Source organism: Chryseobacterium sp. SSA4.19, assembly GCF_022601875.1.
GTDB lineage: Bacteria > Bacteroidota > Bacteroidia > Flavobacteriales > Weeksellaceae > Chryseobacterium.
In genome coordinates, this window is the sequence record NZ_JAKVIP010000009.1 from 115,343 (window position 1) to 159,581 (window position 44,239).

42 protein-coding genes and 1 tRNA gene (1 of these 43 only partly in view) are annotated in these 44,239 nt (G+C 37.6%); 15 read left to right on the plus strand and 28 right to left on the minus strand.

Features of this window, described 5'->3' with window-relative positions:
* On the plus strand, nucleotides 1-590 hold the 3' portion of the coding sequence (locus tag MKJ01_RS08345) for a hypothetical protein (RefSeq protein ID WP_241613342.1). 106 nt of this gene lie to the left of the window's left edge; 590 of the gene's 696 nt are visible here — the last part of the coding sequence; its start codon lies off the left edge, out of view; its stop codon occupies nucleotides 588-590.
* Between the two features lie 288 nt (nucleotides 591-878).
* On the opposite strand, the gene MKJ01_RS08350 is transcribed toward MKJ01_RS08345, so the two are convergent.
* Nucleotides 879-965, minus strand: a tRNA-Ser gene (locus MKJ01_RS08350).
* A 56-nt stretch (nucleotides 966-1,021) separates the two neighbouring features.
* Entirely contained in the window at nucleotides 1,022-2,038 is a 1,017-nt protein-coding gene (locus tag MKJ01_RS08355; protein WP_241613343.1) for an asparaginase, read from the minus strand.
* Between the two features lie 163 nt (nucleotides 2,039-2,201).
* Here MKJ01_RS08355 and MKJ01_RS08360 point away from each other — a divergent pair, with 163 nt between their 5' ends.
* Genes MKJ01_RS08360 through MKJ01_RS08370 form a run of 3 tightly spaced genes read left to right on the plus strand, consistent with a single transcriptional unit; the run spans nucleotide 2,202 to nucleotide 4,173 of the window.
* Nucleotides 2,202-2,876 (plus strand): RNA methyltransferase, encoded by a 675-nt coding sequence (locus tag MKJ01_RS08360; protein ID WP_241613345.1) that lies wholly within the window; start codon nucleotides 2,202-2,204, stop codon nucleotides 2,874-2,876.
* Between the two features lie 11 nt (nucleotides 2,877-2,887).
* Entirely contained in the window at nucleotides 2,888-3,319 is a 432-nt protein-coding gene (locus MKJ01_RS08365; RefSeq protein WP_241613347.1) for a hypothetical protein, read from the plus strand.
* The gene (locus tag MKJ01_RS08370; protein ID WP_241613349.1) at nucleotides 3,319-4,173 is read left to right on the plus strand and encodes a hypothetical protein; all 855 of its coding nucleotides are present in this window, start codon (nucleotides 3,319-3,321) and stop codon (nucleotides 4,171-4,173) included. The genes MKJ01_RS08365 and MKJ01_RS08370 overlap by 1 nt, the downstream gene beginning before the upstream one ends.
* A gap of 6 nt (nucleotides 4,174-4,179) precedes the next feature.
* On the opposite strand, the gene MKJ01_RS08375 is transcribed toward MKJ01_RS08370, so the two are convergent.
* From MKJ01_RS08375 to tsaD, 3 genes are read right to left on the minus strand one after another with little or no spacing between them, the layout of a single operon-like run.
* The gene (locus MKJ01_RS08375) at nucleotides 4,180-4,872 is read right to left on the minus strand and encodes a 16S rRNA (uracil(1498)-N(3))-methyltransferase (RefSeq protein ID WP_241613351.1); all 693 of its coding nucleotides are present in this window, start codon (nucleotides 4,870-4,872) and stop codon (nucleotides 4,180-4,182) included.
* Nucleotides 4,873-4,890: 18 nt separating this feature from the next.
* Nucleotides 4,891-5,301, minus strand: a complete 411-nt coding sequence (locus MKJ01_RS08380) for a hypothetical protein (protein ID WP_241613353.1) — start codon at nucleotides 5,299-5,301, stop codon at nucleotides 4,891-4,893.
* Nucleotides 5,298-6,314 (minus strand): tRNA (adenosine(37)-N6)-threonylcarbamoyltransferase complex transferase subunit TsaD, encoded by a 1,017-nt coding sequence (gene tsaD, locus MKJ01_RS08385; RefSeq protein WP_241613355.1) that lies wholly within the window; start codon nucleotides 6,312-6,314, stop codon nucleotides 5,298-5,300. The genes MKJ01_RS08380 and tsaD overlap by 4 nt, the downstream gene beginning before the upstream one ends.
* A gap of 4 nt (nucleotides 6,315-6,318) precedes the next feature.
* Between tsaD and MKJ01_RS08390 the strand changes: the two genes are divergently transcribed.
* The 3 genes from MKJ01_RS08390 to MKJ01_RS08400 all read left to right on the plus strand — a co-directional run bounded on the left by MKJ01_RS08390 (nucleotide 6,319) and on the right by MKJ01_RS08400 (nucleotide 12,171).
* Nucleotides 6,319-11,121 (plus strand): translocation/assembly module TamB, encoded by a 4,803-nt coding sequence (locus MKJ01_RS08390; RefSeq protein ID WP_241613357.1) that lies wholly within the window; start codon nucleotides 6,319-6,321, stop codon nucleotides 11,119-11,121.
* A 134-nt stretch (nucleotides 11,122-11,255) separates the two neighbouring features.
* Entirely contained in the window at nucleotides 11,256-11,726 is a 471-nt protein-coding gene (locus MKJ01_RS08395; protein WP_027386613.1) for an Lrp/AsnC family transcriptional regulator, read from the plus strand.
* Nucleotides 11,727-11,793: 67 nt separating this feature from the next.
* The gene (locus MKJ01_RS08400) at nucleotides 11,794-12,171 is read left to right on the plus strand and encodes a hypothetical protein (protein ID WP_241613359.1); all 378 of its coding nucleotides are present in this window, start codon (nucleotides 11,794-11,796) and stop codon (nucleotides 12,169-12,171) included.
* A 619-nt stretch (nucleotides 12,172-12,790) separates the two neighbouring features.
* Here the strand turns inward: MKJ01_RS08400 and MKJ01_RS08405 are convergent.
* From MKJ01_RS08405 to MKJ01_RS08465, 13 genes are all read right to left on the minus strand, one after another.
* Nucleotides 12,791-13,534 (minus strand): hypothetical protein, encoded by a 744-nt coding sequence (locus tag MKJ01_RS08405; RefSeq protein WP_241613361.1) that lies wholly within the window; start codon nucleotides 13,532-13,534, stop codon nucleotides 12,791-12,793.
* Nucleotides 13,535-13,638: 104 nt separating this feature from the next.
* Complete coding sequence (locus MKJ01_RS08410; protein WP_241613363.1) at nucleotides 13,639-14,583, minus strand: transketolase family protein; 945 nt, start codon at nucleotides 14,581-14,583, stop codon at nucleotides 13,639-13,641.
* A gap of 98 nt (nucleotides 14,584-14,681) precedes the next feature.
* Nucleotides 14,682-15,533 carry a transketolase gene (locus MKJ01_RS08415; RefSeq protein ID WP_241613364.1) on the minus strand — a complete coding sequence of 284 codons (852 nt, stop codon included), beginning with the start codon at nucleotides 15,531-15,533 and terminating at the stop codon, nucleotides 14,682-14,684.
* A gap of 106 nt (nucleotides 15,534-15,639) precedes the next feature.
* Nucleotides 15,640-17,199: a sodium:solute symporter gene (locus tag MKJ01_RS08420; RefSeq protein ID WP_241613366.1), complete on the minus strand. Its 1,560-nt coding sequence runs from the start codon at nucleotides 17,197-17,199 to the stop codon at nucleotides 15,640-15,642.
* A gap of 113 nt (nucleotides 17,200-17,312) precedes the next feature.
* Complete coding sequence (locus tag MKJ01_RS08425; protein ID WP_241613368.1) at nucleotides 17,313-17,612, minus strand: GNAT family N-acetyltransferase; 300 nt, start codon at nucleotides 17,610-17,612, stop codon at nucleotides 17,313-17,315.
* Between the two features lie 2 nt (nucleotides 17,613-17,614).
* Nucleotides 17,615-18,013 (minus strand): OsmC family protein, encoded by a 399-nt coding sequence (locus MKJ01_RS08430; protein WP_241632568.1) that lies wholly within the window; start codon nucleotides 18,011-18,013, stop codon nucleotides 17,615-17,617.
* A gap of 9 nt (nucleotides 18,014-18,022) precedes the next feature.
* Complete coding sequence (locus tag MKJ01_RS08435; RefSeq protein ID WP_241613372.1) at nucleotides 18,023-18,556, minus strand: NADPH-dependent FMN reductase; 534 nt, start codon at nucleotides 18,554-18,556, stop codon at nucleotides 18,023-18,025.
* Between the two features lie 5 nt (nucleotides 18,557-18,561).
* On the minus strand, nucleotides 18,562-19,464 hold the full coding sequence (locus tag MKJ01_RS08440; protein ID WP_241613374.1) for a pirin family protein: 903 nt from the start codon (nucleotides 19,462-19,464) through the stop codon (nucleotides 18,562-18,564).
* A 394-nt stretch (nucleotides 19,465-19,858) separates the two neighbouring features.
* Nucleotides 19,859-21,262, minus strand: coding sequence for an MFS transporter (locus MKJ01_RS08445; protein ID WP_241613376.1), 1,404 nt, complete (start codon nucleotides 21,260-21,262; stop codon nucleotides 19,859-19,861).
* Nucleotides 21,263-21,405: 143 nt separating this feature from the next.
* Nucleotides 21,406-22,218, minus strand: coding sequence for a hypothetical protein (locus MKJ01_RS08450; RefSeq protein ID WP_241613378.1), 813 nt, complete (start codon nucleotides 22,216-22,218; stop codon nucleotides 21,406-21,408).
* A 207-nt stretch (nucleotides 22,219-22,425) separates the two neighbouring features.
* On the minus strand, nucleotides 22,426-24,096 hold the full coding sequence (asnB, locus tag MKJ01_RS08455) for an asparagine synthase B (RefSeq protein WP_241613380.1): 1,671 nt from the start codon (nucleotides 24,094-24,096) through the stop codon (nucleotides 22,426-22,428).
* A 315-nt stretch (nucleotides 24,097-24,411) separates the two neighbouring features.
* Nucleotides 24,412-26,076, minus strand: a complete 1,665-nt coding sequence (locus tag MKJ01_RS08460; RefSeq protein ID WP_241613382.1) for a GLPGLI family protein — start codon at nucleotides 26,074-26,076, stop codon at nucleotides 24,412-24,414.
* A 168-nt stretch (nucleotides 26,077-26,244) separates the two neighbouring features.
* Nucleotides 26,245-27,450, minus strand: a complete 1,206-nt coding sequence (locus tag MKJ01_RS08465) for an RsmB/NOP family class I SAM-dependent RNA methyltransferase (protein ID WP_241613384.1) — start codon at nucleotides 27,448-27,450, stop codon at nucleotides 26,245-26,247.
* A gap of 228 nt (nucleotides 27,451-27,678) precedes the next feature.
* Between MKJ01_RS08465 and MKJ01_RS08470 the strand changes: the two genes are divergently transcribed.
* Nucleotides 27,679-28,023: a zinc ribbon domain-containing protein YjdM gene (locus tag MKJ01_RS08470; RefSeq protein ID WP_241613386.1), complete on the plus strand. Its 345-nt coding sequence runs from the start codon at nucleotides 27,679-27,681 to the stop codon at nucleotides 28,021-28,023.
* 274 nt (nucleotides 28,024-28,297) lie between these two features.
* Here the strand turns inward: MKJ01_RS08470 and MKJ01_RS08475 are convergent, their stop codons facing one another.
* Nucleotides 28,298-29,236, minus strand: a complete 939-nt coding sequence (locus MKJ01_RS08475; RefSeq protein WP_241613388.1) for a sulfate/molybdate ABC transporter ATP-binding protein — start codon at nucleotides 29,234-29,236, stop codon at nucleotides 28,298-28,300.
* Between the two features lie 85 nt (nucleotides 29,237-29,321).
* Here MKJ01_RS08475 and MKJ01_RS08480 point away from each other — a divergent pair, with 85 nt between their 5' ends.
* Nucleotides 29,322-29,981, plus strand: coding sequence for a YceI family protein (locus tag MKJ01_RS08480; protein ID WP_241613390.1), 660 nt, complete (start codon nucleotides 29,322-29,324; stop codon nucleotides 29,979-29,981).
* 127 nt (nucleotides 29,982-30,108) lie between these two features.
* On the plus strand, nucleotides 30,109-31,119 hold the full coding sequence (gene pheS / locus MKJ01_RS08485; protein WP_241613392.1) for a phenylalanine--tRNA ligase subunit alpha: 1,011 nt from the start codon (nucleotides 30,109-30,111) through the stop codon (nucleotides 31,117-31,119).
* 64 nt (nucleotides 31,120-31,183) lie between these two features.
* Here the strand turns inward: pheS and MKJ01_RS08490 are convergent, their stop codons facing one another.
* Nucleotides 31,184-31,954 (minus strand): DUF3108 domain-containing protein, encoded by a 771-nt coding sequence (locus MKJ01_RS08490; protein WP_241613393.1) that lies wholly within the window; start codon nucleotides 31,952-31,954, stop codon nucleotides 31,184-31,186.
* Nucleotides 31,955-32,108: 154 nt separating this feature from the next.
* Here MKJ01_RS08490 and MKJ01_RS08495 point away from each other — a divergent pair, with 154 nt between their 5' ends.
* Complete coding sequence (locus MKJ01_RS08495; protein WP_241613394.1) at nucleotides 32,109-33,164, plus strand: NAD(P)/FAD-dependent oxidoreductase; 1,056 nt, start codon at nucleotides 32,109-32,111, stop codon at nucleotides 33,162-33,164.
* Nucleotides 33,165-33,176: 12 nt separating this feature from the next.
* Nucleotides 33,177-33,506 carry a ferredoxin gene (locus MKJ01_RS08500; RefSeq protein WP_241632569.1) on the plus strand — a complete coding sequence of 110 codons (330 nt, stop codon included), beginning with the start codon at nucleotides 33,177-33,179 and terminating at the stop codon, nucleotides 33,504-33,506.
* Nucleotides 33,507-33,631: 125 nt separating this feature from the next.
* Here the strand turns inward: MKJ01_RS08500 and MKJ01_RS08505 are convergent, their stop codons facing one another.
* The 5 genes from MKJ01_RS08505 to MKJ01_RS08525 all read right to left on the minus strand — a co-directional run bounded on the left by MKJ01_RS08505 (nucleotide 33,632) and on the right by MKJ01_RS08525 (nucleotide 37,479).
* Complete coding sequence (locus MKJ01_RS08505; RefSeq protein ID WP_241613396.1) at nucleotides 33,632-34,213, minus strand: TIGR00730 family Rossman fold protein; 582 nt, start codon at nucleotides 34,211-34,213, stop codon at nucleotides 33,632-33,634.
* A 15-nt stretch (nucleotides 34,214-34,228) separates the two neighbouring features.
* On the minus strand, nucleotides 34,229-34,693 hold the full coding sequence (locus tag MKJ01_RS08510; protein ID WP_241613397.1) for a GNAT family N-acetyltransferase: 465 nt from the start codon (nucleotides 34,691-34,693) through the stop codon (nucleotides 34,229-34,231).
* Between the two features lie 83 nt (nucleotides 34,694-34,776).
* Complete coding sequence (locus MKJ01_RS08515) at nucleotides 34,777-36,222, minus strand: aminoacyl-histidine dipeptidase (protein WP_241613398.1); 1,446 nt, start codon at nucleotides 36,220-36,222, stop codon at nucleotides 34,777-34,779.
* Nucleotides 36,223-36,364: 142 nt separating this feature from the next.
* Nucleotides 36,365-36,856: a hypothetical protein gene (locus MKJ01_RS08520; RefSeq protein ID WP_241613399.1), complete on the minus strand. Its 492-nt coding sequence runs from the start codon at nucleotides 36,854-36,856 to the stop codon at nucleotides 36,365-36,367.
* A 17-nt stretch (nucleotides 36,857-36,873) separates the two neighbouring features.
* The gene (locus tag MKJ01_RS08525) at nucleotides 36,874-37,479 is read right to left on the minus strand and encodes a hypothetical protein (protein ID WP_241613401.1); all 606 of its coding nucleotides are present in this window, start codon (nucleotides 37,477-37,479) and stop codon (nucleotides 36,874-36,876) included.
* Between the two features lie 210 nt (nucleotides 37,480-37,689).
* Between MKJ01_RS08525 and recR the strand changes: the two genes are divergently transcribed.
* Genes recR through MKJ01_RS08540 form a run of 3 tightly spaced genes read left to right on the plus strand, consistent with a single transcriptional unit; the run spans nucleotide 37,690 to nucleotide 39,984 of the window.
* On the plus strand, nucleotides 37,690-38,304 hold the full coding sequence (recR, locus tag MKJ01_RS08530) for a recombination mediator RecR (RefSeq protein WP_241632571.1): 615 nt from the start codon (nucleotides 37,690-37,692) through the stop codon (nucleotides 38,302-38,304).
* Entirely contained in the window at nucleotides 38,288-39,139 is an 852-nt protein-coding gene (locus tag MKJ01_RS08535) for a glycosyltransferase family 2 protein (RefSeq protein WP_241613404.1), read from the plus strand. The genes recR and MKJ01_RS08535 overlap by 17 nt, the downstream gene beginning before the upstream one ends.
* Nucleotides 39,140-39,150: 11 nt before the next feature.
* Nucleotides 39,151-39,984, plus strand: coding sequence for a glycosyltransferase family 2 protein (locus MKJ01_RS08540; RefSeq protein ID WP_241613406.1), 834 nt, complete (start codon nucleotides 39,151-39,153; stop codon nucleotides 39,982-39,984).
* Between the two features lie 205 nt (nucleotides 39,985-40,189).
* On the opposite strand, the gene secG is transcribed toward MKJ01_RS08540, so the two are convergent.
* The 3 genes from secG to MKJ01_RS08555 all read right to left on the minus strand — a co-directional run bounded on the left by secG (nucleotide 40,190) and on the right by MKJ01_RS08555 (nucleotide 44,077).
* Nucleotides 40,190-40,537 (minus strand): preprotein translocase subunit SecG, encoded by a 348-nt coding sequence (gene secG, locus MKJ01_RS08545; RefSeq protein ID WP_241613408.1) that lies wholly within the window; start codon nucleotides 40,535-40,537, stop codon nucleotides 40,190-40,192.
* Between the two features lie 131 nt (nucleotides 40,538-40,668).
* Nucleotides 40,669-42,714: a pitrilysin family protein gene (locus tag MKJ01_RS08550; protein WP_241613409.1), complete on the minus strand. Its 2,046-nt coding sequence runs from the start codon at nucleotides 42,712-42,714 to the stop codon at nucleotides 40,669-40,671.
* 49 nt (nucleotides 42,715-42,763) lie between these two features.
* The gene (locus MKJ01_RS08555; protein WP_241613411.1) at nucleotides 42,764-44,077 is read right to left on the minus strand and encodes a pitrilysin family protein; all 1,314 of its coding nucleotides are present in this window, start codon (nucleotides 44,075-44,077) and stop codon (nucleotides 42,764-42,766) included.
* Nucleotides 44,078-44,239 lie beyond the last annotated feature (162 nt).

Here is a 44,239-nt window from a genome sequence, read left to right on the forward strand (position 1 = left end):
TGAAAACATTGGCAGACCTTTACAGCCCTTATTTGTATTACAATTTTGCCAATGACAGGCTGCAACCCGATGCTTCGATTCAAATTAAAGATTGCTTTTTTCCATATCAGGAAACCATTGGGATTTCTTTTCATACAGGTAATGAAAATGAAAGAGATATCCGAAGCATAAAAAATCTAAGCCATGTATTCGAATGGAAAACCATTACCATGATGGAATATGCGCAGCATATTTTAGATAAGATCAATAAGGATCTTTCTAAAAATAAAGACAGGGAAAATAGAAATGTACTGGATTTTATTAATCAACGTGGAATTATCACTTCAAGGGATGGTGCAGGATATTGTGTGAATTATCATCAGCACCAGTCAACACTTCCTTTTTTGAAAGCGTATCTTCCGGTCTATGGGCAAACGGTTAACATTGCTGCTTACAGGGACTTTATATTTTCCATTGTTCAGATCGCTGAATATATTGACCGAAAATTAAAGGACGTAAGGGCATTTGAGTCGATGATTTATACCAAACTTAAATCTGAGGCCAGATTTAACGTACAGATGAGCCATCAGTTTCTTACTATGTGCAATTAATTTTACCACCACAACTTCATATAACTAAATTACAGTTTGAATTGATTATTTTTTCAAACGAAAATCCCGTTCAGTCGATCGGGATTTTTTTATGTCGATTTAAAAGCAGATTGTATGTAAGCTTAATAAGCTGTAACATTTATTAGGTTCAAGTCTAATCATGTAGATCCGAAAGTGTTTTAACAATATTGATTGAAAAAATACTTTAAATGTTTTCAGCAGATTTTATAAATTTAATTTAGTGATTAGAAATAAGAAAAGCGTTGAAAAAATCAACGCTTTTACTTGCAGAGAGGAAGGGATTCGAACCCTCGATACAGTTACCCGTATACTACCTTTCCAGGGTAGCTCCTTCAACCACTCGGACACCTCTCTTTATTCGAGACTGCAAAAGTAAGAGAATTTATTGAATTAGCAAACAATTCTTGCAATTACTTGGAAATTTCTCCACAAAGGCTCCTTTCGAAGTTATCTGCAAAGCTTGCGGAGTAAGCAGGGTTTCCAATAAGATGCATCGCTTTTGTTATAGCACTTTCGGCGGTCATATCCCTTCCGCTGATGGCTCCGATCCTTGAGAAAATATTGCTGTTTTCATACTTGCCAAATGAAATTCCGCCTGAAATACACTGGCTGACTACCACGATCTCAGTCCCGTTATTCCTGATTTGCTGAAGCGTTTCCACTGTTTTTTCGCTGCTGAAAATGGTTCCTGAACCGAAAACCTGAAGAATCAGTACTTTCATTTTCGGAATTTCTTTAAAATGATTCAGGTTCATTCCCGGAAAAATCCTCCAGAAGATAACATCCTCTGAAATATGATCATCTATATGAAATTCGATGGCCGGATCACAGCGGTAGAGATTTTCCTTAATAATATTTAAATGAACGCCGGATTGTCCCAAAATAGGGTAATTCGGACTTGCATATGCATCAAAATATTCTGCAGAATATTTCAGGGTACGGTTTCCTCTTAATAATTTATATTCAAAATAAATCGCTACTTCCTGGATTACCGATTCATCATTCTCATATAAACTTGCATAATAAAGGCTGGTTAAAAGATTTTCTTTGGCATCTGTCCGCAAATCTCCGATGGGAAGTTGGGAGCCTGTGAGAATCACCGGTTTTTTGAGTCCTTTCAGCATAAAACTTAATGCAGAAGCAGTGTAAGACATAGTATCTGTGCCGTGAAGGATCAGAAATCCGTCATATTGGTCATAATTTTTGTGGATATAATGGGCAATAATCTTCCATTCTTCCGGCCCCATATCCGAAGAATCCAGCGGTTTTGAAAAAGGATGAACAAAAACTTCACATTCCATGAGTTTCATTTCGGGCATTTTTTCAAAAATATTTCCGAAATCAAAGGCGCGGAGGCTTCCGGATTCATAATCTTTCTCCATTCCGATGGTTCCACCGGTATAGATCAACAGGACTTTTCGTTTCATACAGACTTTATCAGATTTTTGTTACCAGTTCATTCAGGATCATTGCTCAAAATTACGTTAATTTGCAAAGATTTGAAAGCAGATAAACGTTTATGGCAAATTTTATCATACAATCTGTCATTATGGACATTACGTTTGTCTGCTGAAAAATAGATATGATCAGATGGAAGATTTGCTACAGACTTTTGAGTATTTAAAACAGTTTTTAACCGAAGAACGATTACGGAAAATTGAACATTTTTCACCGGAAAGTTCAGATTTTGTGCTTCCTGTGGTAGAAGATATTTATCAGTTCCGGAATGCAGCAGCGATTGTACGCTCAGTAGAAGCCTGCGGTTTTCATAAAGTGGTGGCGTTGCAGGAAGAGTATAGCTTTGAACCCAATCTCCGGGTAACCAAAGGTGCCGATACCTGGGTTGAGGTTGAAAAAATGCCGAGAAATATAGACTCCTTTCAAAAAATAAAAGACAGAGGGTATAAAATCGTTGTGGTTTCCCTGGAAAATAATGCTAAAATGTTACCCGAATACGAAATTACAGAACCGATCGCTTTGGTCTTCGGGACTGAAATGGAAGGGGTTTCCCAGGAAATTCTTGATTTTGCCGATGAAACATTAGCCATTCCGATGTATGGTTTTACGAGAAGCTTTAATGTATCAGTTGCTGCTTCGATCTGTATGTATGAACTGAAGCAAAAGCTAATAAAATCCGGTATTGATTATAAATTGAATGAAGAAAAGCTTTTAAGGATGAAAATCCGTTGGGCCGTAAGCTCAATGAGAAGCGGCCAGCAGATTTTCGAAAAATATTTGAGTGATCATAATATTGATTTTTACTAAGAACTATGACTATGCAAAAATACACAAGATATCTCTTTTTTATTTCCCTTTTCCTTTCCCTTACTTCGTTATATATTATAGAAAAAGGAGGAAAAGAAATCTATCCTTTCTACAGCTGGAAATTATTTACAAACCCTAGCGGAAGCGCAAAATCTGAAGAGCAATACCGCTTATACAGGATCGAAGGAAATGATACGATCAGAGTTTTGTATCAGGCAACGGAGATGTATGATGAAAATAATTTAGCCTTAATCACAGGTTTTTACGGTAAGAAAATTGAAAAAAATGAAAATCGGGAATCCAGCATCAGGAAGATGAAAATTTTTATGAAAAGCTACCGGCCTGAATATAATGATCTTTATTTATACAAGGAAAGCTTCAATCCCTGGGATCTGGGGCAGTCAAATTTTAAAATCAATAAAAAACTGATAACCAAATTGTAATGACGTATAAGAAACTTACCGTTTTTAATTATCAAATTGCCTATTATGTCATGCGTATTTTCGGGGTGTATTGGCTGCTGATGCAATATCTTACATTCAAGAGGATCAGCAATTGGCCGAAAGAAATTTATGAACCTTTTCTTACGGTCCAGAGATTTATTTTTCCTGAATATCCAGGTGAGATTTTATATGGGTGTATTTTATCAGTTTGTGCTTTGCTTCTTATAATAACGTTATTCAAGCAGAGTTATCTTCTTAATTTTTTAATATTTATATTGATAGCAGTCATTAATTTTCCGATCTCTCTGAATTTTAGCGTTGGGCATAATAACCATTTGATCATTATAGGATTCTTTATGGCCATTTTTTTACTACCGAAGAATTTAACCAAAGAAAATGATTATAAATGGATACAGTATTTTTATCTTGGTATCCTTGCTACGTATAGTATGGCCGGCATTTCCAAGTTTTTAGGAATTGCAAAAAACATCATTAAACACACCGGAAAAATTACATGGCTGGATAAAAACGCGGCAAAAATCAATACCTTGGATAATTACTGGATGGCGGATATCAAGGTCCCGGACTGGATCCTGAATTTATATGCTTATGAAAACTTCTGGGTTTTTACTACTGTTTTTGGAATTGTTGTCCAGGCTTCAAGCTTTTTAGGAGCCTTCAACAGGAAATATCTTACATTCATCATGATTTTTCTGTATATTTTCCACTGGTATACAGATTTCTTTGTATTGGCAGATTTTAAGGACGCTAAAAATTTTATCTTGGTAGTCTTATTCCCTTATCATATTTTTTATCCTTTATCCCTGAAAATTAAATCAAAAATTCGGGTTTAGATTATTTTATAGTAAATAATAATTCCACGCAGCTACAAAAACACCTGCCGTTTCTGTCCTTAACCTCTGATGTCCTAATGAAACAGCCTTGATGTGATGGTTTGCCAAAAATGAAATTTCCTTTTCCGAGAAATCGCCTTCCGGTCCGATCAGGAAAGTGATGTTCTCTGATTTTGAAATCTCTTTCAGACTGGTGCGTTCCAGGTTTTCATGACAGTGGGCCACAAATGTATTTTCAGGATTTATATTTTTAAGGAACTCTGTAAGTTTCGTTAGATCATTAATCAGAGGAAAATGAAACCGTAAGCTTTGCTTGGATGCCGCAATAGCCTGCTTCCTGAGCTTCTCAATATTGATGTTTTTACGCTCGGTTTTTTCAGTCTGAAGCAGCGTAATTTCAGAAATGCCCATTTCAACCGCTTTCTCTACGAAAAATTCAATACGGTCGATATTTTTAGTCGGGGCAATGGCGATGTGCAGTTTTGAATTGAAATCAGGTAAATGCGTTTTGATCTCAGAAACCTCAATATTGGCTTTTTTACCTTCAATAACCAGGATTCCTGAAGCAAGTTTGCCTTTTCCGTCTGTCACATGGATTTCCTCACTGTTTTTCATCCGAAGAACTTTTACGATATGTTGTTGTTCCTCTTCGTTAATCAATACTTTGTTTCCGTCGATTTCTCCATAAAAAAGTTTCATAAAAGAAGTGTATTGTTTTTAAAAAGTAATCTCATTCTCGCTCAAGAATGCAGCTCCTGTTTTTATTGTTGTATAAATATCGCCTTCGCAGTCTCTGTAAGAACATGCATAAATCTCCTCAACCCAATGATCATTCATAAAAATCATATTCAGATATTCATTTTTCCGTAAATTGTTTTTAATAGACAAATAATCTCCTTCCTTTGGTTCATACGCAAAACTAAAAACGTTGTCTGAGTTTATTTTCTCGATAATTTCTTCTTTTATATTCTGAATATATCCTGTTTCTGAACTTGTCATTTGAAAATTGTCTTCTTCAAATTCTTCTGTAACTTCATTTTTTCCGGTAATGGTTTCCAATACCCAGTAATATTTTGAATTCTTCTTAGAATGTGTTCCGAGTATTTTTTCTTCTAACAGTATTTTCATAAATCATATTTTGCCGTTGCCGACGTTCTTAAATCCGTAAATTCACCTCTTTCAAATTTAAGCTGGGCCACCATTGCAATCATGGCTGCGTTGTCAGTCGTATATTCAAACTTAGGAATATAAATGCTCCATCCTAATTTTTCATGGTTGTCCTGCATTGCTTTTCTCAGTGCTGAATTGGCAGAGACCCCGCCTGCAATAGCCACTTCATTAATGTTTAGGTCTTTTGCCGCTTTTTCAAGCTTATTCATCAGGATTTCGATAATACATCGCTGTACTGAAGCGCACAGGTCATTAAGATTGTTTTTAATGAAATCAGGATCTTTTCTTACCTCTTTCTGAATGAAATAAAGGACCGAAGTTTTTATTCCGCTGAAAGAATAATCATAATGTTCCAGCCTTGGCTTGTTAAATGTAAAAGCATCTGGATTTCCTTCTTTTGCCAACCGGTCAATAATGGGACCGGCCGGATAATCAAGGTCAAAGATTTTCCCTATTTTATCGAAGGCTTCTCCGGCAGCATCATCGGTTGTTTTACCGATAATATCCATTTCGAAGTAATCTTTTACCAGCACGATCATGGTATGCCCTCCGCTTACCGTAAGGCATAAAAAAGGAAACTTAGGCGGCATAGGATTTGCATCTTCGATGAAATGCGCTAAAATATGTGCCTGGAGATGGTTAACTTCAATTAAAGGAACGTCTAAGCTCATTGCCAGGGATTTAGCAAATGAAGTTCCGACAAGGAGGGAGCCTAAAAGTCCTGGACCTCGTGTAAATCCTATCGCAGAAATTGCATTTTGTTGTATATTTGCTTTAGTAAGAGATTTTTCAACAACCGGGATAATATTTTGCTGATGGGCACGCGAAGCAAGTTCAGGAACAACACCGCCATATTCTTTATGGATTGCCTGATTTGCAGCGATGTTCGACAGAATAGAATTTCCCTTGATGATAGCTGCTGATGTATCGTCGCATGACGATTCAATACCTAAAATTATAGAGTCGCTCATAATAATGGCAAAGTTAGAGAATAATAACGAGAATGAGAACAAAAAGTCAGTAGCCGGAAACCTGGGAGATCAGGTACAAAAAGCTGTTGAAAATGCCGGAGATAAAGTAAAGGAGACTGTTAAAGAAGCTTCTGAGCTTGCGACTGATGCGATCAAGCATCCTGTAGAGACTGCTGAAGAGTTCGGGAAGCAGGCCGTAAAGGATGTCACGAGCTATTCGTGGTGGGCTAGGCTTTTACTGATTCTGTTCTGGTTTACGCTTGGTCTCATTGCTGTTATTTTTATTGTCATCAATCTTCCGGTGACCAAACAATGGGCCGCCGATCAAGCCTTACAGATTGTCAACCGGGATTTTAAAGCACAGATGTCGACCGAAAGTGTTGATGTTGATTTCTTTGGTGACGTACAAATCAAAGGCCTAAAAATAAAAGATTATAAAGGTGCGGATTTTATTACCGCTAAAGAATTTACCGCTAATTCAGACTGGTTTTCTCTTGCCACCAATATCGGGAAAAATAATTCTTTAAGCTTTAATTCTCTTACACTTAAAAATGCAAATGTAAAAGTTATTACCTATAAAGGAGATAGCATTTCGAATTTTATCCGTTTTACCCAGCTTTTTGACAGCGGGAAGAAGAAAGATCCTACCAAGCCGCCCTTTCAGCTGAATTCAAGGCTTCAGATTATTGATTCTCAAGTTTCCATTGTTAATTTAAATTCTCCTGGAGAGCAGGGGAAATGGCTCACAGCTACCAATTTTAATCTTAAGGCTCCCAACGTAAAAGTGAATGGAAGGAATATTTCAGCCCTTATCAATAATATGTCTTTTACGACAAAACGATGGGGGAAATCACATTTCGTAGATACCTTTTCTACCGAATTGTCGATGACGAAAGATTTTCTCTTTCTTAAAGATTTAACATTAAATACAGATCATTCCCTTCTACAGGGCGATATTAAATTTAATCTTCATGATGACGGTTCCTGGTCAGATTTTGCTGATAAAGTGAAATGGGAGATGAATCTTCAGCAGGGAAGCCAGTTAAATGGATATGATATCAGTTACTTTGTTACCAACTGGGATAATTTTAAGCCTTTTAATGTTTCAGGGAAAATGGCAGGCCCTTTGAACAACTTTAAGCTGGATAATTTCCTGATCCGTAATCCGGATGTGAATATTGCCACCAGAACTATGAGAGTTAACAGGTTGCTGAAAGGTAACTTTTTAATCGAAACCAATGATCTTTCGGCAGATTTTACTTATAAAGATCTCAAAGCAATGATGCCCTCGTTTATTGCTAAAAAGATGAAGAATTTTGCTGATGATTTCGGGAAACTGAAATATAATGGTACCGCAAGCGTAAATCCTGATAAGGTATATGTTTCAAGCGGAAACCTGATCACGGGAATCGGGCAGGCAAAGATTACCGGATTCTCTTTGACAGATTACAGCTCTTCCATGCCGAAGTATGTAGGAATTGCTGAAATAAAAGATCTTAATACTTCAGTTATTACTAAAAATAAATCAGTAGGCCTTATCTCCGGAAGGTTTGATATCAACGGACAAAGCTTCGATGTCAATACCATGAGGCTGGTGACAAAATCCAGAATCACAAGCATTGAGATCATGGACAAGGAAATCAATAATGTGTATCTGGACGGATTACTGGATCATAAAAAATACAACGGGCTTATTACCGTAGATGATGATCAGGCCAAAGCGGAAATCAAAGGTTTAATAGACTTTAGTACTTCACGGATTGCCATGAATGTAAATGCTGATCTTCGGTACCTAAACATGAATTATTTCACCGGGAAACCCGGAAACCAGATAGTAAGCGGAAAGGTAAACGGTAAAATGGCTATGTCATCTATTAACGATCTTACATTGGATGTAGAAGCAAATGATATTAATTTCGCTACAGCTACTCAAAAATATTCCATTCCCATTGCAAAAATAAAAACATTCGCTGAAAACGGAGGCCGTGTTATTGATGTGGATGCTCCGGGCGCGGTAAACGGGAAGATTTCCGGCAGGTATAATCTTGGAGATCTCACAGGGATGGTGGAAAATGGGTTGAATAAGATCTTGGTTGGCCCTGCTCCCCGAAAGTTATACAGAGGCCAGAACTTTACGATGAGCTTTGATGTTCAGCAGGGTTTAGTAAGCTATTTTATGCCGGATCTGAAAATTCCACAGGGAGCAAAGGTAGAAGGGCAGTATGACGGAAACTCAAACAACCTGATTTTAAATGCAGATGCAGCTTCTCTTAAATACGTGATGACTAAAGTTCAGGAAATCACGGAAGCTGATAAAGCACTGGCGGATGCAAATCCTTCATATAAAATAAATGAAAGGAATAATATCACCAGAGACAGTGCGATGGTTGACAGTGTGATGGTAAGAATTAATACCGCTAACCTGGATGAGCAGATTTTTGCTAAGATCAACAGGATAGAATACAATAAGAATATCCTGAAAGACATTACGTTAAGCGGCAGAAATGAAAACAATACCATTCTTCATCTGGCAGCACAATTTAAGCATGGAAGCCCGGAAGATGAACTAGATGATAATCTGAAATCATATGCCATCAATGTTAATCAGTCTACCAACACAACCGGTGATTTTGTATTCAGGTTTGAACCTACTGAAGTTAAATTTAATGATGTGACCTGGGCTATCGATACCAGTCAGGAATTGGACCACTCTATTACTTACCGTAAAAAAGAAAAGGATTTCGATATCAGGAATCTAAGAATATATTCCGACAACAGCGCACTATTTATAAAAGAGGCCCAGTTTAAATCGATCAGGGATTTTTATTTAGATGCAGAAGTCAATGATTTTGCCATTGAGAAGCTGCTGGATATGCAGGCAGGTGGAAATACAATGAATATTAAAGGACTTGCCAACGGGAGTGTGAAGATTAAAATGGATAAGAGCACCCTGCAGCCTTTAGTGGATATGAACATTGATGATATTGTAATGAACGGAAATGATATGGGGGATATTACCATTTCTGCAACAAACGGGTATTCTCTTAATGTATATGATGTTGATGTAAAAGTAAATTCAGCAGGGGTAATCGGCAATAACAGTCTTCATGTAACAGGAACCGTTAATAACAATACTTCATCACCAACGATTGATCTCACCGCAGAAATGAGGGATTTCGATGTGGCATTTGCACAGCAGTTTGTAACAACGGTGTTCGGGAATTTAAGGGGCAAAGCGACAGGGGATCTTAAAATAAACGGTAAATTCAGCAATCTGGATTACAGCGGCGATATTGCCCTGAAAGGTTTCGGATTAAAACTTTTATTTACCGGAGTGGATTATTCATTTGATGATACTGTGATTCCATTAACGAAAGGGCTTGCTCTTCTTAATAATGTTGAAGTTCATGACGGAAGGACCAATTCTAAAGGTAATATTTCCGGGGCGATCCAGTTTGAAACCCTTTCTTCAATGGGGGTCAACTTGGTAATGAGAGCTGATAATCTCTTAGTCCTGAATACCACCCAGAAAGATTCGGACCTTTTCTGGGGAAGGGTCTATGGTCAGGGGGACCTTTATGTGGATGGTCCGGTTTCAGGTTTAAGCATATCAACACCGAATATGAAAGCGTTGAATGGCAGTACTTTTACATTTAATTCGGGATCCACCTCCAATGTGGAAGAATTTAAAATGCTGAGGTTCCTGAAAGAAGGAAAAAACGGATTGGTTACACTTGAAGAAAAGAAAAAATCCGGGGCTAATATGAATATTGATTTTGCCCTTGATGTTGATAAAGGAACTACGGTAAATGTGCTGATCGGTGATGATATCGGAAGCATCATGGTGAAAGGAGCTGCTGAAAAGCTGCGTTTCCAGATGAGCAGACAGGGCAATATTGCGATGAACGGAACCTACAGTGTTGAGAATGGTACCTTTATTTCAAAAGCAATCCTTAATAAAACCTTCCAGATTGAAAAAGGAAGCAGTATCCATTGGGATGGGGATGCCATAAAACCGGCACTTGATATCACCGCAAATTATGTAAGGATGGTTTCCAATGCAGGGGAATATCTGAATATGGGAGGACTTCAGCCGGTAAGTATCTTGCTTCAGGCGAATATTACGCAGTCGCTTGTCGATCCTAAAATAGATCTTAACGTTACTGCGCTGGATGTTTCAAGCCAGGTTAAAGAAACCTTGGCAGCAAAAATGAGTCAGGAAGGAGAGAAAGTTCTGCAGTTTGGTTCTATATTGCTGTTAAACAGTTTTAACGTTTCCAAAACCGGTGGGGTAGATATAGATGTTGCCGGAGTTGCAGAGTCTTCGGGCTATAATATACTGCTAAAGCAATTGGGGTCAGTTCTTAATACCATGAGCAACGAATTCCAGATCGATCTGAACTATGTGAAAGGCGACCAGTATTCCAATATCGGAGACCGTGCAAACGCCGGTGTAAGCTTTGCGCTTTCCCCAAGGATTAAGGTGAAGACCGGGCTTGGTATCCCTTTAACAAAAACTGAAAATACAGCAACCAATTACCTGTCCGGAGAAGGGACAATTGAATATGATATTTCCAAAAAAAATGACGGAAGCCTGATTTTAAGAGGGTATTCTAAACCGTCTAATATTGGTCTTGGCGTAATTAATGCAACCGGATCAAACGGTACTGCTAACCAAGCATATGGTGGCGGTATCGTATGGAGTAAAAGTTTTAATTCTTTCTTTAAAAAGAAGGGAAAAGACAAAAAATCACAGCAGAATAAGACGGATGTAAAAACAGATTCTATAAAATCAGGTGCTAAATAATTGTGATTTTTTAATGATTTTTATCATCTGTGTTAATTATTGTTAATGTTTGATAATATTTTTTTAGTTAAATTATTTTTTCTAAATTTGCAAAAAATACATTGATTTTTTAAGAAAATTGTAATTTAATTAATATGAACTATCAACTGGACGAAATAGACAAGAAAATTCTTGATTTCTTAGTAGAAAACACAAGAATGCCGTTTACAGAGATTGCTAAGCAGATGGATGTTTCTGCTGGAACAATTCACGTAAGAGTGAAAAAAATGGAGGATGCGGGTATTATTTTAGGGTCATCCCTTAATATCGATTATGGAAAGCTGGATTATCACTTCACGGCTTTTATCGGAATCCTTTTGACAAAATCAAACAGAACGCAGGAAGTACTGAAGGAACTTTCTACTCTTCCTAATGTTATCGAAGCCAGCGTTATTTCAGGAAAATATAATATTTTCTGTAAAGTAAAGGCTAAGAATACGGATGATGCAAAAAGAATCATTTATCAGATTGATGATATTCAGGATGTCATGAGAACGGAAAGTATGATCTCTATGGAGGAATATTTAAGTGATAAGAACAGACTGATTAATGCGATCTCTATTTAATCAGAAGTAAACGAATTATATTAAAAGAACTTATGAAATTTCTCATAAGTTCTTTATTTTTGTATCTATGGAAGAATACAGTTATTTTGATGAAGATCCGAAGAAAGGGTGGGGATTTATTCTTGCTTTCGCTGCTTTGATGTTGTTTACAATCATGGGGTTTGGGATCGATCTGGACGAATATTTGCAACATGAATACCTGAACATTCCGAGATGGTATTTCTACGTTATTTTTACAGTAGATATCCTGATGGCTGTAAGCCTTGTGCTGATGTTTTTTTACAGAAAAATCGGTATTTTTACTTTTCCGGCGCTGTTGGTACTGCATTTCTTTATGCATAGTTATTACCTGTCAACCTTCCTTTACACCGATGTTACCAACCTCTTTCTCTTTACAGGCTTCGGGATGTTAGCTATTATTCCGAAATGGAAGTTTTTTAAGTAGGTTTATGATACATCAACTTATATAATTCAGGGATGAACTTTATTAGAGGATTCATAATATCATAATATAATCACCATCTATAATAGGAAATGGCTTTTTATTTAAAGTTTTTACTCCATTTTTCTCATTTTCCGAATATGGATCGTATCTGCATTAACAGGCTTTGAAGTATCTAATACTTTATCATTAACATGAGCTTTTTCTGTATAGGCTCTACAGTTTGTACATGTATATATACCGAAATTCACAATCTTTACATACTTATATATTATTTTTAGTGAGATCCCAATATTTTTTAAAATCTATATGATTAAAGGCTTGTTTTAAAGGTATATTTTTTATATTTCCAAATGTTTGAGGTATTGCAAGACAATTCTTAATATTATACCATCTTTATCCACTGATAATTTTTATAAAGACAAGAGTTATGGTGCATTGACTCTGTTATTTTATGGAATTAATATTAAAGTATTTCAGTTTAACACACAATCCAAATTTTTTAAATTGCAGTACCGTTCTACCATAGAAGCATAGTCTAACGATATGATTTTTTCTCTTTAATTGGCAGGAAAATAATAAAAGAATGATAGCAATAAAGGTTTTTTTATCATTCATTTTTTTAGAATATATAATACGTCAGCCTCAGGGAAGGATAATAAACAGATCCGATATAGCGGAGCTGATGGCGGTATTCCCTGCCACTGTAGTTCCAGGTATAATCGAGGCTTGAGGTTTCCGATTGTATCTTATGGAATGGGATGTTGACAAAAGCCCCGATTTCATACTGGTTCCGGGTTCCGGACATGATTCCGAAGCCAAGATTACCGCTGAGCGTGTAGGTCTTTTCTCCGAGATGGGTATTGATCAGGCTTTGGTAAAAGATGGGTCCACTGAGATCTTCCGTCGCTTCACCTGATCCACTGGCTGATACCACTGTATTGGTATTATAATCGGCACCAATGGAAGCCTCAAAGAACAGCGCATGGGTATACCGTTCGTAGACCCGGCGGTATCCTGCATATACCGAGAAACAGTCGTATTTCTGGCTGATGGTCTCCTGGTTGGAAAAAGGGATGGCGGGCTCACTCAGGCTGTATTTGAATTCAATTTTTTTCCGGGTGTACAGCAGTTCTGCAAAGAAATGGTCTTTTTCGTCCAGCTGCCTGATCAGTCTGATCCCGAAGTTGGCTGTTACCGGGCTTGTGAACCTGAAATGGGCGTCGTCGTTGGTGAGGCGGTTATTGTATATATTGACGCCGGCAGCGGAGAAAATGCCCAGCTTATATCCGGATTGTGCGCAGATGAAAGTTGGGAATAAAGCAGTAAGTATAAAGCTGCCCAGCAGAATAATAGATCGTTTCATGGTGATTTGTCAGTTTTTTATGGTATGAACGGAGATTATCTGAAATTCGTATATAAAAAAAGCACCCTATGAAAGGATGCTTCTGTATCTGTCTGGAATATATGTTAAGCTAAAATTCTCTTCACCGCTTCCTGTACGGCAGCGGAATCAATTTTATACTTTTTCATCAATTCCGCTGGAGTGGCAGATTCTCCGAAGGTGTCGTTTACGGCAACGAATTCCTGTCTGGTTGGTCTTTTTCTTGCCAGCATTCCGGCAACAGATTCTCCTAGACCGCCAAGATAGTTATGCTCTTCAGCCGTAACAATTTTTCCTGTTTTTTCAACTGATTTTAAGATGATTTCTTCGTCCAAAGGTTTGATCGTGTGAATATTGATCACCTCGCAAGAAATACCTTCTTTTTCAAGCTCATCAGCTGCTAATAAAGATTCCCAAACCAAGTGCCCCGTTGCAACAATCGTTACATCCTTTCCTTCCTGCAAAAGGATACCTTTTCCGATTTCGAAAGGCATATCTTCCGGAATGAAAACAGGAACTACGGGTCTTCCAAACCTTAAATAAACCGGGCCTTCAAAATCAGCAATTGCTAAAGTTGCTGCCTTCGTTTGGTTATAGTCACAAGGATTGATTACGGTCATTCCCGGAAGCATTTTCATCATTCCGATATCTTCCAAAACTTGGTGCGTTGCTCCGTCTTCACCTAAAGTAAGTCCGGCATGAGATGCACAGATTTTTACATTTTTATTGGAGTAAGCGATAGATTGACGAATCTGGTCGTATACTCTTGAAGTAGAAAAGTTGGCGAACGTTCCTGTAAAAGGAATTTTTCCTGTAATGCTGAGTCCTGCTGCAAGTCCCATCATGTTCGCTTCGGCAATACCCACCTGGAAGAACCTCTCCGGTGCTTTTTCAATGAATTTCTCCATTTTCAAAGAACCGATAAGATCTGCACACAATGCAACAACATTAGGGTTTTTATCAGCCAGCTCAGCTAATCCGGCTCCGAATCCTGAACGGGTGTCTTTTTTTTCAGTATATGTAAATTTCATGAGGATTTCTATTTTTATACAATCATGTAACCTTACGGTTTCATTTTGTTCTAATTATTAATTAAGATTACGTATTATCAATTATTCACTAAATATAATTAATAATCAGCAGGAGCTTCAAGATATAACTGTTTGAAAGCAGTGTCCAGTTGCTCATCATTAGGCGCTTTTCCGTGCCATGAGTGCGATCCCATCATATAATCTACCCCGAATCCCATTTCTGTATGAAGAATGATTGCTACAGGCTTGTCTTTTCCTGTCTCAGTTTTTGCTTTTTCAAGAATAGCCATCACTGCTTCAAGGTCATTACCGTTTTTCTCTTCCAGTACAATCCATCCGAATGCTTCAAGCTTGGCATGAAGATTTCCCAAGCTCAATACATCATCCGTGTCACCGTCGATCTGGCGGCCATTATAATCTATGGTAGAAATTACATTGTCAACTTTTTTAGCAGCAGCATACATCAGAGCTTCCCAAACCTGTCCTTCCTGCAATTCACCGTCACCGTGTAGAGTATATACCAAAGATTTGTCTCCGTCTAATTTTTTACCTTCAGCCACACCAAGTGCTACAGAAAGTCCCTGCCCCAGTGAACCTGAAGCAATTCTTATCCCCGGAAGACCTTCATGGGTCGTAGGATGGCCCTGTAATCTTGAATCCAGTTTTCTGAATGTTTTCAGTTCGTCAACCGGAAAAAAGCCGAATCTTGCCAAAGTGGAATAAAATACCGGAGAAATATGTCCGTTCGAAAGATAGAAATGATCTTCATTCTTACCCTCCATCGTAAAAGGAAGATTGTAATTCATCACTTTTCCGTACAGTGCCGTAAAATATTCCGTACAGCCTAAACTTCCGCCCGGGTGGCCGGAATTAACAGCATGAACCATTCTTAAAATGTCTCTTCTGATTTGTGTAGTAAGAGATTTCAACTCTTCAATACTTTTACTCATTATATAAGATTTATTTGCCCTGCGAATTTACAATTTTTTGCTGGCTTACGGAAATGTAAAAATCCGGAATAGTGATCCGGATTTTGTGTATGTATTTACATTTTAATTATACAACTCTCAGATAGTGTTTGCTTTTCACAATCCACAAACCAATAAACGTCAGCAGTCCGTTAAGGACAATTAGCTCAACTCCAATTCTGTAATCGGTATATGTGGTGACCAGAAAATTAATCAAGTAGGTAAGAACCGGAGCTAAAATAGTGACTGTAAGAATGGCATATCTTTTCGATATCTGAAATTTGGTGAAAATCCCGAAAGCGAAAAGTCCAAGAAGCGGTCCGTATGTATAGCCTGCGATTTCCATAATAAGATAAACAATCGACTTGTCATTCATTGCCTTAAAAACCATGATCAGGATGAAGAAAACAACGGTAAATGTTAAATGGACTTTCATCCGAAGATGTTTTTTCTCTTTTTCCGTTTTCTTTCTGTCTTCATTTAAGTTTAATAAATCCACACAGTATGAACTTGTAACAGCCGTTAAAGCACCGTCAGCAGAAGGGAATAAAGCCGAGATCAGCCCGATGATAAAAATAACGGAAATGATCATCGGAAAATGCCCTTGAAGTGACAAAGAAGGGAAAAGATCATCTCCCATAATGTTGTTGATGTTTCCTGTCGAATCTTTAAATCCGAAAATATGGGTAATGGTTTCACCGTTAATTTGTCCGTATTCAGCACCGTTCTGCATCGCAAATAAATAAAGTAAACCTCCAAGAAATAAAAAAGCAAGATTGACGAATAGCAGCGTTCCTGCAAAAGTCAGCATGTTTTTCTTTGAATTTTTCAGATTGTCAACAGAAATATTTTTCTGCATCATTTCCTGATCCAGACCGGTCATCGCAATGGTTATAAAAATCCCTCCCAAAATGGTTTTAAGGAAAAAAGTTTTGGAATTAGGATCGAGATTAATAAAATGCGTATAATTTTTCTGTTCTAAAATCGTGTAGGCTTCCCCGAAAGATAAATTTAAATGAGATAAAATATAAACAATACAGGCAATCAGGCTGATAATCATAAATGAGGTCTGCAGAGTGTCTGTAATAACAATGGTTTTCACTCCGCCTTCAAATGTATATAAAAGAACCATTAATAATAAGACTGCTGCAGTTACCCAAAACGGAACACCTAAGCCTTCCAGTAAAAAAATCTGCAAAACGTTCACCACCAGGTATAATCTGGCCGTAGCACCGATGGCGCGGGAAATAATGAAAAATACAGACCCTATCTTATGTGCCTCCACGTTAAACCTTTTTCCTAAATACGTGTAGATTGAGGTAAGGTTCATTTTATAATAAAGAGGAAGTAGAATTCCGGCCACGATGAAATAGCCGATAAAAAAGCCGATCACCATCATGTAATATTCAAAACCGCCATAGATATATTCGCTTCCGGTCATTTTTCCGACGGTTCCGGGTACGGAAATGAAAGTTACCCCACTTAAGCTGGTTCCGATCATTCCGAAGGCTACCAACCACCATTTGCTTTTTTTGTTTCCGATGAAAAATGACTGATTATCAGAATTCCGGCTTGTGAAATAAGAAATTACCAAAAGGCCAATGAAATAGATAAAGACAAACAGCAATAGGGTAGTTCCGGTGCTCATTTTTTAATTTAAATTTTAGCAAATATAGTTTTTTTTATGGGCTGTTAAAAAGAAAAAACCTTCCTGGCTTATATGCGGGAAGGCTGGTATTTTTTAATGGAGATTAATCTGGATCAGGCCTGGGTTTTGTTTACCAAAACATCCTGAAGTTCCTCATGTTTCTGGAATGTGGCTTTTGCAAACGGACATAGCGGGATGATGGATTTATTATTTTTTCTGGCAAACTCTATTGCTGCCATCAGCATTTCTTTGCCGACCCCTTTTCCGTTATAGGCTTCTTCTACTTCTGTATGATCAATGATAAATCTTTCTTCTCCTGCCCAGGTATATGTCATGAGACCTGCGCGGTTACCATCTAAGAAAGCTTCAAAACTTCCGTGTTTTTCGTCGTTGCTTTGTTGTATTTCAATCATAATTATGAAAATTTGGTTACTATTTCGATATCGTTGGTGAGTATTTTGTGAACAGGGCATGCATCAGCAATGGTATGAAGCCTCTTGATCTGCTCATCACTAAGAACGGCACCGTCAAAGCTGACCGTTCTCTTAAAGATTGTCCTTTTGGTTAAGGGGAAGTGTTCGAGGTCTACCCCGATATTTATTTTTTCAACATCCCATTCTTTCCGGTCGATGTACATTCTCAATGTAGCTGCCGTACAGCTGGCCAGCGAAGTCGCCAGGATTTCAAACGGGTTAAAGCCTTTATTTCCTCCGCCTTTATCCACAGGTTCATCTGTGATTAAAGTATTTTCACTTGCGGTGACTTCCGTATAATATTTTTCTTTACCTAAACTCGCTTTTACCGATACTGTCATCATTGCATGCTATTTTTTAATCTGGCTTTTAAAATTAGTAATTTTATTCTTTAACTCTTTTAACATGTCGGGATTAATCACACCGCTTTCCAGATCAAAATTTTCATAAAATTTTGGAAGAGAAAAAGTATCAATGAGATCAGCTCCGAATTGAGGAAAGAATGTTTTGGCTGTATTCATTACATTTCCACCGCCGTAACCGCCGGGAGAAGTGGACATCAGCAACATGGGCTTATCCTGAAAAACCTTTACATTTATTCTTGAAGCCCAGTCAAAAATATTTTTGAAGGCGGAAGCGTATGATCTGTTGTGTTCTGCCAGTGAGCAGATGATAGCATCACATCCTTGAATATGTTTTAAAAACCGATGAGCCGGATCGGGAAAGCCTTTCTTTTCAAGATTAACGGAAAAAACAGGCATATCAAAATCATTAAGATCAATTAAATTAATATCTTCATCCTTAAAATCTTTTAACACAAATTTTACCAGTTCCCTGTTGATGGAGGTGGAAGAGGTACTTCCGGCAAATGCTAATATTCTCATAATACTTAAGGTTTTCTGTTTAAGATAGCTTTCGGAAGCGGTACATAATCTTCATCATCGCCAGGGACCAGTGGAAAAGCTTCATGATTCTGATCGTTCCAGTTTACTTTTGCCTGCTCAATCATTTCTTTGTCTGAATTTACAAAATTCCAGAATATAAAACGTTCTTCATCAAAAGGCTCTCCTCCGAAGAGATAAACGGTTCCGTTTTCACTCATGTCAAATTCACACAACTGCGTATTTTTGGCGATCATCAGCTGTTTGGAGCCATAGGAATTCCCGTCTGTTGTCACGGTGCCATCCAGAACATACATCGCAGCTTCACCATACAGGTCTTTTCCAATGCTGATTCTTCTGGGTTCTTTGGTTTTTATTTCGATAAAAAATAACCTGCTGTGTACCGGAACCGGAGATATTCTTCCAAAGGCTTCTCCTGCAATCAGTTTATAGTGTATTCCATCTTCTTCCCAAACAGGAATTTCATGAGCTTCAATATGATGAAAGGTAGGCTCAGACTGTTCCAGGTGCTTCGGAAGGCCTACCCAGATCTGGAATCCGTGGAGCCTTTTATCGGTATGTCTTAGATATTCGGGTGTTCTTTCGGAATGCACGACACTTTTTCCGGCAGTCATCCAGTTTACTGCACCGGGCTGAATTTCAATAGCACTGCCGATGCTGTCTCTGTGGAAAATAGATCCTTCCAGAAGATAGGTTAAAGTAGACAGTCCAATATGCGGATGGGGCGGGACATCCAGGTTCTGATAATCTTTAAGGTCAGAAGGTCCCATGTGATCAATAAACACAAAGGGTCCGACAGCTCTTTTCTCGCGGAATGGTAATAACCTTCCTACTAAAAAGTTACCTATATCTGCTGATTTTTCTTCAATAATGAGTCCGATATTTGACATAGTATATAAGATTTAAATTTGCTTGCTTCAGATGATCAACATAGAAGATATGGATACAGATTTATTTAAACGTCTACATTATAAATCGACGAGATTTAAAACCTAAGAAGTACAATGTTATAAAGTTAAAAAAACACTGACTCAAATTTGACTTATTGCTCTTTCTGTTCTTCTATGTGTAGCGAATATATTAAACTTATATAATCTGTGCATTGATCTGTGTTAATAAGCTACAGAAATATTTGTTATATCTAAATAAAGCAATTTGATTACTGAAATTATAAATCAATAAGCACAGATCAACATCTGAAAAGATAAAGCTAATTCAGATGTGGAGTGGAAGATTGAGAAATAAAGTATAATTCTTCTTTAGTGATGAATTAATTCATGGATTTTAATCCTCTTTTGACTGCATGTTTTTCCCGTCAGAAATATGCAGCCTTCGGAAAACAAATCCTGAAATAATAGTAAGTATCCCTACCGTAAGAAAGGTGTAGCGGAAAGCATTATGAATTTCACCTTTTACCAGGTTTGTGCTTTCAAATATTTTTAAGACGATCAGCCCGAATGCAATTCCGAAACCGATAGCAAGCTGCTGGTTTACTGAAATCAGGGAGTTTCCACTGCTGGTCTGGAAGTTCCTGAGGTCTGCGATTGAAATTGTGTTCATTGACGTAAACTGAATTGAATTGAAAAAACCTAAGATAGCAATAATCGGAATGAACCAATATAAAGAAGTATGGATATCCGGAATCGCTAAAAGACAGATCAGCGTACCGATGATGAATGTATTGACCATTAAAGTCTGCCGATATCCGAAGGTATCTAAAATTTTAATTACATACGATTTTCCAAACATGGCAGTCAGTGCCATCGGAGCAATAATCCAGCCGGAAGTGACTGCCGACTGTTTATAGGCAATCTGGATCATCAAAGGCAAAAGCAGGGGGACGGAGCTGATTCCCAATCTTGTGGCCAGATTCCCTACAATTCCTACCCTGAAAGTTCTGACCTGAAATAAGTTTAAAGGAAAAATAGGACTCTCATCTCTTTTGGCATGCCTGTAATAGTAATACATACACAGGAACCCCATTATGAAAATGACCAGTACCGGAGTGATGTTCTGGATGTCCCCGAATAATTCCAAAGCAACAGAAAGCAGGAGAGAGGCTGCCGCAAAGATCAAAAACCCTTTTAAATCAAAATCCACCTCAGGGGATTTGTAATTCGGCATAAATTTTAACCCTAATGTGATTCCGAGAATCCCGATTGGAATATTGATTAAAAAGATCCAGTGCCATGAAAGATAATCAACCATATAGCCTCCTACCAATGGGCCTAAAACAGGACCGATCAGTGCGGGAATGATAGCAAAGTTCATAGCTTTCAACAATTCGTTCTTGTCAAAAGTTTTTATTAAAGCGAGTTTTCCTACAGGTGTCATCAGGCTGCCTCCGACCCCCTGAATGATCCGGGAAATAACCAGTTGTGTAAGATTTTGAGAGACCGCACAGAACAGGGAGCCGAGACTGAAGAGGATTAAAGAAAAAATAAAAACTTTTTTTGTTCCGAAACGGTCTGCCAGAAATCCGCTGGCCGGCATAAAAACGGCAAGAGTCAGTACATAACTGATTATCGCATTCTGCATATTAAGCGGCGATTCTTTAAGATCTCTTGCAATAGACGGCAGGGAAGTATTCAGGATGGTGGAATCAAGCATCTGCATAAAAATAGCAGTTGCGAGAATCAGAGGCAGTATTTTTTTTATCGGACCGGGTTGTGGAATTATTTCTGACATGTGATCTTTACTGGAAGTTTAATACAGCAGGTTTATTTAAGTTCAGGGAATAAGATAATCGGTTTTTAAGAGCAATATTTATTCCTTACACTATAATTTGCAGATAAAAATAAAAGTCCTGTGAAATTCACAGGACTTTCTATTTATTTTCTAGGCTTTTCAACACCTTTCCATTCGTCGCCGGCTTTTCTGTACTGGCTCAGCTCAAACTCTTTGAAATCTTTCGTTTTATATTCAATATTGTCTGTGTTTTGCTCAAACGGCATGATGTAATAATAGTCTGCATCCGTTTTGTCCGTCTTTGTACCTTTTTTTACAGAAGGAACATATTTTGAAAATTTGTAGCCCGGAAGATACTGCTTCAGTCTTGTGTAGAAATATTTGTTTTCTTTCTCTTCAGGAATAATATCTACAATATTAAAATCATCTTTTGCTTTATTGATCCACAGGTAATAGGTTTTGTCTTCTCCTGTATTTCTGTTAACAGAATTGAAAGAGAACAGCTCTTTCGGAACCAGCTCCTTAATTTTTTCCGGATCAACTTTAGTGTAATATTCACCTTTTAAAGGATCAACATACGTTTCTAAGTTGTACATCAACACGGAATTATTATCAAGATTTTTATTTTTGAAATACTGGTTTAAAGATAATTCTGCAGTTGCTCTCAGTTCTTTTCCTCTTGCATCCAGCTTCTTGGACGGATTCTGAGGATTTACTTTTTTTACAAACTCGTATAAAACTTTTGGCTTTATTTCTTTCAGGTGAGGGAAAGTCTTCAGCTGCTCAGCTTTCACCAGCCAGTAATACTGTTGATAAAAATCGTCTTTATCAGCATCCTTTACACTTTTATACACCATTGCAAGTTTTTTAGAGCTAAGATACTTGCCGTATTTCCCCTGTCCAAAAGCAAAAGTCATGGATAATAAAGCAAATAAGATAGTAATGTTTCTTCTCATTTTTTATAATTGATTTTTCGTTTTCCAAATATAATTATTTATTAGATAATATTTTTGATTAACGGTTAAATTCTGACAATATTATTAACGGTAATTCAAAAGAAAATCCTGTATTGCTACAGGATTAATAAATATTATCAGATAAATAATAAAGCGGTTGTAAAAAACAGTAAAGCAAAGAACTGTATTTTGACATGATTTATTATTCTAAGAATACGATGTTTCATGTATCTTCACTGCCCTTCCGCTGGGATCGTTCATATTTTTAAATGCCTCGTCCCATTCTAAGGCAACTGGAGTGGAGCACGCTACGGAAGGTACGGAAGGCACTGTTGCAGCAGCTGTTTCACTTGGGAAATGTTCTTCAAAGATGATTCTGTAACGGTATTCTTCTTTGTTCTGAGGGGTATTCAGCGGAAATCTGAATCTGGCATTTTGCATCATTTCATCTGTGACTTCTTTTTCAGCAACTGCTTTTAAAGTATCGATCCATGAATATCCGACCCCATCAGAGAACTGTTCTTTCTGTCTCCAGACAATAGATTCAGGAAGAAGATCTTCAAATGCTTTTCTCAGTACCCATTTTTCTATTTTCCCTTCTGCAGTGTTGATCATTTTATCTTTTGGGTTAAGCGTCATCGCAATATCCATAAATTCCTTGTCTAAAAAAGGGACGCGGCCTTCAATTCCCCAACTCATTAAGGCTTTATTTGCTCTTAAACAGTCATACAGGTGGAGCTTGCTGAGCTTCCTTACGGTTTCATCATGGAATTCTTTTGCATCCGGTGCTTTATGAAAATACAGATAACCACCGAATAGCTCATCCGCACCTTCTCCCGAAAGCACCATCTTAATTCCCATTGATTTAATCACTCTTGCCAGCAAGTACATTGGAGTAGAGGCTCTCACTGTTGTCACATCATACGTTTCCAAGTGATAAATCACATCGCGGACGGCATCTAGGCCTTCCTGAACGGTAAAGTTGACTTCATGATGAACTGAGCCGATGTGTTCGGCCGCTTTCTTAGCTGCCTGTAAATCCGGAGAGCCGGCCAGTCCGATTGCAAAACTGTGTAGTCTCGGGTACCAGGCTTCCTGCGTATCGCCGCTTTCAATTCTCTGTCTTGCAAATTTGGCAGTAATTGCTGAAATTACTGAAGAATCCAGTCCCCCGGAAAGTAAAACGCCATACGGAACATCACTCATTAATTGTCTGTGAACGGCATCTTCAAGCCCCTTCCGTAATACATCGATATCTGTTTTGCTGTCTTTTACATGATCATAACTCTCCCAGTCCTTTGTGTACCATTGCTGAAGATGGGTGCCGTCTTCGCTGTATAGAAAATGGCCTGGCGGGAAGGTTTCAATGGTTCTGCAGATTTCTTCCAATGCTTTCAGCTCTGAAGCAACATAGTAGTTCCCGTTTTTGTCCCACCCCTGATAGAGCGGGCATATTCCCATATGATCGCGGGCAATCAGGTAGGTGTTATTTTCAGTATCATATAAAGAGAATGCGAAAATACCGTTCAGCTTTTCAATAAAATTCTTCCCGTACTTCCCATAAAGTGCTAAAATGATTTCGCAGTCCGACTGGGTCTGGAATTCATAATCAGGAAACTCTTCCTTTAATTCTCTGTGATTATAAATTTCTCCATTTACAGCCAAGACTGTTTTCCCGTCTTTGCTGAATAACGGCTGTTTTCCTGAAGCGGGATCTACAATAGCCAGTCTTTCATGGGAAAAAATTACTTGTTCGTTCTGAAAAACACCGCTCCAGTCAGGTCCGCGGTGACGGATCTTCTTTGACATCTTCAAAACCTGAGGTCTTAATGTTTCAGTTTTTTGTTTTGCATCAAAAAGGCATACTATTCCACACATTTGATTAATTATTTTAAACAAAATTATATATGAGGTTTAAAATAAACAATAAAATTTTTTAATAAGTTAATTTTTTAAATAAAATTTGAAAATACGTGAAAAAATATAAACAATATTGGCGATTTTAGTGATATTTGGTTGAAATTTTTCACTGTGACCAGAATAATTCTCTATATACAAAATAAATATGAGATATTTATTAATGTATGTTAATTTATTACGACAATTTTAATCTTTACTTTGTACTTCGAAATAATTTTTTTTCATCATTTGTGTTTTTACCTTCTCGCAATTCAATTGTGAGAAGGTTTTCTTTTATTCAGATCCTAACAGTACGCCAGAAACATTCCATGCGCTGAAGCTTGTTCCTTCTGTAGGACCTTGCGGAATTTTTACCTCAAAAATATGTTTGCCGGCTTTTAAATCTCCGAGAGGAATGAAGTTGGGATTGGTAACGGTTCCCGGACACCAATTGGAACGGCTTAAATCGGAAGATGAAAGTCCATCCTGGAAATTTCCGGATGCAGGGTTGTACAGACGATAAGATCCGCAGTCTGACCGCCATGGAATAAAGGAAAACACCGTTTTGCCGTCCAGGAGAATAGTATTGGTTTTAGGGACGAACTCATCACCGTTTTCCCATCCTCCATGACCTGTTGTAATATATTTGAGCTGTGCGTTTTTCAAATCTTTTTTTAAGGTAAATTCTACCAGAAGGCCTTTAGTCTGATTGAACATTGTTGAATAATCCTGCCCGGCCATCTCCATAATATTCAACGTGTTGAATAACGGGATTACCTTATTGTTTTTATAAACGGTCTGATCACTTTTATGGATGGTGATTTCCAGGCTTACTGTATGTCCGCCTTTATCGTAGTTTCCAATAAATGTGCCTACCCAAAGCTCTTGCCCGCTTAAAGAAGGTTTTAAGTCGGTGATATCTTGCCGGTATGGGCTTACGGTTTGCCAGTTTTTGTCTTTCAGTTGAATGTGATTGAATTTATTAATCCCGAAGGCTGTGAAAAAGCGCATCATTTCAACAGCGGGACTGTAGTTTTCAGTTGCAGTGACTCCGTAATACTGTTTCCCGTTTCCATTCTCATAAACAGGAAGTGTTTTTACTCCTTTTTCTAAACCGTCAAAGAATGACTGCGACTGATCCTGCGGGATAAAGAAAACAGTTCCGGTTCTGTCATACGCATCACCATTGGACTGCTGCTTTAGCTCAGCAAAAATATTTTCGCCTTCTGAAATTTTGGGAAACTTAACTTTTTTCAGAATAATGGTTCCATTGGCAAATCTTTTTATATCTGAATCAGATTTTGAATTTTCTGAGAAATTGATGGTCTCGTTCTCGAAAACTTTCAGTGTGGTAAACCTGCTTTTCCACAAAAGGTCTTTATATCCTAAAAGGTCAGTATTCCTTATCTTATCTGTAATGAGATGATCGATATTGATTTTTTTAATTTTTTTTATGGAACTGGCCGTAATTACTGAATTTTTATTTCTTTCTATTTCCAGAACAAATCCTAAACTCTGTCCAATGCTTGACGGTCCGCCCTGAATATTGAGCGCATCGGTATACCAGACTTCAATTGTATTTGAATTGATTTTTGTAACTGCTTTTTTGCAGGGATACCCTAAGATTTTTTTTGTTTCATTGGTGAATTCAAAAGTTTGTTTTCCTATAGATTCTGGATCGGAGGTGGAAACAATATCATCACTTTTTAAAAATGCATACGAAATTATAGTATTGGAAGGCTTTGCAATTTTTGTGAGTTCAAAAGGGAAGTCTGCTTTCTGGTCTTTGATTTTGTTATTTAAAATAAAGTTCTCTTTTTTGCTTGCCCAAACCAGAGTTAGAGGCTGTTCCGTTAAAACTTTACCATTGTATGAACTGGTGTACTGAACTTCATAGATCTGTGCGGATCCCAGACTGTATAAGAAAATAAATAAGACGAATATAATTTTTTGATGCACGATAATTATTTTTTACAAAGATAAATGTTAGTTGCGTATAGTCGGTTTTCTTCTTTAACAGTTGGAATTAATTATTCTTAATCCCTTTTTATGATAATTTTTATCTTGATGATAAAGAAAAAACTACCCTGAAAACAGAGTAGTTTGTAATATGAATGTATTCTGATTTTAAGATAATCTTTCGATCAAAGCCATGTAGAATCCGTCATAGCCTTCGCTGGGCATTACTTTTTCATCCTTAATCATTTTAAAATTAGGATTGTTTTTTACAAATTCTTCTACCTGTTCGTTATTTTCGGAAGGAAGAATAGAGCAGGTGGCATATACCATTTTTCCGCCAACTTTCAGCATTTTAGAATAATCCTGAATGATCTGTTGCTGTTCCTTTTTTATTCTGTCGATAAAATCCTGGTCAATTTTCCATTTGCTGTCCGGGTTTCTTTTCAGGACGCCTAGCCCTGAACAGGGTGCATCAATCAATAATCGGTCAGCCTTGTCATGAAGTCTTTTAATAACTTTATTATCAGAAATCATTCGGGTTTCAATATTATGGGCGCCGGCTCTTTTTGCACGGCGCTTCAGCTCTGCCAGTTTCCATTCAAAAATATCCAAAGCGATAATCTGGCCTTTGTTTTTCATCAGGGCAGCCAAATGCAGGGTTTTTCCTCCGGCTCCGGCGCAGGCATCAATTACACGCTGTCCTTCTTTTACATCCAGGAAATATCCTATCTTTTGGGAAGAGGCATCCTGAACTTCAAATAATCCTTCTTTAAAAGCAGTGGTAAGAAATACATTCTTTTTTTCTTCCAGCTGTACAGCATCCGGATAGTTTTTAATAGGATAAGACGTAACATTTTCATCAGACAGGTCTGAAATAAGTTCTTTTGTTGTTGTTCTCAGAGAATTGGCTCTCAGTACAGTCGGGGCCTGCTCATTCAAAGCATGCATTTCTTTTTCCCATTTTGAACCCAATTCTTTCTCAAGGGTTTCCGCCAGCCATTCAGGAATAGAATGTTCTATTGCTTTTGTAGGAACGGTATTTTTTTTAAGCTTCGTAAGAATATCGGCGATTTTAATTCCGTCAAATTCTTCAAACTTTTTATAATTTGTTTTGCTCCAAAGCAGATAGGCAATAATCAGCTTATAGATATTGTTGGGTTTCACGCCTTCTCCCATATAATATTCCAGACGTTTTTTCCAACGGATGATGTTGTAGAAAATCTCAGAAACAACGGCTCTGTCCTGGCTACCCCATTTTCTGTTGGCTTTTAAAAGTCGTTCAATTACTTTGTCGGCATATTTATTTTTTTCGAAGAAGGTTTCCTGCAAAGCATCATGAATTCCGATTGCTAAGTTTCTGTGAATAAGTTCCATAAATTGGGTTCTGCTGTTTTGAATCTGCAAAAGTACGAAAATTTTGAACGTTATCTGATTACAAATAATAAGTTGTGAAATATGGTGCAGTCGTGTCTGAATTTTTGAACTGATTATGAAATAAGTATTTCATCATAATTATATACATGGGCTGATCTGTATAAAACTCATCATTTATAATTTTCAACCCATCATTCAAAATCCTACCTTTGCAAAAAATTAAAAATTATGAGTGATACTGTACTTTGTCCGAAATGCGGCTCTGAGTTTACCTATCCGAGTGATAATATGATGGTATGTTCCCAATGCTTTTATGAATGGAATCCGGAAGAGATACCGGCTGAAACTTCGGATTCGGGTAAAATTTTAGATTCTAACGGAAATGAGTTGATGGATGGTGATTCTGTTGTAATTATTAAAGATCTGCCTGTAAAGGGAGCTCCAAAACCGGTAAAAGCAGGCACAAAAGTGAAAAATATCCGTTTAAGACCGGACAGCGACCATAATATTGACTGTAAGATTGATGGTTTCGGCGCAATGGCTTTGAAATCTGAATTCGTAAAGAAAGCATAAGCATACGGTTGTGATTCAGTTGTTTTGCATTTAAGAAAAATAAGCGGGATTCGTTTGCTGTAAAGCATAAAAAAAGGAAAAGATTGGACAGGGTAATCTTTCAAGAAACTAGATTGCAGAGTTGCTAATTTTTGTTTCAGGAGGCAGAAAGAGAATTAACCAAAAGTTTCCTTATGCTGTAGAAATACAAATGTAAGAAAAAGTTTTTAGCTGGATTCTTATATTTGTATTTTTTTGTCTAAAAATTTAAGGTAAGTATTGGAAAATCTTATGATTAGGAACTAAATGAAGTATTAATTGTTCCGGACACTTTGTTGTCCGTATAAACAATCAGTTCTTTGTTTTTTACCTTCATTTTATTCCAGTAATGATCTCCCGCAAACCTGCTTTCCAATACCTCAGTCTGAAAACCGTTTTCACTAACATGTATTTGTTTAGGGTAATAAAAGAACCTTGAGATGTCAAATGCCTTCATTTCATTTTCACTGAAAATATTTACTTCTCCGAAAAGCCTGGCTACATAAGAATTATAAGGATTCCGGAATGTTTCTTCGGGACTGTCTTTTTGTATTAATCTTCCATTCTGCAGGATGATAATCTGGTCCAGCCATGGAATGATGTCCTGTAGTTCGTGGGTGGATATAACCAGAGAAATGTGATGCTGTTTTACATATCGGAATAATTTTTCGCGAAGTTCTATTTTTCTCGGGAAATCAAGGTTGCTGAAAGGCTCATCCAGGATCAGGAGTTTGGGGAGTACTGAAAGCGCTCTGGCGATAGCAACCCTCTGCTGCTGCCCTCCGCTCAGGTACTTCGGAAGGATATCGGAAAATTCTTCGAGACCGACTACTTCAAGGAGCTCGGAAACTTTTTCTTTCTTCTTTTTCAAATTGATATTGGAGATGAACTTCCCCACATTTTCCGCTACCGTAGCGTAAGGCATCAGGTCAAAATTCTGGGCTACATATTTCATATCTGCCTCTCCGGGAACCAGGTTTCCTTTAGGGCCAGCCAGTTTCTTGCCTTCAAAAACAATAGTACCGCTTTCCCAGTCAAGAAGTCCGTAAATTAAGCGCAGCAAAGTAGATTTTCCGCAGCCGCTTTCTCCTGCAAGAGCAATGATTTTCCCTTCTTCAAACATCAGGTTCAGGTTCTGAAACAGAGGTTTTTTACTGGAATAAGAGAAGTATAAATTGTTTATTTCTAATAGCATAATACAAATGTAATGAAATGTGCCGTTTTTAGGAAACGATCATTTTTTTTATTACCTTAGCAGGAGTATTGAAATTTTATAAATTATGAAAAGAAAGCTGTTTTCACTGGTTGTTATCATGTTTATTGCTGCGACGGTGGTAACATCCTGTAAAAAGGAGAAGCCTCTTGCAAGCGAAAGCAATGATGTAACAACAACCAAGAAAGGAAACCCGTTTATTGTGGATACGCTGAACAGTAAAATTGAATGGAAAGGATATAAAATTTTCAAATCTGAAAACACCAGCCATTTCGGAACCATTAAATTTGAAAGTGGTGACGTAACGGTAAAAGACGGAAAACTGGAAAGTGGGAAATTTGTTGCGGATATGAATTCTTTAACTTCTGAGGATTTGAAAAATGATGCCGATCAGTTGGAAAAGCTGAATAGACACCTGAAAAGCGGAGACTTCTTTGAAGTTGAAAAGTTTCCTACAGCATCTTATGAAATTACAAAGGTAACTCCGTCTGCGGGAGGTGACTACAATACGCTTCTTGATGGTAATTTAACGGTTAAAGGAATATCAAAGCCTGTTCAGTTCAAAGCCAATGTATCTGTAAAGGAAGGAGAGGTGAGTATTGCTACTGAGCCTAAAGATATTCAACGGGAAGAATTTGGTGTAAAATTTAAGGCTCCTGCTGAAAATGGTGTAATCAAGGATGAGATAACACTTCAGATCAGTATCAAAGCACTGGAAAAAAAATAATTTTATTAAAAAGAAATAATGATCTGATTAAATCTGTCCTGTAAGCGGGACAGATTTTTAACATTTTAAGGAAAGTTATTCCATTGAAAAACTGTATTTTTGCAAAACATTTTGAAAGGGTAAAACAATGATAGAACAGATAGAAGAATTACTCGTTGAGGTAAATGGCTTTCAGGCGACATCAAAAGAGGATATTGAAAACTTCAGGATCAGGTATAACGGTAAAAAAGGAATTCTGAATGATTTTTTTGAAAAATTTAAAGAAGTTCCCAACGATCAGAAGAAAGAATTCGGACAGAAAATCAATACCCTGAAGCAGGCTGTTAACGTAAAACTGGAAGATTTAAAAAATGCTTCTTCATCTTCTGCTGTCATTGAAAAAGAAGACCTTACGAGACCTGCTTTCCCTTTGGAGTTGGGCTCAAGACATCCGATTAACCTGGTGAAAAACAGGATTATCGAGATTTTTAAATCAATCGGATTTGCTGTGGCAGACGGCCCTGAAATTGAGGACGACTGGCATAATTTCACCGCTCTTAATCTTCCTGAATATCACCCTGCAAGAGACATGCAGGATACCTTCTTTATCGAACAGAATCCGGATATCCTGCTGAGAACACATACGTCATCGGTACAGATCCGGTATATGGAAGAAAATCAGCCGCCGATCAGGATTTTATCTCCTGGAAGAGTATTCAGAAACGAAGCAGTTTCTTCGCGTTCCCACTGTATCTTCCATCAGATTGAAGGTTTATATATCGATGAAAATGTAAGTTTTGCAGACCTGAAGCAAACCATTCAGTTCTTCACAACGGAACTTTTCGGGAAATCGAAAATCAGACTGAGGCCTTCATATTTTCCTTTCACGGAACCGAGTGCGGAAATTGACGTGTATTGGGGTTTAAACTCCGAGACGGATTACAGAATTACAAAAGGAACCGGATGGCTGGAAATTATGGGTTGCGGAATGGTTGATCCTGCAGTCTTGAAAAATGTAAATATTGATTCTGAAAAATATTCCGGCTATGCTTTCGGAATGGGAATTGAAAGAATTGTGATGCTGCTTTATCAAATGAGCGATATCAGAATGTTTTTTGAAAACGACATCAGAACATTAGAGCAGTTTAAAACTTTATAAGTACTCAGTCGTCTGACCAATAAAGAAAGCCTGTAAATACATTATTACAGGCTTTTCTATTTTATTATTTGGTAAATTTTAAAGGATATTTTACGTTTTTGAAATCATCGATACTGGCTTTTAAGGAACCTACTGCCAGATCTGCTTTCAGAAGAACCGGGATATGATTAAGGTCATTGGAAACCCACATCACCACGCCTTCTTTTGCTTTAAAAACCCTTCCGCTTTTTACAGACGGAATAATTTTAAGACAGTTTATGGTTCCAAATTTCGTGTCCATATTTTCTGTACCCGCCACCTTCAGCTGGAAAGGAAACATTTCGTCGTCAATCCAGACATTCATATTAATTACACTTCCTACTTTTAGTTCAGCGGGGCTTTTGCTTCTTAAGTAATAAAAGCAGGACAGCATATCCTGAACTCCTTTTACCGATTTAATGACTTTGGATCCGTTGGCAGGTGTTTTTTTATCAGTTAAAACCAAGGTATTGTTATCATGGTTGAAAACTGTTTCCAAATGCTGGCGATAGCTGCCTTCCTTTACATTTCTCACATAAAAACTCGGAAGCTCTGTATTCATATTGATATAACTTTCGTATACATCTTCTACTTTAAAAAAAGCTTTTACCGCACCGGTAGTCTGTCCTGTTCCCTTTACATAGAGATGAGGTGCTCCTTTATAGCTGGTTTTTCTGGCAGTCAGATTAGCGGTCCCTGCATTCAGAAAGCCATAATGAATTCTTAATGTAATAGATTCACCATCTGCAATCGTATTGATTTGGCCGGAGCCGAAAAAGAAGAGTAAAAGGGTTAATAAACTTAATAGTTTCTTCATAATTGGAATTTTACAAAAAGGTTGTCAGACATTAGATTAAAAAAATAGGCAAAGGTTTGATAAATCTCAGTTTTTTATTTAGACTGAATTAAAAGGCTTCGCATTAAAATTAGTAAATTTGCAGCCACAAGTATAATTAAATTATGTTATAATTATGATAACTACCGATATATTGATCATAGGAGCCGGACCTACCGGACTTTTTGCTGTATTTGAAGCAGGTTTGTTAAAAATGAAATGCCATATCATCGATGCTCTTCCTCAACCGGGAGGACAGTTGGCTGAGCTTTATCCTAAAAAACCTATTTTCGATATTCCGGGGTATCCTTCTGTCAATGCAGGTGAGCTGGTGGATAATCTGATGGAACAGATCAAGCAGTTCCAGCCGGGATTTACCTTAGGAGAAACGGCGGTTTCGTATACCAAAGTAGATGAAGAGTGGTTTGAAGTGGTTACAAACAAAGGGACTGTTCACCGGGCTAAAGCTATCGCTATTGCCGGAGGTTTGGGGACTTTTGAGCCCAGAAAACCGACCATGCCGAATATTGCAGAGTATGAAGAAAAAGGCCTTGAATATTTTGTAAAAGAACCTGAACATTTCAGAAATAAAAAAGTGGTGATTGCAGGCGGAGGAGATTCTGCATTGGACTGGAGTGTTTTCCTTTCCAATGTAGCGAGCGAAGTGACGCTGATCCACAGAAGAAATGAATTCCGTGGCGCTTTGGATTCCGTAGAGAAAGTTCAGGCACTGAAAGACCAGGGAAAAATAAAACTGATCACGCCGGCAGAAGTTACTGCCATAAAAGGTGACGGAAAAGTGGAAGCCATTACGGTAGAAATTGAAGGGCAGGAAGCTTATGATATTGAAACGGATTATTTTATCCCTTTATTCGGACTGACTCCGAAATTGGGAGAAATCGGTAACTGGGGCTTAAATATTGAAAAGAATGCTATTGTTGTAAACAACGCTTTAGATTATCAGACTAATATCGATGGGATTTATGCCATTGGTGATATCAATACCTATCCTGGAAAACTGAAGCTGATCCTTTGCGGGTTCCATGAAGCTACTTTAATGTGTCAGAGCGTTTATAACCGATTAAATCCGGGCAAAAAATTCGTGTTAAAATATACAACCGTAAGCGGGGTGGATGGATTCGACGGAAGCCGAAAAGAAGCTGAGAAAGCGGTTGTGAAAAAAATTGACTAATTTTACAGGATGATGTCAGATATCAACGTAAAAATTACCGATAGAGAAGGAATTACCCATGAGGTTGTAGCCCCTACGGATATGTCTATGAACTTAATGGAGATTATCCGTTCTTATGAGTTGGCTGAAGAAGGCACTATCGGAGTATGTGGCGGAATGGCGATGTGCGCTTCCTGCCAGGTCTATGTGATCAACGATCCCGGGCTTGAACCAATGGGCGATGAAGAAGATGCCATGCTAGGAGAAGCTTTCCATGTGAAAGAAAACAGCCGGTTGGGCTGCCAGCTGCACATCGTTCCTGAAATGGAAGGGCTGGAAGTTGAAATTGCGCCTTATCCTTAGAAAGTTTTTGACTTAAAATATAAAACTCCCGAAGATTTTTCTTCGGGAGTTTTTATTTATTATTGAATCATCTAATTTTAATATTTTAAATCAAATGTAGTGATTTCCTGATAAACCGGAATAACTTAAACTTCCTCCTTCGAAATCCATTTCCCAACCGTTGGAGCCTCGTAATTCCTCATCATTTCCAACAGTTCATCAATCGTATCACTGATCAGCAGCATATCACGATTGATTTGTTTTAAAAACCCCTTATCAACCATCGTTTTAACTAAATTGATAAGATCGTCATAAAATCCGTCTATATTCAGAATGGCTATCGGCTTTTTATGAAGTCCGAGCTGTGCCCAGGTGATCATTTCAAAGAATTCTTCCAATGTTCCATAGCCGCCCGGAAGAACGATTACGCCGTCACAAAGATCATTCATTTTCGTTTTTCTTTCGTGCATGGTTTCCACCAAAACCAATTCAGTCAATTGTTGGTGGGCAATTTCCTTGGATTGTAAAAAATGGGGAAGGACTCCGGTTACTTTACCGCCTGAACTCAAAGCTCCGTCGGCAACGGCACCCATCAGGCCAACATTCGCACCGCCGTAAATGAGTTGTATATTTTGTTTTGCCAGCGTTTGTCCAAGTAAAGTTGCCTGTTCTCTATAAATGTCATCCGAACCGAAACTTGATCCGCAGAATACGGTAATATTTTTCATAATTTTTAATTTTTATTATTTTTTCCATTTTATTTTTACAGCCGACATAATTTCCAGTTCAAGCCGTATGTCAGATAAAATCTCAAATTCATTTTTTAAATAAAATGCCAGTGGTGACCTGTAAAAACTTCCATTTGATTTTCGGTCGAAATTGTGATCAATTACCCAACCGTTTAATTCGATTTCATACTGTTTAAGCCTGTTGAGCATTTTTGTTCCCCAACCTTTACCATGAAGGTCTTCTGAAAGAATAACTGCAAACCAGGTTTCATTTTCTCTTTTAAAAGTACTCGCCCAGCCTTGGATTTTCTCAGTATCACAGGCTAAAAGAAAATGATTGGCCTCACTTAGTTTTTCAAGATATTTTTCAAAATCAGGTACATTTTCATAAGCAAGTTTTTCAGGATATTCTTTATTCCACAATTGTAAAATCTGGGGTTTTTGATCTTTATTAAGCTGATGAGTGGTTGTGATTTTCATAAACTGAGGGTAAATAATGGCCCGAACAAAAATATCCAAAATCAAATGACTTTGGATATTGAATTATAATAATTTTTATCTTCCTATTTCTGGGGAATATTCGCTAAAATATCTTTCAGGAAACTCCAGAATTTCTGGGCTGAAGGAATATTGGCTTTTTCATCCGGAGAGTGGGCTCCACGAATAGTCGGTCCGAAGCTCACCATTTCCATTGCAGGGTAGTTGGATCCGATAATTCCGCATTCTAAACCTGCATGGCAGGCTACAACGTGTGGTTTTTCATTAAATTTTTCAGTATATATTTTCTCCATCAGCTGCACGATTTCAGAACCCGGCTTAGGTTTCCATCCAGGATAAGAACCGCTGAATTCTACATTCATTCCGGCTAACTCTGCTACGGATTTTAACTGTTCCGCCACAGAATCTTTTGAAGAATCTACAGAAGATCTGGAAAGATTTAAAATTTTCAGGCTGCCTTCCTTTAATTCGACTCTTGCTACGTTGTTGGAAGACTCTACAAGATCTTTTACATCTGGGCTCATTCTGTAAACCCCGTTATGAAGAGATTTAAGCGTGAGAATAACTTTCTTTGAATTTTCTTCAGAAATGGCTTTTTCAGAAGAAGTGGAATTTTCAATAGTAATATAAAGATGGGGCTCTACTGTTGCAAATTCTTCCAGGATTTCCTTTTTAAGTCCTGAAGTCAGGGTATTAATAAATTCCTCTGCGTTTCTTACGGAAACAATCGCTGTTGCTTCTCTTGGGATCGCATTTCTCAGTCCGCCGCCGTTTATAGAAACCAGCTGGATATTTTCTTTTTCCAATCCTTTGTAAAGCAGTCTTCCCAGGATGATATTTGCATTGCCGAAACCTTTGTGGATATCCATTCCGGAATGGCCTCCCTGCAATCCTTTTACTTCAAGCCTTACAATCTGTCCTTTTGCCTCTTCAGTCTTATAATTCTGAGAGATGGTAACATCAATTCCGCCTGCGCAGCCGATATCAATCTCATCATCTTCCTCCGTATCAAGATTGAGTAAAATATCTCCGGTCAGCTGTCCCGGTTGTAAGCCCAAAGCTCCGGTCATTCCTGTTTCTTCATCAATCGTAAAAAGTGCTTCTAAAGCAGGATGGGGAATATCTGAACTTTCCAGTATTGACATGATGGTAGCAACACCAAGACCATTGTCTGCACCCAGTGTCGTCCCTTTTGCTTTTACCCAGTCTCCGTCGATTTCCATCCTGATTCCTTCGGTTTCAAAATCAAAATTCACATCGCTGTTTTTTTGACAAACCATATCCAGATGGGATTGAAGAACAATTGATTTACGGTTCTCCATGCCTGCGGTAGCCGGCTTTTTAATAATGACGTTTCCTACTTCATCAACGGTAGTTTGCAATCCTAAATTTTCACCGAATTCTTTGATAAAAGTGATTACTTTTTCTTCTTTCTTTGAGGGTCTTGGAACCGCATTCAGCCTGGAGAAATTTTTCCAGATGATCTGTGGCTCAATAGTGGATAGTTGCATGAAATTTTATTTTTATCAAAATTACGAAATTATAAATGCTCCCGTTAACCGGAAGCATTCTTTTTATTTTTTAATAGACGTTAGCTGTTTTTCAGTTCCGTTAAGTTGTAAAAGTCTACAGTTAAAGATTAGAAATGATTATTTAACAGCCGCACTCACCGTATATAGGCATGGTTATTTTAGTGCCGTCAGGTTTTTCGATAGTTAAAATACCTTCAAATAACAGCGCTTCTTCACCTTTTATTTTTTTGCCTTTTACAGAGATTTTATAATTCTCATTTTCTATTTCCTTGCTCAGTTCTTCATCAGATTCCATATCGCTGGAGGAGATCAGGTTCATCGCTAATCTCTTTCCGTCCAGTTTCATGTAGGCTGTTTTGCCGGCATCATCTGCATAAATGTATTTTTCAGCCTCAAAATCTGCTCTGTTTTTTGCGAAATAGCATGAGCATTCTTTAATCTCTTTTGGGAAAGGAAAGTTCTCAACGGATATTTTCCCGGCTGTAATTTCTGTTTTTAAAGAATCATCAACTGTTTTTACAGAATCCACAACAGGGGTGTTTACCGTAGCGGGCTGTTCTTTTTTACAGGAAACCAGCAGCATGGCTGAAGCGAAAATGATTATATATTTCATTGTTTTGGTATAAGGTATTATCCTCTTGCTCTTTCGAGAAGTGTCATCATTAATAATGAAAGGATCACTAAACTTTCTTCTTCATCGTCGATGTCAATCAGCCTGTCCAGCTGGAATCTTCTTCCGAAAAATGAAGGCATTTTTTTTAATCTGAAATATTCTTTTCCGTCCATTCCTTTTACGGTATAGGAAGGATTGAGGAAATAACCGGTGAACATGCCTATGATTGGGATTTCACTCACCATTCCGTCAAAAAATTTGGTCCATGCATTATCTTCAGTAATGGTGAATTTAGGTTGGTCGTTAACATCCAGAACATCATAAGTAGATTTCCAGATAGAACGCATCCCTTTTCTTGCCAATCTCCCGAAGTTCTTTGTATTGATGGCATCTTTAATCGAATAAGAGGCATTAAAATCGATCCACTGGTTCGCCTGGATTCTAAAAAGTTCTTTCGCCTTGCTTTCATCATTAAAAACAATAACATCTTCTTTTAGTTTGAACATTTTCTGACGGACATACGCCACATAATTGCCGTTTTTATCCGTAATGTTAAAATCGCTGGCTAATGTTGTAATTTTAAATTTAAAATCAAGCGGATAGTTTAAATTGTTAAGTACCATTAAGTTTATTTTTCAAGTTAATATTTAGTATTCAAAGATAACGGTTTTTTCAGAGTTATCCATAACCGATGAGCAATTATGAGGGATGTTGTTTGATAATGATTGCTGAAAATAATAAATGTGAATCAGCTTATCTTTTCAATTGCTGATCTGATTAAATTAGGTATTGACTATTCATTATTTTACAACTTTAATTATTATTTTTGTGTGATGGATTATCCTAGTAAAGTATTGGCTAAAGCCGTGGACGAAATTTCGGGACTGCCCGGAATCGGCAGGAAAACGGCTCTTCGTCTGGCATTACATTTGTTAAAACAGCCCAATTCAAGAGCGACCAGCCTTGGCAATTCCCTCATCAGCCTTGTAAATGATATTAAGTACTGTAGAGACTGTCATAATTATTCCGATTTTGAGATCTGTGAAATCTGCAGCAACGAAAAAAGATCAGACGAAGTGATCTGTATTGTGGAAGATGTCCGTGATGTCATCGCCATTGAAAATACGGGAAAGTATAACGGCAAGTACCTGATTTTAGGCGGTAAGATTTCTCCGATGGAAGGAGTGGGTCCCCATCAGCTGAATATCCCGAGTATTGATAGAAAACTCAAAGAAGGAAAGATCAAGGAACTGATTTTTGCTTTAAGTGCCACCATGGAGGGAGATACAACTGCCTATTACATTTACAAAAAGTTCAAAAGTTTCAAAGTTAATTTTTCAAGTATTGCAAGAGGAATTTCTGTAGGGGATGAGCTGGAATATGCCGATGAGATTTCTTTGGGAAGATCTATCATGAACAGGCTGCCATATAATGAAGGGAGCTCCTGATAAAAATACCTGTAAATTGCTGATGGTTTCCATAATTATTCCGGTATATAATGCAGAAAATACGATTTTACATGCTTTAAATTCCATTAAAGCACAGACTGTCGGTGTGCACATATTTGAAGTGATCATTATTAATGATGGGTCTACGGATTCAAGTAAAGAAGTTGTTGACGTTTTCATTGCGGAAAACCCTGAAATGGAAATTTATTATCTTGAACAATCAAACGGAGGAGTATCCCAGGCAAGAAATGCAGGTCTGAAAATAGCAAGTGGTGACTACATTGCACTGCTTGATGCCGATGATGAATGGCTGCCTTCAAAGATTGAAAAGCAACTTGAATATTTTGAAAATAAAGAATTTCCTATCGATTTTTTGGCAACCAGAAGGAACAATAATAAAATCCTGTGGCCTTACCGGGTTAAGAATCATCTGGCTGAAATTACCTTTAAAAAACTATTGCTTAGAAATGAAGCACAACCGTCAACCGTTTTATTCAAAAGAAAAATTCTTGACAATACAGGATATTTTAATCACGACCAGCGGTATGCTGAGGATCTTAATTACTGGATGAAGATTTCAAAAAATAATAAGATGTATATATTAGATGAAAGCCTGCTGATAGCGGACGGAGGGAAAAGAACATTTGGGGTCTCCGGACTGTCTGCGAATCTTCACCTCATGGAAAAGGGATTTCACAGAAATACTAAAGAAATGTATGTCTTAAAGCACATCAACCGGATACAATATTTATTTCTTACGCTTTTTTACAAAGCAAAATATGTACTTTTGCTGACAAGAACCTGGTACTTTAATTTAAAAAACAGACCCAATTAGGAAAAACCCGTATGAAGTTGTCTATCATTATTGTTAATTATAATGTCACCAAGTTACTGATATCCTGTCTTTTATCTGTTCGGAAATACATAACGGATGTTTCTTATGAGGTGATTGTCATTGATAATGCTTCTACCGATTCTTCATGGAAGGAACTGATTCCTGAATTTCCGGATGTTCATTTTATATCATCAGAAACCAATAATGGTTTTTCAAAAGCTAATAATGAAGCTGCAAAAGCGGCGAGCGGCGATTATCTTTTAATTTTAAATCCTGATACAGAATTTGAAGGGTTTTATATGAAAGAAATTTTAGGTTTTGCAGATTCACAGCCCGGTTTTGGCTGCCTGGGAGTAAGGATGCATGACGCAGATGGAGTTTTTTTACCGGAAAGCAAACGGTCTGTTCCGGATATGTTCAATTCTTTTGAGAAGCTATTTGTCAACTTCAAGAAAAATAATTCAAAATCATATTACAGGGATGATGTTGATGAAACAGCAGTAGACCAGGTAGAAGTGGTTACAGGAGCCTTCTTACTGATTAAGAAAGCGGTTTATGATAAAGTAGGTGGTTTTGATGAAGCGTATTTCATGTACGGCGAAGATGTTGATCTCTGTTATACTTTGTTGAAAAACGGGTATACCAATTTCTATTATGGCAGTGCTTCTATTCTTCATCACAAAGGGGAAAGTACGGTAAAAGATGAGGTGTATCTGCAAAGGTTCTATGGAGCGATGCAGATTTTCATTAATAAATACTACAGGAAATCGCAACCCTTACAATATATGCTTTTAAAAGCCGGCCTTAATCTCAGACATACCATTGAGAAAATTAAACTGAAATAAAAATATAATATTTATTTAAATACGGTGACCGGAAGAAATTCAGGTCACTTTTTTTACACTTTATATAATTTTACCTCAGATCATCAGATATTAACCAATCAAAATCAATACACAAGGTAATATAAAATAAAAAGCCGAAAGAAAAATCTTCCGGCTATCATTACTCGCTTGAGTTAATTTTTATATAATAAATATTATTTGCTCATTATTTAATAGGCGCAGGCGTCTGTGAAGCAGGTGTTGTTGTAGAAGTCGGAGCGGCAGATTGCTTAGCCGGAGCTTCTTTCTGGGCAGGTACCGGAACCGGAGCTGCTGAAGGCTTACCTGTAATTACTACGCTTAGAAGAATAAGAACAATGATGGTTGCTCCTAAAGTCCATGTTGCTTTTTCCATAAAGTCGTTGGTTCTCTGTACTCCGAACTGTGCTGAAGAAGCACCTCCGAACGTACTGGAAAGACCGCCGCCTTTAGGATTTTGAGCCATAACAACGATAACCAGTAATACACTGGCGATCATAACAAGAACCATCAATAGTATAAATATAGAATCCATTAATTTGATATCTTTTTGAATGGGCAAATTTAATCTTTTTTTATCGAACAGCAAAAAAAGATATCGCCAAATGTTATTAAAAATAAAAGCGGCAGCTCATGCTGCCGCTTTTCTATAGGAATAAAATATATTTATTTAAAATCAGTGTCTTTTGCCTGATTTACTTCATACGATTTTACATTCATCGTCATATCCATTCCCATCTGGTTCACAGAGATGGTATATGGCATTTTAACGCCTGCTACATCCTTATAATTTGAAAATACGGTAGGAACACTCATTTCCTGTCCCTGAGCTTTTACCGTTTTGGTTTCACCGGTTTTCAATCCTGTTTTCACACTGTAATAGTAGGTAGTATCTCCACCTTTTACTGCATACGAATCTTCTCCGCCTACTTTTTCAATCCCAGCTACCTTGTAATCAGCAGACTTTGCGAAACCTAACTCTTCAAATAGTTCCGTGTTTTTTTGCTTTTCAGCAATCTGTTCTGCTTTCATAGGTACTTTTTGTCCCATTTGTTCAGAATATCCTGTTTTTCCGTCAAATACCTGTTTCTGAACTACCTGTCCCATAGCCGTGACCATGGTTGCTTCTTTCCCTCCTTGGGCTTTAACCATTTTAAGATCAATATTCTGTCCCTGCATTGTCATAGAGGCATTCATCGAATAGGAAGAGATTTTAGCAATATTCGCTTTTCCACCAATCGCATCAATATATTTATCTGCAATAGAAGCTACCGTTACATTGGCATCCACTTTTTTAGATGATGGTTTTGCAACAGGATTGGCATCCTGGTCATAGTATTTTACAGGATAGCCCAGTTTTTCTAATCCTTCGGAAATATCAGATGCTTTTCCGGCAATGAAAATCCGGCTTTGGTTCGGTAAAATATTGGTTTTTACAGCATTGGAAACATCTGAAGCCGTTACTTTATCAATAGACTTTAAGTAATTGGTATAGAAATCAGCAGGAAGGTCGTAGATTTTTTGGTTAAGTGCAAATCTCGCAATGGTCTCAGGTTTTTCCAGGGACATAATAAAGTTTCCTTTAAGCTTTGCCTTGGCATTTTCAAGCTCTTCAGGCTTTACCGTTGAAATACCGTTAAGTTCATTGATGAATTCTTTAACCGCTTTGTCTGTTACTTCATTTCTTACGCTTGCGCTTGCGGAGAACTGCGGAGAATATTTGCTTGGGCTCATATTGGAATATGCTCCGTAAGTAAATCCGTTTTTCTCACGAAGGTTCATGAAAAGCCTGGCTTCACCACCACCGCCAAGTATATAGTTTGCGATTGTTGCAGGGAAATAATCCGGATTTTTCATTTTCAGCGTGTTCAGGTTGTTAAGGGAAACCACAGATTGCACGGCAGTAGGCACGTCCACCACATCAATCTCAGTTTTTACAACATTGGAAGCAGGCTCTAGCGGGGTAATCGGCGTATTTGCTTTTTTCCATCCGCTGAAAGCTTTTTCGATCAGAGGCTTTACTTTTTCAAATTTTACATCTCCAACAATTACCAGGTAGGCATTATCCGGAGCATAATATTTCTTATAGGTATTTTGTACATCAGCCAACTGAATTTTATTGATGGATTCAACGGTTTCAAATTCTCCTCTTGATGTGTTTTTTCCGTACATCAAAGCATTGGAAACCCTTGAGGCAATAGCAGATGCATTTTTTTCTTCAGATTTCAAACCTTCGATCGCTCTTTCTTTAGAATTCTGAATTTCTTCAGCAGAGAACTTAGGATTAACAATGGCGTCAGCCATTAAGCTTAATACCTGAGGGAAATACTTGGAAAGAGAACTGGCAGCGGCTCCGCCCGAAGAGAAATTTAAGTTCGCTCCCAGGTAGTCCACTTTTTTATTGAATGCATCCTTGCTCATGTTGGTTGTTCCGTTCTCGAACTGTTCAGCCATGATTTCACTTACCCCTGTTACACTTCCTTCGTTGTATGGAGGTCTGTCCATCGTAAGGTTTGCACTTACTCTAGGTAATTTATTGTTCTCCACCACCATTACCGTAAGGCCGTTGCTCAGTTGGAATGTTTTTGGCTTGGCAATAATGATCACGGGTGTTGGGCCCGGCTTTGGCATTGCGTTAAGATCTATTTTTTGTGCTGAAACCATTCCTGCGAAGAAAAATGCTGCAGCTATATATGTTAATTGCTTTTTCATTTGTAAAAATTTAATTTTTAATAATCATTAACTTAAAAGTCTTAACTGATTACTTTTTTTCAGGAACGTAATTGATGATGATTCTTTGGTTGGCATTAAGATACTTTTTCGCCGCATTCTGAAGATCCTGTCTTGTGATAGATCTGTAAATATCAATTTCTTTGTTAATTAAATTGGTATTGCCCATCAATACGTGGTTGGTAGCAAGTGAAGCGGCAATTCCCTGGATGCTTGAATTGGCATTTACAAACTGGTTCTCATACTGGTTCTGAAGCTTCTGGTAATCTTCTTCGGAAATTAAAGTCGTCTGAAGTTTTTTGATTTCAGCATCGATATCAGACTGAAGCGCTGCTTTAGTCGTTTGTCCCATAGGGATTGCGAAGAATGCAAAAATACTGTAGTCTTCAAGACCTTGATTAAAAGCAGCTACCTGAAGGGCTTTCTTATCCTGATCAACTAACTTTTTGTATAAAACCGAAGATTTACCGTTGCTTAAATAAGAAGAAAGCATATCCAAAACATATGCATCTTTTTCTTTATTCCCCGGTGTTCTGTAAGCAAAAATATAGGCAGGAAGCTGGATATTCGGATCTGTTGCAGTAACTTCTTTTTCCTGGGTGATTGGAGCTTCTTTCGGGAAGTTTTTAGGAGTAACGGTACCTTTAGGAATTCCTCCGTAATAATCCTCGATCCATTTTTTAGTCTGTTCAGGCTTAATATCTCCTGCTACTACTAACGTAGCATTGTTCGGAACGTAGTACTTTTTATAAAATGCCTGGAATTCCTCTAATTTTGCGGAATTAAGATCTTCCATAGAACCAATAGTCGGCCAGTTGTATGGGTGATTGGTGAATAAATTTTTCTGAATGGTACTGAAAAGATTTCCATATGGCTGATTATCCATTCTTAATCTCTTTTCTTCTTTTACAACTTCTCTTTGCGTATCTACCCCAATTTGATTAATAACCGCATGGCGCATTCTTTCGGCTTCCATCCACAACCCTAGCTGTTCGTTATTTGAAGGGAAGGTTTCGTAGTAATATGTTCTGTCATTTGTTGTGTTCGCATTATTCTGCCCTCCGTTTGAAGAAACTATTTTAAACCAGTCACCTCTTTTAATATTAGGAGTTCCTTCAAATAAAAGGTGCTCGAAGAAATGAGCAAAACCTGTTCTTCCCTTTACTTCATCCTTCGCACCTACATGGTACATTACACCTGTGGTTACTACAGGTGCTGTATTATCCTGATGGAGAATTACGTGAAGACCATTTGGAAGATCATATTCTTCAAATTTAATTTGTTGCGCATTCAGAGCCATTCCGAAGAAAGCTGCAGCAGCAACAGAAAGGAGTCGCTTTTTCATAAATAGAAATTGTTTTGTCAATTAGTGCCAAAAATACTTTAAATATTACAATATTCCCAAAACAATTCTTTAACTTTTATATTTAGAAGTTGTTTAAACTTTTAATTTTTTGATTAGCCTTAAAGAAAATGCTAAAAAGTGCAGGTTCTTCCAGGTAATATC

Excerpts from the sequence above, each read along its gene's own strand:
- MKJ01_RS08355 (WP_241613343.1), bottom strand. The coding sequence starts at position 2,038 with ATGAAACGAAAAGTCCTGTTGATCTATACCGGTGGAACCATCGGAATG.
- MKJ01_RS08360 (WP_241613345.1), top strand. The coding sequence starts at position 2,202 with ATGGAAGATTTGCTACAGACTTTTGAGTATTTAAAACAGTTTTTAACC.
- MKJ01_RS08365 (WP_241613347.1), top strand. The coding sequence starts at position 2,888 with ATGCAAAAATACACAAGATATCTCTTTTTTATTTCCCTTTTCCTTTCC.
- MKJ01_RS08370 (WP_241613349.1), top strand. The coding sequence starts at position 3,319 with ATGACGTATAAGAAACTTACCGTTTTTAATTATCAAATTGCCTATTAT.
- MKJ01_RS08375 (WP_241613351.1), bottom strand. The coding sequence starts at position 4,872 with ATGAAACTTTTTTATGGAGAAATCGACGGAAACAAAGTATTGATTAAC.
- MKJ01_RS08380 (WP_241613353.1), bottom strand. The coding sequence starts at position 5,301 with ATGAAAATACTGTTAGAAGAAAAAATACTCGGAACACATTCTAAGAAG.
- tsaD (WP_241613355.1), bottom strand. The coding sequence starts at position 6,314 with ATGAGCGACTCTATAATTTTAGGTATTGAATCGTCATGCGACGATACA.
- MKJ01_RS08390 (WP_241613357.1), top strand. The coding sequence starts at position 6,319 with ATGGCAAAGTTAGAGAATAATAACGAGAATGAGAACAAAAAGTCAGTA.
- MKJ01_RS08395 (WP_027386613.1), top strand. The coding sequence starts at position 11,256 with ATGAACTATCAACTGGACGAAATAGACAAGAAAATTCTTGATTTCTTA.
- MKJ01_RS08400 (WP_241613359.1), top strand. The coding sequence starts at position 11,794 with ATGGAAGAATACAGTTATTTTGATGAAGATCCGAAGAAAGGGTGGGGA.
- MKJ01_RS08405 (WP_241613361.1), bottom strand. The coding sequence starts at position 13,534 with ATGAAACGATCTATTATTCTGCTGGGCAGCTTTATACTTACTGCTTTA.
- MKJ01_RS08410 (WP_241613363.1), bottom strand. The coding sequence starts at position 14,583 with ATGAAATTTACATATACTGAAAAAAAAGACACCCGTTCAGGATTCGGA.
- MKJ01_RS08415 (WP_241613364.1), bottom strand. The coding sequence starts at position 15,533 with ATGAGTAAAAGTATTGAAGAGTTGAAATCTCTTACTACACAAATCAGA.
- MKJ01_RS08420 (WP_241613366.1), bottom strand. The coding sequence starts at position 17,199 with ATGAGCACCGGAACTACCCTATTGCTGTTTGTCTTTATCTATTTCATT.
- MKJ01_RS08425 (WP_241613368.1), bottom strand. The coding sequence starts at position 17,612 with ATGATTGAAATACAACAAAGCAACGACGAAAAACACGGAAGTTTTGAA.
- MKJ01_RS08430 (WP_241632568.1), bottom strand. The coding sequence starts at position 18,013 with ATGACAGTATCGGTAAAAGCGAGTTTAGGTAAAGAAAAATATTATACG.
- MKJ01_RS08435 (WP_241613372.1), bottom strand. The coding sequence starts at position 18,556 with ATGAGAATATTAGCATTTGCCGGAAGTACCTCTTCCACCTCCATCAAC.
- MKJ01_RS08440 (WP_241613374.1), bottom strand. The coding sequence starts at position 19,464 with ATGTCAAATATCGGACTCATTATTGAAGAAAAATCAGCAGATATAGGT.
- MKJ01_RS08445 (WP_241613376.1), bottom strand. The coding sequence starts at position 21,262 with ATGTCAGAAATAATTCCACAACCCGGTCCGATAAAAAAAATACTGCCT.
- MKJ01_RS08450 (WP_241613378.1), bottom strand. The coding sequence starts at position 22,218 with ATGAGAAGAAACATTACTATCTTATTTGCTTTATTATCCATGACTTTT.
- asnB (WP_241613380.1), bottom strand. The coding sequence starts at position 24,096 with ATGTGTGGAATAGTATGCCTTTTTGATGCAAAACAAAAAACTGAAACA.
- MKJ01_RS08465 (WP_241613384.1), bottom strand. The coding sequence starts at position 27,450 with ATGGAACTTATTCACAGAAACTTAGCAATCGGAATTCATGATGCTTTG.
- MKJ01_RS08470 (WP_241613386.1), top strand. The coding sequence starts at position 27,679 with ATGAGTGATACTGTACTTTGTCCGAAATGCGGCTCTGAGTTTACCTAT.
- MKJ01_RS08475 (WP_241613388.1), bottom strand. The coding sequence starts at position 29,236 with ATGCTATTAGAAATAAACAATTTATACTTCTCTTATTCCAGTAAAAAA.
- MKJ01_RS08480 (WP_241613390.1), top strand. The coding sequence starts at position 29,322 with ATGAAAAGAAAGCTGTTTTCACTGGTTGTTATCATGTTTATTGCTGCG.
- pheS (WP_241613392.1), top strand. The coding sequence starts at position 30,109 with ATGATAGAACAGATAGAAGAATTACTCGTTGAGGTAAATGGCTTTCAG.
- MKJ01_RS08490 (WP_241613393.1), bottom strand. The coding sequence starts at position 31,954 with ATGAAGAAACTATTAAGTTTATTAACCCTTTTACTCTTCTTTTTCGGC.
- MKJ01_RS08495 (WP_241613394.1), top strand. The coding sequence starts at position 32,109 with ATGATAACTACCGATATATTGATCATAGGAGCCGGACCTACCGGACTT.
- MKJ01_RS08500 (WP_241632569.1), top strand. The coding sequence starts at position 33,177 with ATGTCAGATATCAACGTAAAAATTACCGATAGAGAAGGAATTACCCAT.
- MKJ01_RS08505 (WP_241613396.1), bottom strand. The coding sequence starts at position 34,213 with ATGAAAAATATTACCGTATTCTGCGGATCAAGTTTCGGTTCGGATGAC.
- MKJ01_RS08510 (WP_241613397.1), bottom strand. The coding sequence starts at position 34,693 with ATGAAAATCACAACCACTCATCAGCTTAATAAAGATCAAAAACCCCAG.
- MKJ01_RS08515 (WP_241613398.1), bottom strand. The coding sequence starts at position 36,222 with ATGCAACTATCCACTATTGAGCCACAGATCATCTGGAAAAATTTCTCC.
- MKJ01_RS08520 (WP_241613399.1), bottom strand. The coding sequence starts at position 36,856 with ATGAAATATATAATCATTTTCGCTTCAGCCATGCTGCTGGTTTCCTGT.
- MKJ01_RS08525 (WP_241613401.1), bottom strand. The coding sequence starts at position 37,479 with ATGGTACTTAACAATTTAAACTATCCGCTTGATTTTAAATTTAAAATT.
- recR (WP_241632571.1), top strand. The coding sequence starts at position 37,690 with ATGGATTATCCTAGTAAAGTATTGGCTAAAGCCGTGGACGAAATTTCG.
- MKJ01_RS08535 (WP_241613404.1), top strand. The coding sequence starts at position 38,288 with ATGAAGGGAGCTCCTGATAAAAATACCTGTAAATTGCTGATGGTTTCC.
- MKJ01_RS08540 (WP_241613406.1), top strand. The coding sequence starts at position 39,151 with ATGAAGTTGTCTATCATTATTGTTAATTATAATGTCACCAAGTTACTG.
- secG (WP_241613408.1), bottom strand. The coding sequence starts at position 40,537 with ATGGATTCTATATTTATACTATTGATGGTTCTTGTTATGATCGCCAGT.
- MKJ01_RS08550 (WP_241613409.1), bottom strand. The coding sequence starts at position 42,714 with ATGAAAAAGCAATTAACATATATAGCTGCAGCATTTTTCTTCGCAGGA.
- MKJ01_RS08555 (WP_241613411.1), bottom strand. The coding sequence starts at position 44,077 with ATGAAAAAGCGACTCCTTTCTGTTGCTGCTGCAGCTTTCTTCGGAATG.